This window comes from Aerococcus suis, assembly GCF_900176325.1.
Classification (GTDB): domain Bacteria; phylum Bacillota; class Bacilli; order Lactobacillales; family Aerococcaceae; genus Aerococcus; species Aerococcus suis.
On record NZ_FWXK01000005.1, the window covers coordinates 1 to 57,671 of the forward strand.

Genomic DNA, 57,671 nt, shown 5'->3' on the forward strand with positions numbered 1-57,671 from the left:
GGATGTTATCCCCCACTTATAGGTAGATTCCTTACGTGTTACTCACCCGTTCGCCGCTAACGTCAAAGGTGCAAGCACCTCGTCGGTTCGCTCGACTTGCATGTATTAGGCACGCCGCCAGCGTTCGTCCTGAGCCAGGATCAAACTCTCATGAAAGTTTTTCACGAGCTGTTTGCTAGCTCATTTTATTGCTGACTTATTTATAGTAGTTCTCACTACTTTGAATTGTTTGGTTTATCGATTGTTATCGATTCCCTACACAAATTGGTTCGTCTTCTTTGTTCAGTTTTCAAAGGCCTATATCGCTGCTATTTGATGCAACTTTTATAGTATGTCATGCTTTCAATCGAAAGTCAACACTTTTTTAAAAAGTTTTTTGCTTTCTCTCGAAAAACACAACTATTTAATAATAATATCGTTAGCAACAAGTGTCAAGAACTTTTTTAAAAGCTATAAATCATTTGCGCCGATAGATAGTATTATATCTGCTCTTAAATTTATTGTCAACATTCTAATTAAAATTATTTTTAAACCCTGTTTTTTTATAGCTGTAATATAATTGAGTGACTGTTCCACCCCATATGATGATAAGCATCATCACAATATTCGGCTTAAATAATCCCAATATTGTCGCGAGAAAAGCCGGAACTCCTAACGCTAATCCAACAATATTCATAGTAGCTTCGAAATTATAAATGTCCCAACGATGAGAGATGACAATTCTTCTAAAGAATGACCCAATGATAAATAATCCGCCAATTCCAAAAATCAAAAAAACCAAATGGCGTCCAAATAAAAAAATCATTTGCTTATTAGACTGATAATCATTGACTACCGCTCTATCTAAAGCGTTAATAAAATCTTCACTTGAATCCAGATGTTTATCCCAATCTTTAGGAAAGCTAGCTGAGTAACGTTTATCATAATCAACTTGAATAGTAAATCCTTCTGGCACTAGCAATATAACATTTTGATGATCTTCTAAAAGATTACTGACGTCATCAGCAGGAGGCATCACACTAACAATTAAATTTTCGGACTGATATTGCTTAGTTTGCGTTTCATCTCCTAGACCTCTTCCTTGTTTGGGGGCATGTTTCAATTGATTGAGTGCCTCTCTAGGAACAGATGATGAAATTTCTTGAAATTGATGGGATTCTTCTATAGTGGAAAGATTTGTAAAATGAATAGTCATCGGTACTAACCAAATTAGTGTCCATATCAAAAAAATAACACTCATCTTTACCCACGAAAATGATTGATGGTTCTTAAAAATTCGTTGAGGATGAAATATAGATGTGATGTATGTCCATAAAAACATAAGTAACCCTCCTGCTTCTTTTCTTACCAATTATACGAAAATAACTACCGCTATGCTATACTACATTAAAAGTCAGGAGGAATACTAATGGATAAAAAAATCGCAGTTATCGGTACTGGAAATATGGGAAAAGCTATTATTCAAGGTTTAGTATCACATTCAAACGATTCCCTCAATAGTATTACGGCTTCTACACGAACAGATCAAGAAGCCCAAAATATCCAGGAAGAATTTGGCATTAACGTATTTACTAATAATCAATTAGCAGCTAAAAATTCTGATATTATTATATTAGCAGTTAAACCATATCTTTTAGAAGAGGTTATTACAGAAATAATCCCAATCATTTCACAACACACTTTAATCATTTCGATTGCAGCCGGATTTACTATCGGTCAAGCTGAAGAATTACTTGGCGGTAATCAACCTTTTATCCGCGCTATGCCAAACTTAGCCGCTCAAGTTGGCGAAAGTATGACTGGAATTGTCGAAAATAGTAGCTGTTCTGACACTGATATCAATGATGCCATCATCATTTTCAATGCCATCGGTCGTACTGAAATGGTGACAGAAGACTTGCTACACGCCGTCATTGGTGTATCTGGTTCAAGTCCTACATTAGTTTTTATGTTAATCCAAGCTATGGCGGATAGCGGTGTTGCCAATGGATTAACGCGAGAACAATCCCTTAAATTAGCGACGCAAATGGTTAAAGGCTGCGCTACTTACTTAGAACAAAGCGATACTCATCCAGAAAAATTAAAAGATAATGTTTGTACGCCAGGTGGTACTTCTATCCAAATGGTTTTAGAAGCTGAGAAACAAAACTATCGGCATACCATACAATCTGCTATCCAAGCCGGAATTGATAAATCCAAAGAATTATCCAAATAATAAAATAAACCTGACCTTAAGTACCATCAAATTACTTAAGATCAGGTTTTATTATTGATGTTTTTTCTGACATTCTGGACATAACCCATATAATTCTAAGCGATGTCCATACACTTGATAACCTGTTTGTTTTTTCGCTACTTCTTCCACTTCAGTAAGACGAGGGTAAAAAACATCCTTAATTTGTCCACATTCTTCACAGATTAAATGATAATGATTTTCTAGTAAATAATCATAATGTTTCGCCCCATCATGATAGACCAACTCTTGAATCATCCCATTTTTAACCAATAAATTAATGGTATTATAGACAGTTGCCAAACTTAATTCATCAAACCGTGGCTTTAATTTTTGATAAATTTGTTCCACAGTTGGATGTGTTTTCGTTTCAATAATATATTTTAAAATCGCTCGCCGTTGATTCGTAATTCGGACCCCTAAGTGACGTAATTTTTCAATATTATTGTCCAAGTGTTCAGCTAAAACTGATGGACTTGCTTTCATCATTATCACCCATCTTTCTGTTTAAATTCTCTCATTAATTCTCTTTAAACTCAATATCAAAACTCTTTTAGAAGAATTATTAAAAGTTTACCTTTTTTGACTGATTATTTTTGCATATCATAGTATCATATATCATGACAGAAAAATTTGGAGGTATTGCAAAAATGAAACTTGGCGCACGCATGTTAAAAACCGGAATTGGTGTCGCCCTCACAATATTAATCGCTCAGTGGTTACCATTTGTGCAACCTGTGATGCCAGGGCTAACTGCAGTTATTGGTCTACAACAAACTCCTAAGCGATCATTAAATACATTCTTTCAACGAATGTTAGCCGCTTTATTTGGAGGTATCTTTGCCGTTTTCATGTATTATTTCTTCGGCAATAACCCTCTAATCATCGGAGTCACTATTACCTTATTTATTGGTATTATGAATGCTCTTAAAATGCAGAACGTTATTACCTTAGCATGTATTGCTATTGTTGTCATTATGTTAGCTGATCGAGATGTGATGATTCATAGTGCGGTAGCTCGTGTCATTGAAAATATGCTTGGTGTTTTTGTAGCTATGATTGTTAATATCTTTATTTTACCACCAAAATACGATACTGCACTGTATGAAAAAATTAATATTACTACCACAGAAATATTAATTCGTCTGCGTGCCATCCTAAGAAAAAATGGAGAATATTCTTCCCTAACTTCTGATATTAATTGGGCTGAATCTCGTGTCTCTTCTATTGAGACACAATATCAATTATTAATGGATGAGCAAGTTTGGCAAAAATCAAAACGATTAGGACTAAAACGAAAAATTGTTGTCTTCAGATCATTCATAACAGCACTAAAAGAAGCCTTAACGTTATTAACGATTATTCATTCGCATACGAATCAAGTCTTCCAACTACCATATGAACTGCGTTATCGAATTAGAGAACGAATTGAAACGTTATGTGCGGCTCATGAACAAATTTTTCTTAAATTTGATGGTCGAATTTCAGCTGAAGAGGTGAACTTCTTTAAATCTACAGTGGAATTTCGCCAAAAACTATTAGACAACATTTATTTAGAATCACAAGTCATGCAAGGGGCATCAAGAGAAGATTACGAACGTAGTAATACGCTAATGCTTATCAATAGTGCAATGATTAATTATGAAGAAGCACTTATTCACTTAAATACATTAGTGCGTAGTTATCGACTACACCACGAAGAAGATAATTACCAAGCAGATAGCTTAGAAGGTCGTCCATAAATCAAATCGACTTCCACTACAAATGGCCCTTATTTATATAATGCAACAGAAAAGGCGATGCACCGCATCGCCTTTTTCTATCCTTGTGGAACCTCTTCTCCTGTCGCGTTATTTCCGCTAGAATCTGTCATACTATTATCAGTTGACTCACTCGTTTCATTAGTCATATCTGATTGATTTTGAGCCGCTTCTTCTTGACGAGCAGCCTCTGCCGCCGCTTCACTTTCTGCTGCCGCTTGTTCTTCTGCTTCACGTTGAGCCGCTTCCTCTTGTGCTCTTGCTTCAGCTTCCGATTCAGCAGCTTGACGTTCAGCCTCTGCTTCTGCTGCCTGACGTTCAGCCTCTGCTTCTGCTGCCTGACGTTCCGCTTCTGCTTGACGCTCTGCTTCTAGAGAGACTTCCTGTTCAGCTTGCTCTTCTGCTTCTTTTTCCTGTTCTTGTTTTATCGCATCAACATCACCATTATCTCCGCCGAATCCGGTAGTCGCATCTATCGTTGTTTCTGCCAATTGTTCAGCAATATTATCGATAATCAACTGTTTTCCTTCGCTTGTCCACTGACTTTCTTCGGTTAACTCATGGTCATTTAAAGCATCACGAACATCATAAACGTTCATATATTTTTCTTCTAAATAGGCTTTTTCTTGATTAATATATTCGTTATAGTCGCTATCAACGGATAGCTCTTCATCTTGTTCCGGTAAAACTTGCCACACAATTAAAGCATCAGGATTTGCCTGTCTTTGCTCTTCATAGATGCTTTGTAAGTGATCTAAATGATCATCAATGCTAACATCTGCACGATAATCAGCGCCAGAAAATGTCGGCAATAAAACCAATTCAGGTTGTTCTTCATTAACCATCTCTGTCCACTGACTATCCAACAACTCAGCAGTTGTCACCTCATTATAATTAAAAGCCTCAAGAGCTGCTTCACTTAATCCTTTGTCTTTAAGAGATGAGATGATGGCGTCCGTATCCCATTCATCACCACCAAACGTATGAAGCCATTCAATTTTTGGCGTCTGATCATTTTCATTAGCGACATATGCTAAATAGGTCAAAGCATTCGTTTCTTGACGTTTATCAGCAAAACCTTCAATATCTAAATTAGATTTACTGTTTCTTGATTGATTATGAGTATCAATTTGAACATTGCGATAGTTTTCTTTTTCATTTGCTAAGTGGTCATTTTGTTTTGAGCGATTATAAAAATAGCCACCGACTACCGCTAAGAGTGCTAATATAATCCCTACAGTGATTAAGATAGGCTTTTTGTCTCTTTTCATTGTTCCACTCCTCGAATAGAAATCATTTTGCTTTTATTTTACCATATCATGAACTGCTTTTCCTCAAACAAATAGACTTAATAAAGGCAAAACCATGCTTTTTTATACCAGGTATGCTATAATAATTGAGGTTTCAGTACGTACTGACTAGAAAGTAGGAATTGTGATGAATCATCCCAAAGAAGGACAATACATCACAGTCAAAAGTTATAAACATGATGGCTCTTTACATCGTACCTGGAGAGATTGTATGGTCCTAAAAACGAGTGATGAAAGTATTATTGCTTGTAATGACCATACTTTAGTTACAGAGTCAGATGGTAGACGCTGGGTAACTCGTGAACCTGCATTACTATATTTTCATAAAAAGTATTGGTTTAATATTGTTACTATGATTCGTCCTAAAGGAATATCCTACTACAGTAATTTAGCTTCCCCCTTTGTACTTGATGAGGAAGCTTTAAAATATATTGATTACGATTTAGATATTAAGGTGTTCCCTGACGGAAAGAAACGTTTACTTGATGTCGACGAATATAAAGATCATCGTGCATTAATGGGGTATTCACCAGAAATTGATTCAATTTTAAAAGCGAATGTTAAGGAATTAGTTCGCTGGATCAATGAAGGAAAAGGCCCCTTCTCACAAGCTTATGTTGATATTTGGTATGAACGTTATTGTCAACTGACTTATCGACGCAAAAAACATTAATATCGAAAAAGACTGTGGTGTAAAAAGACCGAGAAAGCTCTCGGTCTTTTTTATTTATCTTTATCAAACTGATTATTTAAATATGCTTGGAAAACCTGCCAAATTTTCATTTGGACAGTAGGATAAGCATAATCATTGGGACGATTAGGTATAATCCAGGCTTGATTATTATTTTTCAAGTATTCTTCTGGCTGATTCTGCGTTGACTTCAGATAGGCGAGATAAACATTGATATGCCAAATTTGATGAGAAAAGACATGTTTTACTTGACCGATTGGTTGTTTCATCACAATTGGATCAATCGCATAGTTTTCCTTTGTCTCTGCAACCATATGTTTGACAGCTTCTGATGCATTGACTTCTTTTGGTTCTTCAATTAAGGGGACTGTCCATAATTGATTTAACAGTTTTTCATCCGTTCGCTTCTTGATCAACACTTTGCCATCGGTATTTTGAATAATAAGGGCATCATAATAATGGGGTTTCGCCTTTTTCTTTTGAGATTTTACTGGAAACTCATCTGTTCGCCCTGCTAATGTGGCTAATGTAAATCCTTTTACTGGACTACCTTCAGGATTTGGCCGTTTGGCACTCTCATAACTACTTCCCAAATCCATAATGGCTTGATTGAAATCTCCAGGATAATCCTTTGAAATCACATATTCCCCTATCTTTTCAAATATTTTTCGATTTTTTGCTTTAGCAATATCGGCCGAAATACCAAATAATCGAGAAAAAACTCGCATCGCATTGCCATCAATTGCTGGTTTAGGCAAATCAAAAGCTATAGAGCCAATTGCCCCTGCTGTATATGGGCCAATGCCTTTTAATGACAAAATATCTTCGTAAGTATTAGGAAAAACACCGCCGAAATCTGTTTGTATTTGGTTAGCAGCCACTTGCATATTACGAACACGTGAATAATAACCGAGTCCTTCCCACGCTTTCATCAATTTACCTTCATTCGCATCCGCTAAATCAGCAATCGTCGGAAATAAATTTAGGAACCGATTATAATATGGAATAACAGTATCCACTTGGGTTTGTTGGAGCATAATTTCTGAAATCCAAATATGGTACGGAGTTTTATCTTGTCTCCAAGGTAAATCCCGCTTTTCTTTATGATACCAAGTCAATAATTGTTTTTGGAACGCTTCATTGGTCTGCGTCCCCCACACTTGGACACCATATATAATTGGTCCTAAATCACTAATCTCCGAATGATTCAGCCACTCACTAATTTCAATTGATTGGTTTTCAGTTGAATGTTGGTTAGTCATTGGTCCCCTTCTCTTCTAAATAACGATTAATTTCATCAATATCATAGCCTTTTTGCATCAGTTTTCCTTTAACTTTAAACGTTCTTTCTTTATCAGTTAACTGACGATGTTTCCGCCATAATTTGTCTGCTTCTTTATGTAATGCTTGATGCTCAATACTTAAATCATCAGTTGATTGTTCAATACGTTGAACAACGTCATTCACCATATCATGATTATATCCTTTGCTTAAGAGATGCGTTTTCACTCGTTGAACACTGTCTCGAACAGAATGCTTCCGAATTTGCTTATCAAAGTATTTTTCACCCATGGAATAGGCATTTCCCCATTCTTGATTGGTATCAAACTCAGTCAATACATCTTGAATTAAATCATCACTTAATCCTTTTTTCCGTAAGTCACGAGCAATCACGCGAGAGCCTTTTTTCCCAGCTCGCATTTCAGTTCTTACATAACTACGGCCATAATTATCATCGTCAATCAGATGAAGATTAGTTAATTTATTGATAGCAAAGTGTATCGCATCTTCAGAAAAATCTTGCTCTTGTAACTTCTCATTGACCTCTTTCTTGGAACGTAATTTATGCATTAAATAGTTTAACCCCACTTGATACGCATAATCACAATGATCATAAGTTTTTATTTGGTTTAATAGCTCTTCATCGATTAATTGGCCTTTAGATAGAGCAAAATGGACTAGTGTCGCTTCTCCAATCCCGATAGCAAATTGGCCATCAATAAATAAATTGAAACGTTGCTTATTTTTCTGCACAGCAATGGCGGTAAGTCTACCTGCCTTCATAATCGTTGGTTCATTCGTATCTGCGCCATCATTTTTATTTTTTTTCAATTGTTGAGCTTTTTCTAATAGCTGATTAGCTTCATTTGTCGTTGAATGAGTTGTCGATTGGTTAGCTTTTGAATAGCGACGTTTTCTTGAAACTTGTTGGTTATTCTTATTTTCAATATCACTAATTCGGGCATGATTGTCTGTATCAGTTGCATCGATTTCGCTAAGTCGTTGATATTTTTTCACCATCGCCTTTCCTCCTTGGCCACATAGTATAACATAAAATAATATTACATCGTTGACTGTGTGATAACAGATACGTTTTTAATAGTGTAAGCTATCCGGAAGCCTACAAAATATAAAAAGAGAGGGACATATCATGAAAATTTTTGAGTCTGCTAAGTTACAATTAATTTCAGAAGATTTGGAAACGAATAAGAAGCGTACATTAACATTAAACAATCTTGATTTAGAAGCCACAACGGAAGATATTTTAGCCATTAAGAACACCTTAGATGGTCTCATTATCGATAATATTTCTCAGGTAATTAGTGTTGAACGTCATATTCATCAATAGGAGGTTTATATTATGAATGAAACCACTGTCTTTGAATTACAATTTAAAACTGAAGATAACAAAAATAAAACCATTAGTTTACGTCATGCCAAACCTGATATAGATGCCACAAGTGCTCAAAAAGCTTTAGAAAACATCATCGCTACTCAAGCATTTAAACAAGATAATATTCAATTGTTTGCTAAACCTGTAGGCGCTCGCTATGTGACAAGACAAGTTGATACAGTTTATGCAGTATCTAACCCTGAAGACTAATAGCTAAATAAAGGACTCGAGAGTAAATTAAACTCTCGAGTCCTTTATTATTAATCTCTTATAAATCAATTGACATGTGTAACGTACCACCTACAGAGCCAACAATTTCTTCAAGTGTACTTAAACTAATATTTTGTTGTTTAGATTCCACACGAGAAATATAGCTTTGCTTGCGGCCAGAGATCTCAGCTAACTGAGCTTGTGATAAATTCTTAGATTGGCGTATTTTTAGTAAAATCTGCGATGATTTATCAGTTGCACGATCTCTTGCAGCCTGTTTATCAATGCGAGCTCCTCCATTTTCAGTCATAATTAATCTCCTTTCTAGCATTATCATAACTTAACAGTATTAAATTATTAGACGACGATGATAAAATGCTATTAATTTTATTATATCACTTTTTTCGCAATATGCTAGCGCTATCATAAAAATATTATTTTTATTTTTTATAAATACGTTAAAGAGATTTATAGCTAAAAAGAATTTAGGTCATGATATAATGTAGTTAAAAAGGAGGAGATTCAATGGGACTATTTAGTGGAATATTTGGCAATGCCTCAGAAATGACGTTAGAAGATGCTAAGGATGATTTAAGCCATATTTTAATTCCAAATGAAACAATTGAACTCGCTTATAAATTAATTCGCGATAAAATTATCTTTACTAGTCACCGCCTAATTATTATTGATATTCAAGGAATGGGTAAAAAGCAAGAATTTCAATCCATTCCTTATCGTTCGATTAGTCGTTTTACTGTCGAAACAGCAGGAAACTTTGATTTGGATAGCGAATTAGACATATATATTTCATCTGCAACAGAACCAACTGTAGCGCTTGAATTTCAAGGAAAACATGCTATTTTTGAAGTCCAACAGGCTCTTTCTCAAGCAATTCTATAAAAAAAGACTCCAAGTATTTCTACTTGGAGTTTTTTTATTGAATTCGAATGGTCATTCCAGGAGCAATATAAGGCTCGCTCATCCCGTTTAAAGCCATTAACTCATCTAGAGTCATCCCATTATTAGCAGCAATACGATAAAGATTATCTCCTGCTTGAACGGTATATGTTTCCCCATCTGTTGACGATGTATCTTCAGAATGTGCCCCTTCATTGTTATCTGCTGACTCGCGATTCTGTGATTCAGAACTTGAGTCATCTGAAGAAGAATTGGAACTATTTGAATTCGATGGATGCTTTTTCTGTTCTTTCTTTTGTTCTTCATATAATGATTCTAATTCATCATTTGAAGGAACCGAAAACCCATCTGCTGTCGCTTTCACATCTTTAGGGTTTAACTTATCAACAGTTGGCTTAGCCACCTTACTTTCTTTATGGTGATGTTTATCTGGATTAATAGGCTCTGCAGAATATTGATCTTTATTTTTTTGTTCAATACGATTAGGCGTTAGCCCTAATAAATTCCCTTTTTCCCCTTTTATTCCTCTAGGAACAAACAAAATTAAGATAGCCGCAATGACGATAACGATTCCGAAACGACTAACTAATGATGACTTTTGCCACCAAACTTTAATTTTAGTTCCTATACCTTGTTTATTTTCTTTCATCTTTTTCCTCTTTTAGGTAAAGTTTATGCCTCTTCTACGAACCCATTAGGATTTTTTTCTTGCCAGTTCCAAGCATCTCGGCACATTTCTTCAATGCCAAATTCTGTTTCCCAACCTAACAACTCTTTAGCGTAAGTGGCATCAGCATAACAAGTTGCCACATCACCTGGGCGTCTATCCGCTATTTCATAAGGGACTTCAACACCAGTGGCTTCTTCAAAGTTATGAACAAGATCTAGAACTGAATAACCATGTCCTGTTCCCAAGTTAATTTTTTCAACACCATTATGTTTAAGCGCATGCGCAATGGCAGCTACATGTCCTTTAGCTAAATCAACAACATGAATGTAATCACGAACCCCAGTACCGTCTGGTGTATCATAGTCATTACCAAAAACAGATAATTGTTCACGTTTACCAACAGCTACTTGAGTGATATACGGCATAATGTTATTTGGAACCCCTTGAGGATCTTCGCCGATTAAACCACTAGGATGTGCACCAATTGGATTGAAGTAACGTAGTAACATAACTGCCCATTCATCATCTGAAGTCACAACATCTTGTAAAATTTGTTCATTCATGACTTTAGTGTAACCATATGGGTTCGTTGCGCTAGTAGGTAAATCTTCTTTTAATGGGGATGGATTATCCACACCATATACAGTAGCACTAGAACTGAAGACAATATTTTTCACATTATGAGCTTTCATTACTTCAAGCACTGAAATAAGGCCACCCAAATTATTATGATAATATTTCAAAGGTTCAGCAACTGACTCTCCAACCGCTTTGAAAGCTGCAAAGTGGATAACCGCTTCAATGGACTCTTTCTCAAATACTTCATTCAACGCCTCTTTATCTAAGATATTTAACTCATAGAAAGTAGGACGTTTTCCTGTAATTTCTTCAATCCGATCTAACACAAGCGGTTTACTATTTGAAAAATCATCCACACTGATAACATCATATCCTGCATTGATTAATTCAACTGTCGTATGTGACCCTATAAAACCTGTACCACCAGTTACTAAAATTGCCATTCCATACACTCCTATTCTTGTTTTTCCTAATATTATAATAGCACAAACTACTAAATGATAGCTCACTAAAAGATAAAAAATACGTTATCGCGCATTTACAATAAATTTATTTAGGCATTTCGTACACCAAATAATGGTTACTTAATGACAAAGGCAATCAAATGATCACTATGGCAAATCGATAATTTGATTGTCATATCCCATTGAAGCGACGAATTTAAAAATGTCAGTCGTTTTAATGAAAATGGTTTTATCATTGGTATTAGGATGAAATGTTAAGAGATCTTCTTTAATCATTTCACGATCATAGAAAACCTCAATTTTATCATTCATTGCTTCTGTTAATCCGAACACCGACACAATTCCTGGCGTCAAACCAATTAATTTTTCAATCGTCTCAGGTGACGCTAGTTTTATCCGACTTTCATCGACATAATCTTTAAAAAAGTTAATATCTAATGATTTAGAGTCATCCATAATAACAATAAAAAAGCGCTTCTTCTTTTTATTTTGAAGAAATAAGGATTTCGTTCGTACGCCTTCATGACCTTCGATTTGTTTATCCGCTTCTTCAGTGGTAAAAACAGGTTGATGTTTGACAATTTTATAAGGAATATTTAATTCTTCCAGCTGTTCATATAAATGTTCTTCAGTAATCATCATAGTCCTCCCAAGATGATAACTAGATAATTATTAAGATAAAATCACTCGACCATCGCATCGAAATAATCGCAGTCATAATAATAAATGGCTTTACGTGTAAACTTAATTTTACCTTCTTCTGTTAAATCCCGTACCACTTTCCCAGCGGTTTCTCTAGTTGTTCCGGAAACAATTGCCAATTCATTTATCGTTAGTGGGTATTGAATAATACTACCATCAGTCACCGGCCTAGCCATATCATACTTCCATAATCCTAACATGTGTTCAACACGATCAGTCGCACTTGAAATCGCAGTAATTTGAATACGCTTCTCTAAAAAAGCAACCGTTTCAGCCATCTGCTTAAACATATACTGCATTTGATGATTATTTTCTTTAATCAACCGTTCCATGACATCATTAGGAATAAGAAGAATATCAATGTTTGTAGCAGCATAGCAATTATAAATATACTCTCGATGACCAAAAACACTACTATAAGGGAAAAATGAATGACTCGTGACGTAGTCGACGTATAGTAACTCACCGGACTCATCAGATCGTTCTAATTTAATCAATCCTTTTAATAAATAATAAGAATAAATTTTAGGATCTGATTGGAAAAAGAGAATTTGTCCCTTACGATATTGATGAATCACGGCACTATTCTCAATTTCATTAAGTTGTTCTGATGTAAAATTGGCAAAAAATTCCTCATTTTGCAAATACTCAATATAGAATTCTAAATCGCGATTTACCAAAACACTTATTCCTTTCTTACATCATTCCCGACCAATCGTATCCTTTACAGGAATATTTAAGACATATAAAAGATTTTTCAAGGTCTTGATCACAATATAGTCAATACTTGGATGATTATTTTCTTGGCTTACCAAATTTTTATGTTTTAAATAAATTTCATAAGCAAAGCTTGCTAATTCAGACGGTTCTCCACTTTGCAACCCTTGAGCTAATTTTTGTGGATAAGCTAAAATTAAATGTAGCAATTCCCACTGCTCTTTAGATAGGCGTTGAGGAACTGATAAATTAGGTTCGCCATATAACGAGAAAGTTTCCACATAATACATTAAAGAGAATCCATTATATTGCTCATTAGCAATAATAGTCGATAAATCAATGTCAAAATGATCTAAGCGTGGATATTTCACACTTTCAAAAATAATAGTTCCTAAAGAATAGCGCAATGCTTCTTCTTCACTAAATTGGTACGTCTCCATAATACGCCGAGCAACTTTATTAAACAAACCATTCACTGAAATTAATTCACCTGATGAATTAATAAGGCGTCTTCCTTGGTAACTATTAAAACCGATTCCTAAATGTGAAATCGTATTTGCCCAATCATAACCTAACATCTCTAAAATACGTTTCAATTGGATGAAGTGAGTGGCTTGCTCATTTCCAACAACATACCAATTATAATCTGCGTGAAATTTTTCGTGACGATCAATAGCTGCGGCTAAATCACGAGTTAAGTATAGACTATCATTTTCACCCGTTTGAATAAGTGCTTGGGGAATCTCTTTTTCTGGAAAATGGACGATAATCGCATCTAACTCTTTGGACGTAATATTGGAATCCACCAATTGTTGTTTCACTTCTAAAGCCGCTTCGGTATATGCTGATTCACCCGTTTCTGAAGTGAAGTGAACGTTCATTAAATCATACACGTCATCAAAACGTTTGCGAGATATCTCACAAATTTGTTTCCATTCAGCCATTACTTTAGGATCCTTATGCGTTAATTGATTAAAAACAACGGCCGCCTCGATATCTAATTCAGGATTAAATTCCGATTCTTCATAAAAATGGTGTTGCAACTTAGAATATCCAATATTTGGATTGTCATCATCTGGTAATCCCCAGCGACGAACCGCTACAATTAAGCGCGCAAACGCCATTCCCCAATCTCCAATATGATTTAATCGATAAACTTTATGTCCAGCTGCTTCTATCATTAACGATAAAGCTTCTCCTACTGTTGTTGATCGTAAATGAGTCAAAGTCATTGTTCGTCCTAAGTTAGGACTGGACATATCAACCGTAAACCGTAATGATTGCTCAGACGTTTGTAAATCCCATTCTTCAGTCTTAGCCTGAGTCAATAATTCTTGACTCATTAATTGGCGATCCAATGAAATGAGTAATTGATGATTCACTAAAATAACATTTTGAATATGTGAATCTTGAGCGGTTTGAATAACTTCTAATAATGATTGCTCATCATGATTAGTAGTGACAGCGGGTATTTGTTTTAAGTCAATCACAATATCTGCTGTTTCACTACTCACTGTAAGTGTCATCGCAGATAATAAATCAGACATTTCTAATTGAAACTGATCCGATTTATTTATGACGGCATGAACTAACTTAAAGGCGTTCATGTCTAATCTCCTCTCTGTACAATGTAATTAAATGGTATCGTTTTTATTCTAAAAAGTAAATACAAATCATTCTAGTAAGATAATGATTCTATCAAAGCAAAAAGGATCGAGCAATACTCGATCCTTTTTAAGCTATCAAATGTTACTTAACAGTCATTATTTTGTAATGATTGTACCAGCATTTGATTCAATTAATTGTTCCAAGTTTTCTAATGAAGTAATAACAGCTTCGCTACCTGGTTTTTCTTCAGCAAATTTAATCGTTGCTTCTACTTTTGGTAGCATTGAACCTGGTGCAAATTGATCTTCATCAATGTATTTTTTCATGTCTTCAATAGACACTTTTTCTAAACGTTCTTGGTTAGGTTTATTGAAGTTAACATAAACATAATCAACACCAGTTAAAACAATAAACATATCTGCGTCTAGGTCAGCAGCTAATTTTTGTGATGCGAAGTCTTTATCAATAACAGCTTCAACACCTTTTAGTTTGCCGTCTTCTTCAATAACGGGAACACCGCCACCGCCGCCAGCAACAACGACATGACCAGATTCAACTAACGTACGGATAACTTCTAATTCTTTAATTGCTACTGGTTTTGGTGAAGCAACAACTTTACGCCATCCACGTCCCGCATCTTCAACAAATGTTGCGTCAGATTTTTCCATTTCAGCTTTTGCTTCTTCTTCAGAATAGAATGGGCCGATTGGTTTAGATAAGTTAGTGAAGGCTGGGTCATCTTTATCAACAATTACTTGAGTAACTACTGAAGCAACTGATTTATCAATACCTAATTCATCTAAAGCATTTTGCATAGCATTTTGTAACCAGTAACCAATTGATCCTTCTGTCATAGCAACTAATGAATCTAATTCAAAAGCAGGGTTTTTCTCAGAATCAGCGGCAATGTTTTGTAGTAATAAGTTACCAACTTGTGGGCCATTACCGTGAGTAATAATTAATTCATCACCATTTTGAATTAATTTTACTAAGAATTCAGCAGTTTGTTTTAAAGCGTCTTTTTGTGCTTGAGTAGTTGGATTATCTGAAAGAATCGCATTTCCACCTAAAGCAACAACAATTTTACGGTTTGACATTATATTTCTTCATCTCCTATTTCTATTTCAATTATTGACAAGCTAATTTTTTAATAGCATGAGCATAAATTTCCATAGCATCATAATAATTATCTAATGGCATACATTCATTGACTTGATGGAATGTTACCGGAACGTCTTCAGGGCGTGCACCAAAGGCAACACAGTTATCCATAGTCCGTGCAAATGTAGCGCCACCTGAACTAATTGGTTCAGATTGGTCACCTGTTAAATCACGATAAACAGCTAATAATGTTTGAATCAATTCGCTTTCAACAGGAACATATAAAGAATTTAAGTAGTCAAATTCTTCATAGCGTAATCCGAATACTTCACCAGCTTCAGATAATTTTACCACGATATCTTCTTTCTCAGCGGTAACTGGGATACGGATATCTAGACCAATACGAGCTTCATCAGCATTTAAGATTAAACGTGACACATTGATTGTCAATGGTCCACTCATTTCATCTTCGACTGTGCCATAAATGCCAGTTCCTTTTGGATCTTCATCGAAATATTTTGCAATAAAGTCTAAAGCAGGAACATCATAAACATCACTTAAAGCAACTGCCAAGCGAGTCAAGGCATTAACACCTTCATCAGCATTTTTAGAGTGAACAGATTTACCTTTGACAATGATTTCGCCATCTTCAACAACGTAATCATAATTATGTTCATCTAATTTTGCTTTCACATCTTCTAGTTTATCTCCAGCATAATATGCTTCATCAGGCACAACATTAAATGCCCCATCATTATTTAATTCGAAGTCTTTTGATCCTTCACCAACTAAATATGTTTGAAGTAGTCCTTTTTCCGCATATGTTAATGGGAAGTCAGCATCTGGTACAAATCCGAATGATGCTTTTTCTTCTTTCGCATTGTATTGATCCATACAACGCCAAATGTTTTCTTCATCAGTACCAAATACAAAACGAACACGTTTATTTAATGTTTCTCCTTGATCAAGTAACGCTTTTAAAGCATATAAAGCGGCAACAGATGGTCCTTTATCATCTTGGGTTCCACGTCCATACATTTTACCGTCTTCAATGGTTAAAGTGTATGGGTCGTATTTCCATTCAGATGGTTTACCAGCTGGAACAACATCCATATGGCAAAGGATAACCATTAATTCATCGCCTTCACCAATTTCCGCATATCCATAATAACCTTCTGGATCAATGAAAGTTTTCAAACCAACTTTTTCACATTCTTCTAAAGCGGCTTTTAAACAATCTAAAATTTCTGTACCAAATGGTGTATCAGTTGCGTCCTCGTCTAACACAGAAGCGTAACTAATTAAATGCTCTAAAGCTTTCAAACTTTCTTCTTGAACAGATTGAGTTAATTTATGTTCCACAAGCAATCTCTCCTTCAAATGGGCTGAATGCTTAACCGATTCCTAATAATGCAAAGATAACTAATAGAATGATTGAAGCAACAGCTGTAGCTACTAATAATTTTGCCATAAATTTCCACCAAGTACCTAAGTCTACTTTAGCAATCGCTAAGGCACCCATAACAACACCTGAAGTTGGTGTGACAAGGTTTAGTAAACCTGAAGCTGCTTGGAATGCAGTAATAACTAAGTGTTCAGCAACACCTGCAAATTGTCCTAGAGGTGCCATGATACCCATAGTTGCAGCAGCTAAACCTGAAGTTGATGGAATTAAGAATGACATTGGAATATAGAATAAGTATGTTAAAACAATAAAGAATCCTGATGATAAACCACTTAAGGCATTTTCACCCCAGCTTAATACTGTCGCTGTAATTTGACCATCGTTCATAATAACTTGGATACCACGAGCAACCGCACAAATTAAAGCAACTGATAACATGTCGTTAGCACCAGCAATAAATTGGTTAACATAGTCTTCTTCACCAGTTCCATAAACGATAGCAATCACGATTGACATTAAGAAGAATAAAATCGTGATTTCAGTTAAGTACCATTGACCAAATGGTAATAATGATGTACCGATTAAGTTACCTAACCAACCAGCGTTCATCATTGATTCATGAATACTTTCGAAGAATGTCCAGTTTGGATTTAATTCAGACCATGGAATTAAACCAAGAATCATAATAATGAAAGTTAAGAAGAATAACGTAATAACGACTTTTTGTTTACCTGTCATACCTTCTAAGTTTTCATTAACTTGGAACTCTTCACGGTCACTAGCTAATTTTTCTTGTGTTAAGTATGAATTAGCATCATCTTTTTTCACTTTTTTCGCGTAGCTTGTTACGAAGAAACCACCGATTAAATACATCACAATAAAGAAAATCACTCGCGGCAAGATTCCTTCACCAAGACCAATACCAGCCATTGAAGAAGCAATACCTGTCGCAAATGGGTTAACAGTTGACGCTAACACACCCATACCAGATCCAACTAATACTGTTGCCACACCTACTAAGGCATCAAATCCAGCTGCAACCATAATTGGAATTAATAGTGTATAGAATGGAATTGTTTCTTCGGCCATACCGTAAGTTGATCCACCTAAACAGAAGATTAACATCAATACCCAAATTAATTTTGTCATATTATCACGGTTATTACGGATAATAGAAGAAATTCCGGCATCAATAGCCCCTGTTTGAGTCACAACATTTAAGAAACCACCGATAGTCAAGATGAATAAAGAAACTTCAATCGCACCATCTGTTAAGTCATTACCAATCATCCCAATAAATGGTGCTGCTAAAACATCCCAAATCCCTTGAGCTGATTGTTCTACTGTATGATAAGTACCGGCAATAAAGTTACCGTCTTCAGTAACATCATATGCTCCGGCTGGAATAATCCACGTTAAAATTGCAATTACAATTGTGATAATAAACAGAATTGTAAAAGAATTGGGCATTTTAAATTTCTTTTTCTTTTCTTCAGACATTATTTTCACTTCCTTTTTTTAATTAAAATAGCCAGGGCGTGATTACACATCACTACCCTGGCAGTAAATAGGTTTGTAATCACTCAATTGAGTGTCACTTATTAACGATATTATACTTTAGGAATAAATAAGTTACCGTTTGTTGCAGCCATAATCGCTTTGATTGAGTGCATACGGTTTTCAGCTTCTTCGAATTGACGAGCATGTTTTTCGTCACGGAATACTTCGTCAGTAACTTCCATTTCTTTTACGCCGAATTTTTCATACATTTCTTTACCGTTTTTAGTTTCGATGTCATGGTATGAAGGTAGGCAGTGTAAGAAGATATAGTCGCCTTCGATTAAGTCTGTTAATTCTTTATTAACTTGGTAAGGTTTTAATAAGTTAATACGTTCTTCAAATTTGTCTTCTTCACCCATTGATACCCAAACGTCTGTGTAAAGAACGTCAGCATCTTTAACAGCTGATTTAATGTCCTCTGTTACATTGATTGTTGAACCAGATTCTTTAGCAAATTTTTCTGCGTAATCGATAACTGATTTTTCTGGGAATAATTCTTTTGGTGAAGCGATTGTAATGTCTACACCTAGCATAGATCCTGTTACAACTAAGCTGTTAGCGATGTTGTTACGTCCATCACCACAGTATACAAGTTTTTTACCTTGTAATTCACCAAATTCTTCTTTAACTGTCATGAAGTCAGCAATCATTTGAGTTGGATGCCATTCATCAGTTAAACCATTCCATACAGGAACGCCAGAATATTTAGCTAACATTTCAACATCATCTTGTTTGAATCCACGGAATTCGATACCGTCGAACATGCTACCGAATACTTTAGCAGTGTCTTCTACAGATTCTTTTTTACCTAATTGGATGTCGCCTGCTCCCATAAATTCTGGGTTAGCACCTAAATCGTTACATGCTACTGTGAAAGCAGAACGTGTACGTGTTGAAGATTTTTCGAATAGTAACGCAATGTTTTGTCCTTTTAAGTATTCATGAGGAATATTACGTTTTTTCAAATCTTTTAAGTGAATACCAAAATCAATTAAGTATTCTAATTCTTCACGTGTAAAGTCAACTTCTTTTAATAAACTACGTCCTTGGAACATTCTCTTATTCACTCCTATTTCTTGCTTGTCTTCTTGTTACCTAATTAAATGTCTTCACGTTGTAAAGGCATGCTCATGCAACGTGGTCCACCACGACCGCGAACTAATTCACTACCGCGAACTTTGATAAGTTTTAATCCAGCTTCTTCTAAGATACGGTTAGTTACTGTGTTACGGTCATAAACAACAACAACACCAGGTGCAATTGTTAATGTGTTAGAACCATCGTTCCATTGTTCACGAGCAGAAGCAACAGGGTCGCCGTCACCACAACGGATTAATTGAACACTGTCTTGGCCTAACGCATCAGCTAAGATGTTTTCTAATTCATCTTCAGTTTCTTTAATGTTAACTGAACCGTCACCATTTGGAGTAATATCCCAAACTTTTAATCCACCTTCGATTTCTGGGTGAATAGTGAATTTGTCATAGTCAACCATTGTGAATACTGTATCTAAGTGCATGAATTTACGGTTTTCACCGATTAAGAATGCAAAGATGTGTTTGAAGTCAGTTTCTTTGAATAGACGACCAGCTAATTTTTCAATTGAACGAGCGTCCGTACGTTGAGAAATACCAACAGCTAATACATCTTTAGATAATACTAATTCATCTCCACCTTCAATACGAGTAAGTTCTTCGCGGTCGTAGAAACGATCAACTTTACCATTTCCGTATTCTGGATGGTGGTCAAAAATGAATTTACCGTATAATGTTTCACGATTACGTGTATCAGACATCATGTGGTTTAATGTCACACCATTGTACATTGTAGCGAATGGGTCACGTGTGAAGTATAAGTTTGGCATTGGGTCAACGATGAATGGGTAGTCAGTTTCGTATAAATCAGATAATGATTTTCCACCTTCTACTTCGATTTCTGTTTTACGGAAACCTTCCATTGTTTTCAATACCATTTCATAAGTGTCGTCCATACCTAATAAGTAATCTTTTAATGCTTTAAGCATTGCTTGAGATTGAACGCCTGTTTCAGCTAACCATTCGTCAACGAATTGTTCTTTAACGCCTCCAGCGTCAATAGCTTCAGCAGCTAATTTTTCTAGGTATAATACTTCTACACCATTTTCACGAAGAGCTTCTGCGAACGCATCGTGTTCTTTTTGAGCATCTTCTAGGTAAGGAATATCATCAAACAATAGACGTTCCAAGAAGTCTGGAACTAAGTTTTCTAATTCTTTACCAGGTCGGTGTAATAACACTTTTTTAAGTGGACCAATTTCAGATTTTACATGAATCGGACGAGTAATTTCTGACATTTTAAATCCTACCTTTCTTTTGTGACTTACTTTTTTCTTACACACTTAGTATAGCATGCCGTGCAAACGTTACCAATAAATCGTTAGCATTGTAAATGAGAAATTCATCACATTTGTACACTTTTTCACTAACTTTTTGTTAGCTAAACAAAACTTAATCGCTTTCTTTGTTGATTTAACCACAAAAACCCAATAAATAAAACTAGCGATTATCCTATCAAAAAATATTTTTTTATCGCTTTTTTCTTGGGCTTTTTCATTATGAATATTTATTTATCAGATGCTGGATTTCAGGGATCAATTTGAATTTATGCTTAGCAGAAACCACTTGCCGTTGATGGAGCATTTGATAATGGTTGTTTCTAACTGCCGTCAAAATGGCACGATAATATACGCAAGCCGCTACAAAAGGAAAACGTGCTTTGGGTTTTAATCCAGCAGTTAACTCAAGTCCTTCTTCGTATAAACTTTCTGCACGTTTAGCTAGCTCCTCCCAAGCAGCAATCAACTCTTGACTGGGGGATTCTTGGATAAACATTCTGTTATCTACTCCATGTTTTTTTAATAGTGTACGTGGGAGATAGATACGGTGATTGGCAAAATCTTCTCCAACATCACGTAAAATATTCGTAACCTGCATAGCCTCTCCTATTTGCTTCCCTCTAGAGACTAATTGACTCGGAACATCGGATAGAATGGGTAAGAGCATCAGACCCACTGATCCAGCCACATAATAACTATACTCGCTAAGGTCTGCTATCGTTTCTGGTTGCTCAAATTGACTATCTTGTTTTTGCCCATATAACATATCGTAAAAAGGATCAGCTGACATTGGATAATGTTGGAAGACAACCGCTAATGCTCGCCACATGGGGTATTTAGAATGATTTGTTTATCAATAAAATCATTTAATTGCTGTTTCAAGCACTCTAAACCATCAACATCCTCAGCCTCATCAATTAAATCATCTGCTTGCCGACAAAACGCATAGATAGCATAAACTGCCCAATTGTCAGGATGAGGTAACTGCGAAAAAGCTGCATAGAAACTTTTAGACTGCTTCTTTATAATACTCTCACAAATTTTGAAATCTTGTTGATAACGTGAAAAAGTTAATGGTTCAAGGCTCGTGACTTTAACGGTCTCGGTCATCACGTAACAACTCCTCTACAGTTAATTTAGCGCTTTGCAAAACAATTGGTACGCCAGCTCCAGGATGGGTACTACTCCCACAGAAATATAGGGAGTCAGCATACTTAAACTTATTGTGTGGACGATAATAATTGCTTTGTAATAACGTTGGTTTCAACCCAAAAGTCGCCCCATTATAAGCATTGAAACGATTTTCAAAATCATGCGGGGTATAAATTGTTTCACTAATAATATGTGACTCTAAGTCTTCTAATGGCGTTTTTGTTTGTAAGATGGTCATAATTTTATGGCGGTACTCAACAATAACATTCGCATCCCAGTCATCATATAATGACAATTCTGGTACCGGAACTAATACATAGATTGACTGCATACCTTCTGGAGCCATCGACTCGTCAACTACTGATGGTGTATAGAGATAAATCGATGGGTCTGCTGGCAAAATACCTTTTTCGAAGATATCATTAATATTACGTTGAAAATCATCGGCAAAATAAATCGCATGCATCGATTTTAAATCATATGTTTTATCTACTCCTAAATAGAAGAGTAAACAAGAACAAGAGTATTCCATACGATCAATTTTTTTATCCGTATATTTTCCTCGTTTTGACTCATTAGGAATCAACTGTTTCATGGCATATGGGAAATCCGCATTACATACGACATAGTCACTCTCAATTATACGATCAGCCACTCGTATTCCCTTAGTCTGTTTATCTTCAATAACGATTTCATCGACAGCTGTTTGATACTGAATTTTCCCACCTAGTTCAAGAAACAATTTTTCCATAGCTTCAGCAAAAGCATGCATTCCTCCATGGAAGTAATGAACGCCATAAAAAAGTTCAATCATAGGAATAATCGTATAGAGTGAAGGCCCTTGGTATGGTGAAACACCGATATATACGGTTTGAAAAGCAAGTGATTTTCTTAATCGTTCATCTTTCACATATTTGGATAGTTCGGAATATGCATCATTAAATGTTTTTAGCTGTAGTCCTTTCCACAATGATTTTAAATTGTAGAAATCAGTAGGTTTGCGAAAAGATCGCGTTAAATAAGCTTCCTTAGCAATTAAATATTTCTTATAAATGTTAGCTAAGAATTCAATAAAGCCTAATGCATCTTCTTCAGACATTTGCTCCATTTCTTTAATCATTAGAACAAGATCAGAACTAAAAGGAATCGACTCTTCATCATTAAAAAAGATTTCTAACATCGGCTCAACCCGTTCATAAGTCAGATAATCTTCTAGATGACGATTAACATCAGCAAATAGTTCTTTAAATACGTCTAACATCATCACAATCGTTGGTCCAACATCAAATGTAAACCCATCTTTTTTGATTTGATGCATTTTACCGCCAACTTATTTTTCTTTTTCATAAATTGTTACCGCATAACCAGCATGTTGTAAGCGAATAGCGGCTGCTAAACCAGCCACTCCTGCTCCAACAACGCTTACACTTTTCTTCATTGTAATATTCTCCTACTATATAATCGTTTCACTAATTCATGGAACTCACTTAATCGAGAGTTTTTTACGCTTCATTGTTTAAGTCAACGTAAGGATTTTCAACGGTTAAATGATGGTTACTTGCCGTAACATCCAGATGTTCTGCCAATAAATCAGCGAGTTCATTTTGTGCTTCTTGTGCACGTTCTTTCTGTTCGTCGTTAATCGCTTCAATGACAATAACAGCTGTTTCCGTCTCTTCCGTAATCATTGTACGTTGTGCTTCTCGCCAGTTAAAGCAACGACAAATTGCCCCATCATTATCAAAGTAACCGACTTCTCCTGGTAAAGAAGGACTATCTTCTTCAGCTCCTAACGGTAAGAAGGATTCTCCACCCTCAGCAACATCTAAACGAATATCCCCACTAACTTTAGCTAGGTCTTCACTTCCAACGGGAACCGCATGACGCATAGAGACCATATTATATAAATCCACTAACGGATTAATCGAATTCACTGGTGAACCTTTTTGAACACGTTTTAATAATGCTTCAATAGAAGAACGCGCCCCTTTTTTCGTTTTAAATTGACGAAAAGCTTCACGCCATTGTTCAACCACTGGATTTTTAGAAATGGGTTCATTAGGAACAAATTCTAATCCATCACGAGCAGCTGATTTTAACATCTTATCTGCTTTATCTTGCCATTCCTCAACCGGTGAATTATCCAAACCATCAATGGTTAGTAAGAAAATCTCTGCTTCTGGAAATAATTGCCAAAACTCTTCAGTCACTTTAAATTGCATTTTTCTCCACTCCTTAACTAATAAAGTGAAAGCACCTGACAAGTAAGCGGTTAACGCTACTTGTTTCGGTGCTCTCAGCTTAACTCTTATTCTATCATGATTATTAATTTTTTCACAATAACTTCACTTGACGTTTGCGAACGAATATCAATGTTCCACCTACTGTTAGTAGTGCTAGTCCAAATAAACTTTGGAATGTGATTTCTTGGCCAGTTGCTGGTAAGGCAGCTTGTTTCAATTCATCAGCAGTTAAACCTTGACTCGCCATTTCAAATCCTAGTTCACTGGCTTTCATCATTGTTTCTTCTTTTGTTTCAAGAGTTGATTGATTAGTTTGATACTCATCGTTCAATTTATCCGTATGCGTCACTTGACTTGGTGTCAAAACGTCTTCGTTACCAGTAACGTGTTCTCCACCAGGAAGTGGTTGTGGTTTATCATCGGGATTAACAATTGGCTCTATCGGTTCCACAATAGCTTCTAATGATGCTGGAATCCCTCTAAAAATAGCATTTGTCACCCAACGATAGAAAGCATGTGGATGTTGACGGTTCAGTGGATTACCAGCATAAATAAATAGCGGTTGTCCATTAAATAGTCCATCAATAGCCATCACTTTACCAGCTAATTTTTCAAATCCTGGCCACCATCCAGAAATAAAGTAATCTTTTTCCATTAATGAGACAACTGGCGTAAAGTTTTCTGGAGTTGATTCAATCCATGTTCCTGAAGTTGAATAGAAATAATCGTTTGGTAAATATCCACTTGATATTGGAAGGTCTTTATTAATGTGCGCTTTCATTAATCCTTCATTATTCCATCCATCTGGTAACATTTCCGCATCAAATCCTGGTAAGGCTTTTAACGCTTCTAAACGATCAGCAGCTTCCCCACCAATAATTAAGGTTGGTTTTAATCCTAATAAGCTTTCATCAAAGCGACCATTGTCTAAAACAATCACATCAGCCTCTTCTGGTGTATTTACAATTTCAAATCCAAGTGCTTTCAACACAATGTTTGCTTCAGAAGGTGTTTCAAATCCCATCCAGCCAACATAATTATTAGGGGTATAAATTTTATATCCTTTAATGGTTTCGCCAACTGGTTTTTGGTTTAACCCTTTTGCATATAATGGAAATTCTTTTAATAATTCTGCCATTACATCGGTATTAACGATAAAACTATCGTCATAGGCATACACATCGTATCCTTTTTTTATCGCATAGTTTACGGCTTGAATAGCAGCTACAGAATTATTACTAAACCGATGATATGGTGTCTCTTCAAGTGTGGAACGAGGCGCTTCTTTATGAGTCACGTCTCCTAATACATCTTTCCATTTATCCTCTGTATAAACTGGAATCGACTTAAATCCACGCATAACTGGGAAGTTCACAACTAATTCTGCATACATCGCATCCCAGTCTGATTCATTCATTCCTGGGTAAAGAACATGATTAGCATAGCCACGTTTTGCTTGTGCCATATCGATGACTAAATCACCTTTTTTGAACTCGCCATAATCTTGAGTCAATTCTTTTACAATAACTCCATTACGTTTGAAATATTCAATCATGCTAAATGCTTCATCACTCGCACTTACCCCATTTGGTGTCATTGGAATCACATAATAATCTGGGAAGAAGTTTTGTCCCTCTTTCCGTGGACGTCCTTTGATAGTACCATCTGCAGCGAATAATTCTTCTTCTGCTTTAGGATCTTCAATTTTATTCAATCCCCGACGATAGAAGGTTAAACGATTGGTTAATAAGTCGTCACGATTATTATCAGCAAAAGCGATACTTGCTAACCCAGCAAAGAAACCGGCATAGTATGAATCTTGATTCGTTTCTGGAATTTCAACCGTATGTCCAAGAATCCCATGATATAGTCCATAAACTGCCGTATATCCGGAAAAAGCATCATCCCAACCAGAACCGTAATCAATTTTTGGTATAATATATCCTTCATATTTAGAGTTGGCGATGCCCGCACGTCCCATTTCGTGAGCGTGAGCCATCATCGCTTCTGATGTTAGGTCATATTCAAAGTTAGGATCATGAGGAGGTGTCGTTGGTTCAATTAAAAATTCTCTTACAAATCCATGGAAGTCAATTAATGTGAGTGGGTTCCATTGGTTAACAATCCGGCGACTGCTTGAGTTTCTGGATTCGTTTGGTAACCTGTATCACGATTAGGATCTAAACCATTCGCTAATACCCGTGTATTGTCTACCACTCCATCAGGATTTTCAGCAAAGCTAAATAAGAAAATAAACCGATCCAGTAATTCAGGAATATTTAACGTGACGGTTTTTGGTTTTCCATCAGCTGTCGTCGTTTGGTAAGTGACCACTTCTCGATTAGCAAAAGCATCAAATAATCCATAGACAATATCGACTCCTGGTTGTTCATCCGCATGTGTATTATGGAAGAGTAATGGAATCTTATAATCAAATTTCCCGTTATCTAATAGTTTTTGAATATCTTCTGGTTGGGTCATCATAATAGGCATCGCTTCATTCAAATAGCGATCAATCGACTCTTTATCTTTAGCCACGACACTATAAAGTAAAGGACGACCTTGAGCACTTTTACCATAAGATTCCGTAGCCACATAACGATTATTATGTTCGCGTTCTGTTATTTTTTTAATTCCAGTCATCAATTCCTCATAGGAATGGTAATTGGCATAAGGACGAATTGTTAGTCGTTTCGTTAAGACCAATGATTTATCCGCATTAGTTCCGATTAAATCATAATCGCCAATATAATGGCGATAGGTACGACGAATATTATTTGGCTCACGTAAGCTTAAATCCTCACCAAATAGTAAATCCGTATTTACCTTCACTACTAAATCGTTACCTCTACGTTCCGTGTTCACCGTTAAAAATGGACTTCCCGTAAAGTCACCAGTTTCCATTTCATAATTATTAATCTCTTCAATTGGCTTTCCATTTAACGTCCAAGTTAAATGATCTGTGTCGACATCACCTACTGTTACATGCTCAACCATTTCTTTTGGCTCTGTCATATAAACTTTATCATCTTCTAAAGCGATGTTCTTCTCTGCCTCTTCTGGTGTCGATGCTTCTTTGTCATCAGTTGGCACTTCAGCTATGTCGGAAGACATGGACTCATCAGGTTGTTCATTTTCTCCAGTTCCTGGTAAGGGTTTTGGCATGGCTCCCACTGGTGTCTGAGCTTCCTCTTCTTTTTCAACAACTGGCGCCTCTTCCCCAGCATCATCAGTCGTCTCAATAGACTCTTCATTGACTATTGTTTCTTCCGTTGTATCCGATGTTTCCACCTCAATCGCTTCGTCACTGACCACTTCTTCAGCTTGAACAGTTTGCGGCAAACCAACCGCTAATAATGACAATAACGATGTCGCCGATAATCCCATCGCGACTTGTTGACGTAATGACAGTTTCTTCATTTACAAAGCCCTCCTTATAATCGAACCAACTTTATTGTTATCGCTTACATTATAACGGTGAATGTTTAAAAAGTCACGTTCCTTTTCACGCAGATTTTATAATAACTTTTATTAGGTTGAAAAAAGAAAAATTTGCTATACTATCCATGGAGGGATTTTATGCACACATTGAAAACAAAAGAATTGGTTTACTTAGCGATTATGACTGCCGTAATTGTCGCACTATCTTTATTAATTATTATTCCTATCCCAGCAACTCATGGTTTTGTGACGATTTGTGATGGTGGCATTTACTTTGTTGGCATGTTATTTGGTCCAACTGGAGGATTATTAGTTGGCGGATTATCAGGATTACTGATTGATATTCTATCTGGATCTGCCAATTGGGCATTATTCTCACTCATTATCCATGGCTTACAAGGCTATGTATTCGCTAAACTCATGCAAGCGTCTCATAAATGGTTAGGTTACCTTCTTGCTGCTTTCGTAATGTTAGGAGGATATGCTTTAGCAACAGGACTCATGTTTGGTTCGGTTGCTGGGTTAGCATCTTTACCAAGCAATTTAATGCAAGTGATTTTTGCGACCATTCTAGCTGAACTGCTTCCCCATTATTTACTACCAAAAATTCATCTCTAAATAAAAAATAGCTAGCAAGTGACGCCACTTGCTAGCTACTTCATTTTTTCAATACTTCGCTAATCTAGGACAACTTCCCAGTTAGGATCATCATAGGCTTCAAAACACATTCTTACTTGGTCTGCTGTTGTTTTATGATTAGCCATTTCTGGTAATTCATCTAAAGCAAAATATTTTGCCTGTAAGGTTTCATTATTAGGTTTAAATTCTCCCCCATGGCTAGTACAAAGAGCAAAGACTTTAGTAATTTCCAAAGCATAAGTCCCCGCATTTCGTTTATTTCGGTCATGAAGAGCAATCACACGATCCACTGTAATTTCTTCACCAGCTTCTTCTTTGGCTTCTTTAATTAAATTATCATGAACCGTTTGATCCACATCTACCCAGCCACCAGGTAACGCCCACGTTCCATCTTCTTCCTGTACTAATAAAATTTTGTGGTCTTTGATAATGGCTGCGCGCGAATCGAGTTTAGGGGTCTGATAACCGACTTCGTTAGCAAACAAGCCAATCAGTTTTTCTTTTGAAATTGGTGTTTTATAAGCCATCATTTCAACCGCTATTTCTCGAATCCGCTCATAACGTTCTAGTTCATATTTATTATCACTATAGTACAGTCCTGCTTGAGCGAGACTTTGTAATTCAACTGCCCAATCTAACCATGGTTGTGTATCCAAACTATCGTCCCTTTCTATTATTAGTAAGTATCACGGATATCGCGTAATTGTTTAAAGGTTGCTTCGTCTTTTGCCATTAATAACAGATTCGTTTCTTTTTCATGAGCAATCGTCGTTGGTAACGTTGGTTGTCCATCGGCTTGTAACTGTTTTGCCTCAGTCAACGCTTCAGCAATTGCTTCATTTTCTGGAGCTTGATCATGAGCAAACGTTAAATTGGTTACCGTATATTCGTGTCCCGCATAAACGTTTAAGTCATCTGGCAAATCGCGTAAGGTTTGCATCCCAGCAAAACCTGCGCCGTAATCATTTGTAAAGACGCGTCCGCAACCTCCTGCGAATAACGCATCTCCCACGAAAGCTGAAGTATCTGTAATATAAGACACATGACCAGAAGTATGTCCATAAGTTGGAAGCACACGATACTTATCACCTAGTAATTCAATACTTTCTCCAGGAGATATAGTTTGTGTATTATAATCATATGTTTCTTCTGGACCGACAACTTTCATATCTGGATATTTCGTGACGAGTGTTTTGACGCCGCCTACATGGTCTTCATGTTTATGCGTTAATAAAATCACTTTAGGCTCTAATTCATGCGCTTCTAGATAATCCAGAACCGGTTGGGCTTCCCCTGGATCAACAATTAACGCTTCGTGATGATTTGTTTCAACAATCCAAATGTAATTATCACTTAATGCAGGTATTGCTGTAATCATTGCTATCACTCCTCTTTGGCTTTATTCTAGCATGCTCATTTCCAAAAATAAAAAAAGATAACTACTAAAAAGACGAGGTCTCCCTCGCCTATAACCTATTAATGGTCATCATCATTATGTTCACGATTATGATGTTGCGCTTCAATTTCACTTTCACTACGAATATTTTGTCGATTATTCGGATCATCTAAAACGACATAGTAATCATCACCTTTACGCACAATCCAGCCATTATCGATTTCATATAAAATGTTGTCATCAGAAAAGTTCTCAATTGATTGATCTAAAATCAAGTCTTCACTGAATAGCGAATTAGCTGGAACGTGTCCAGAATAATAATGATAGTGGTCCCCATGTGACGTAGCATAACCATCCGGCAAAATTTTAGCCACGATTTGTTCGGCATCAATATGCTCTTCCTCATCAATTTCAGCAGGTGTTTTATCTTCTGTCGATGAGTTTTCTTCTGATAGGTTATCCTCATCTACCACATAAGATACCCGATTATCTGAACTAGAACGCTCATGGTTTTGCCAAGTAACATAGCCTCCAGCAATAAGGGCAATAGCTATAACCACAATCCCGACTACTAACCAACGTTTATTCATTTTTTTCATGAACAAGATCCTTCCTATTTCATCTCTTTACTTTCTTCAGCCATTCGTTGATATAGCGTATCGATATTATCACGCAAATTATCTAAATAGGACTGATCATTCTCAGGATCCACTTCTAACGGACTCAATTCATCTAATTCCACACCTGTCTCATCTGAAATCACTTGAGCATATTTAGGAGAAACATTTCCTTCGGTAAAAATGGTTTTCACATGATATTTTTTAACAAACTTTTGAATTTCCGAAATTCGTTGGGCACTCGGTTCTTCACTATTTTCTTGACCTGCTATTCCTAACTGTTTAATACCTAAACGTTTCGCTAAATAAGCAAAAGCAGTATGTTGCGTGACAAAGGTATCTTGTTTCAAATCAGCAAATTTCGGTTTGAATTCATCAATAATCGCTTGTCCTTCTTTTTGCATTTCTTTGGCGTTGTTCATATATGTTTCTGCATTATCGGGATCCGCTTCACCTAATTTCTTAGCAATATTAATCGCTTCTTCGCCAACCATCACTGGATCTGTCCATGTATGAACATCATTTAAAGAATCTTCATCCATCCCATCTTTCAGTTCAAAATCTTCTAAGCCATTCGTTCGTTCTAATTTTAGGTCATCAGTCCCTTCAATCACCGTCACATCGCCATCAGTTAGATTATCTTTTAGATTGCCAGCCCATGATTCAAGGGTATCTGCATGATAAACAAAAACATCACTATCATCAATCGCTCGAATATCACTCGCAGAAGGTTCAAATCCATGAATGCCTCCTCCACTTTGAATCATACGAACGTTATTTAAATCGCCACTTACTTCTTTAGTCATGGCATAGACAGGATAGAAACTCGTTACAATATCCAGCCCATCACTTTCAGCTTCTTGGGTTTCTTTTCCACATCCTACTAAAATCATACTCATTAACGCCACAATCGTTAGCAAAAATTTCTTCATTTTACCTGTTCCACTCCTTATCATTGCCATATTATAGCAAGGTGGTTTTAAATTGTAAATAGAAACGTTTACGATTTAGGCAAAAGCTTCGTTTCGTTCTTCAATAGTTACCTTCCCTAAGCAATAAAGTTGTATCCGCTTTCTACTATGTTATAATGAAAATATCATAAGAAGGAGGAATTGATATGGCTTACAAGACAACTTATCCTTATACAAATGAAGTGTTAAAGACCTACGAAGATTCCAGTGACTTACAAGTCGAAGAAACCTTAAAAGCAGGACACGAGCTATACAAAAAATGGCGTCGTGAAGATTTATTAGATGAACGTCGAGACCAACTACATCTCGTGGCGGATATTTTACGTCGCGATGCCGATAAATTTGCCGAAATTATGACCAAAGATATGGGAAAACTCTTCGCTGAATCAAAAGGCGAAGTAGAACTAAGTGCCGATATTGCCGATTACTACGCTGATAAAGCAGAAGAATTCTTGCAACCTGTTGATTTAGAAACAGATGCTGGTGATGCTTACTATGTCAAACAAGCAACGGGTATCATTATGGCTGTTGAACCTTGGAACTTCCCATTTTACCAAGTAATGCGTATTTTTGCGCCAAACTTTATGGTGGGTAATCCAGTCATTCTAAAACATGCGTCTATTTGTCCTGGATCTGCTCAAGCTTTCCAAGATTTAGTGCATGAAGCTGGCATTGAAGCAGGAGCTTTCACGAACTTATTTATTAACTACGATCAAGTCAGTGATATTATCGCTGACCCACGTGTTCAAGGCGTTTGTCTAACCGGTTCTGAACGTGGCGGTGCTTCAATTGCTGAAGAAGCCGGTAAAAACTTGAAAAAATCAACCCTTGAATTAGGTGGAAACGATGCCTTCATCGTCCTTGATGACATTGACTTTGATCAATTACAAGGCACATTAGGTTTTGCTCGTTTATTTAACGCAGGACAAGTATGTACCTCTTCTAAACGATTCATCGTTACCGAAAAAAATTACGACCGTTTTGTCGACATGCTAACGGAATCATTCAAAAACAGTCCATGGGGTGACCCAATGGATCCTGAAACAGTGGTTGCTCCACTATCATCACCTGGCGCAAAAGAAGATGTCTTAAAACAAATTGATACCGCCTTAGCCAATGGTGCGACTCTCGTTTACGGTAATGAACCAATCGACCACGAAGGAAACTTCGTCATGCCAACAATCTTAACGGATATTACGAAAAACAATCCGATTTACGATACCGAAATCTTTGGCCCAGTAGCACTTGTATACAAAGTGAAAGATGAAGCTGAAGCGATTGAAGTCGCTAATGACTCTAAATACGGTCTTGGTAATACCGTTTTCGGTGCAGATATCGAACATGCCAAAGCAGTTGGTGAACAAATTGAAACCGGTATGACATTTATTAACTCTGGTTGGACATCACTTCCTGAATTACCATTCGGTGGTGTCAAAAACTCAGGTTATGGCCGTGAATTAAGTGAACTCGGTTTCGATGCCTTTGTTAATGAACACTTAATTTTTACTCCTAAAAACTAATAAATCATATCCAATAATCACTCCCCTCACCTATTGAATATCAGTAGGTGGGGGTTTTATTATGGTTTCTTTTAAAAAATATGTAATCATTTACTGAATCTTTGGTATACTTTATATAATAAAATTGGGAGGTAGAATAATGTACAGTATAGGATTAGATTTAGGTATTGCAAGCGTCGGCTGGTCGATTCTTGACGATCAAACCGGAGACATTGTAGATCTAGGCGTTCGATTATTCAGTTCAAGAAGTAGTGCCGATAATGAAGAAAGACGAACTGCACGCAGCACACGACGATTACTTCGCCGTCGTCGTACCCGTCTACATGATGCGGAAAAATTATTAAGTCAAAAAGGATTTACACGAGACGACGCTGATAAACACGCCAATCCCTACGCACTCCGCGTCAAAGGATTAACTGACAAACTCACCCCATCAGAAATTAATATTGTCGTCAAACATATTTTAAAAAAACGAGGCATTTCCTATTTAGAAGATGCGATTGACGAAGGAGAAAGTTCTGGTTATAAAGAGCAGATTAAAGAAAACAAAGCCTTACTAGAAAATAAAACGCCAGGACAAATTCAATACAAGCGCTTAATAGATGGTGGTCGTGTCAGATCTGGTTATAACCAAAAAGGGGAATACCAACTCAACGTCTTTACAGTAGGTGAATATGCGAAAGAACTTCGCTTAATTCTAGAAGCACAACAACCCTTCTATTCTGAACTAACCGACGATTTTATCGCCCAATTTGTCGATAAAAAACATGGATTGGTTTACCGTAAACGTCCTTATTATCAAGGACCAGGAAATGCTGCGAATCCAAGTCCATATGGGATTTGGGCAGATTATCCGGAAACAAAAGAACCTAAAACAAATATTTTTGAACAATTAATTGGGACAGATATTAAAGGTTTGGAACGGGCAAGTGCGTCTAGCCTTTCGGCACAAATCTATAACCTACTTAACGACTTCAATAATTTACGTATTCCGAGTCAAGAAGACCCTAAACTGACAACTGAACAAAAAGAAACAATCTTAAATACCCTGCTTTATGATGAGGTCAAAACTTATGGACCGAAAAAATTAGCGAAAGATCTTGGGTATAAAGTCGATGACATTAAAGGCTGGCGGTTAGATAAAAAAGAAAAACTCGCTACCTTGACGTAGTTCTCGACTACATGTTTTTGCACTCTCAATAATTTCCTATCAAAAAACGACCGCAATCTAGATACTTTGGATGGATCTGTTTTTGCACTCTCAATAATTTCCTATCAAAAAACCACTTCTCAAAATTGCTGTAACTGTCATAGGTTTTTGCACTCTCAATAATTTCCTATCAAAAAACACTTATGAGCTGACAAGCACCAACGAAGAGGTTTAATTTCCTATCAAAAATTTGACACCCAAAAAATCCCTAGCGATTAACATCACTAGGGATTTTTTATTAACATTTATGATCAATTAATCCATTTGTTTAACGTATGAGTCAACAGCAATCAATGCTTGAGCAACCATTTCTGGTGTGACTTCGAATGGCATTTCTGACATTGTTTCGTCTGGCATTGTTGCTTGTTTACCAATAGCTAGTAAGTCATCATAAGAAGCATCTGCTAAGTGTATTTCTTCTAATGTTGTTGGCATATTGATTTTTTGATAGAAGTGAATATATTTATCAATTTCTTCAGTTGGACGATCTTCTAAGAACAATTGTGTTAATGTTCCGTAAGCGACTTTTTCACCGTGAGTTAAATGGTGAATGTCACCAGTTAAAGCAGTGAAACCATTGTGGATAGCGTGAGCTGCGGCTAAACCAGCTGACTCGAATCCAATACCTGATAATAATGTATTCGCTTCGACAACATTTTCAAAGGCTTTAGTGACAACACCTTTTTTAGCACTAGCCATAGCTTTTAATCCATCTTCGAATAAAACTTGTTCACATGTTTTAGCGATAGCAGTTCCGGCGATTGGTTGTTCACCAGAAATCATGTTTTCACCATGTTTTTCCATAACGGCACGGGCTTCTACCCATGTTGCTAAACCGTCAGCAATACCTGATGCTAATAAGCGAGTTGGTGCTTTAGCAATAACGGTGGTATCCATTAACACAACGTCAGGGTTTTTAGTATAGAAATTGTATCTTTCAAAAGCCCCTTCATCTGTATAAATAACTGATAAAGCAGAGGTTGGTGCATCTGTTGACGCAATAGTTGGTGCCACAATGACAGGAATTGATAAGACGTCAGCAACTGCTTTAGCACTGTCACTTGATTTACCGCCACCAAGACTCATAATAAAGTCAATGTTTTCTTCTTTACCGATTTTTACAACACGTTCAATTTCATTTTCAGACGCTTCACCATTGAAGGCAACGTGAATAGGTTTTAAGCCTTCTTTAGTTAAGTAGTCAATAAATTTTTCACCAACAATACCGTAAACTGTGTCATCACATAAAATAACTGGGTGTTCACCTAATCCTTTAATGACATCGATATTGTTAAACAAAGCATTTTCACCTTGAATATACCGTGAGGGACTTGCAAAAATTTTCATAATATTTTTATTCCTCCATCCGTTATAAATCAATTGCGAAATATTTCACAGTCATTATGATAGCACTTTCATTTTTTATGCCAACGGTTACACCCGAATTGTTTAAATAATAAGTCAATGTTTTCACATTGGATGTTTAAATAACAAAAAAGCATCTGGCGAACCAGATGCTTTTTCTTATAAATCGTTAGAATATAATATGAGCTAATAACACAATAATTGGTAAGGCAATAATTGTCCGCTCAATAAAGATAATGAACAAGTCTAAGAATGATAATTCTAAGTCAGATCCTAAAATAACTGCCCCTGTTTCAGACATATAAATTAATTGGACAATAGACATTGCTCCAATAATAAATTGTGTCATCGGTGCATGAATTTCAGCAGCCATAATTGATGGTAGTACCATATCGGTAAATCCAATGACCATTGTTTGACTCGCTTCTTGCGCCATTGGAACTTGTAATAACTCTAGAATTGGTTGGAATGGCAATCCTAACCATTGGAAGATTGGTGTTGTTTCAGAAATAATCAATACCACTGTACCAATCGCCATAATTGTTGGGATAACCCCCATCCATAAACTAAAGACGGTTTCTGCTCCACTGACGATATATTGTTTAAAGTCACCATTGTGTTTGGCTTGTTTAATTGCGTTATACATTCCCCATTCAAACTTCGTATAACCATCAGGAATCACTTCATCAGCAGAGTGACTCTCATCATTATGGTAGTAAGAATCCGAAATACGAGAAAGTGGCGGAATCCGTGGCACAATTAACGCACAGATAATTCCAACAACTGCGGCTATTAAATAGAAGAAGCCAAATTTATCCATCATACCAATATTTTGTACAACAACTAAAGAGAATGTAATTGATACTGCAGAGAAACTTGTCGCAATAGCTGCTGCTTCACGAGCTGTATAGTAACCTTCTTTGTATTGTTTACTCGTTAAAGCGACACCAATTGTTCCGTCTCCTACCCATGATGCGACTGCGTTAACAGCAGATCGACCAGGAAGATTAAATAACGGACGCATAACTTTGGTTAAGTACACGCCTAAGAACTCTAGCAATCCGAATTCTGTCAAGAACGGTAGGATAAACCCAGCCACTAGGAAGATAACAAATAATCCATTAATTAAGTCGAATAGGATAAGTCCTCCAGTGTCAGGTCCCCAAATCAATTGAGGTAATCCCCATTGTTCACCGAATGCTACAACAATAGCTAAAATTAAACTAAAGAAACGTACGAACAATTCAAACCATGAAACATCAGCTGCTTCAAGTAGGATATGATTGTTCTTAATAAAGTCCGGTTTAAAGAATCGGTAAATCGCTGCCAATAATAGTGAAATGAAAATCGTGATAATGACTAAATAGTAGATGGGAACAACCGAATTAATTCCATCCCTAATGAAATCAGAAATCACTGAAACCATTACTGTTGATTCACCGTTAATTTGAAATGGTGTCATTAATAATAAGACACCCAAAACTGATGGAATGATAAAGTTTAGTTTATCTTTCCAAGAAAACTGCTCTTTATGAGCATTGTCTTCACTCATGATATTTTTGAAACCTCTTTCTTTATGAGTCCTACGGTTACTATTATGTAAGTATTATACAGACATGATAATACTATTGCAAATAATCTAAGGCGCAATATGTTTTTTTATATATAAGTGATTATTTTCTCCTGTTTTCTGGCAAAATCCTCATATTTCAGACCTAAGTATTTTTTAATAAATTAAGAAATTTTCAAATTTATTCTTTTTATATAATATACTAAAGGCAAATTGTAATCGCTTTTTATATTTAAGGAGGAATTCTCAGATGTTCTATGAACCGAAAAATGATGACCATGGATTACCACATAACCCATTTAAATCGTCAACTGTTCCACGCGTAATTGGTTGGATTTCTACTAAGAATGAAGATGGAACAGATAACATTGCCCCTTATAGTCAGTTCACTAATGTCACTTACGATCCGCCAATGGTGATGTTTTCAGCGAATCAACATCCTGTTACCTTAGGCGACAAAACGACCGTCAAAAATATCGAACATACAGGTGAATTTGTTTACAATATGGTTTCTGGAGACTTAGCCGAACAAATGAACGATTCGTCAATTGCTATGCTTCCTGATGGGGTCAAAGATAAATTTGAATACAGCCATCTCGAACGCGAACAAGCGACATTAGTCGATGTGGCAATGGTCAAAGCATCCCCAATTAAATATTTACAAAGTACTCACTTACCAGCTAATGGTAAAATTGCACCGGTAGATGTTATTTTTGGTGAAGTGATTGGAATCCATATCAATGATGATGTGATTACTGATGAAGGCAAAATTGATATCGTGGGTATTGAACCAGTTGCTCGTTTAGGCTACTACGATTTCACTAAAATTAATAATAGTTTTGAAATGTTACCGCCAAAAGTGGATGAAAAATATCAAGATCTCGTTGACAAAGGGTTAGAAGGTAAATTATAATCAATTTTTCAACTGCTAATCAATTCAAAAAAATAATGAATGATGTTATCCCCTTTGGTATAACCAATGGGGATTTTTTTATAAAAGAGTGTGCCTTATGTTAACGATTCGACCACTTAATCCCTCTGATTACCAAGAAGCCATCCAATTTGCCATTGAAGGTATGCAATTCGACCAATACTTAACTAACCGTTGGGCACGCCAAATCTATGGTCGTTACTTCTTCTATGAAGCACTGAACCAAGCCACCCAAGTAATTGCAGCTTATTATAATACACAACTCGTCGGCCTTTTACTGGCTCGCATCAACGGTGAGAAAACAGTTCATCAGTCACGCTGGCAACAGGGTATCGTTCGCTCAGGAAATTGGCTTAGCCGAACTTTTTTTGCAAACAGTTCTGATGTTTATGAACAAACGAACCAACAACTATTACAAGCTTATCAAGCTGACCATCATCCTGATGGTGAAATTATCTTCTTAGCCGCTAAGCCAAATAGTCGAATCAAGGGGATTGGAACTTTTTTACTCGATGAGTTAACACGTCGCGAAAAAGGCAAAGAAATTTATCTCTTTACGGATAGTTTCTGTACGTATCAATTTTACGAACATCGCGGTTTTAAACGTTTTGCTTCTAAAGAAATTACCTTATCGATTAACAAACGTCAGATTCCTATGACAGCTATGTTATTTGTTAAAAAATTGTAATAATAAATTCCGCCTTACCCGTTTTAATTCATACGTAATTTGTTATAATAGAATCGTTAATTTGTTCACGTATGAAAAGGGGCCCCATCTCGAAAGAAAATGAAACCACAAGTTAAAGCAACGCAATATGATAAACCACATTATGGTGAAATGATCACTTGGATGGTTGTGTTAGCATTACTAGTTTATTTCTTTTAATATAAAAGACCGATTGTCACAGATGACAATCGGTCTTTTTTGTTAGTTTTCTGTAATTTCAGATAAGGCAACTTTTCGATCTTCATTTAATGATTTCGTACAAGCATCTGCTGTCGCAATCGATTCTAGTGCGGCAACACCGTTTAATAATTTAGCGAATTCGTCAGTAATTTCGCCACCTTTTAAGATGTTATGTAAATAAGCCATTTCCTTATCGATACAAGTTTGTAACCATTGTGGACAACGAATACCTGGTTTTCCGTAAGCAATCGCACCATCCATGCCTCGACCCATATAGATATCTGTTCGTTCTGCATCTTCTTCAGGGGTTTCATGAATGAGGAAGTGAGAATCTCCCTCACCTTTGACACGTAATGTGCCTCCCGTATCATATAAGTCTAACTTAATAGCACCTTTTGTTCCTTCAATAAGGACATAATGTTCTCCCCATCTAAAGGCATTTCCATATTCAAGTACGGCATAACGGTCATCACTATATTCTAAATTTAGAATAAGCATATCATCTTCATCACCAAAGTTTTCTCCGTGATGATAAACATTGCCGCCAACCATCGTAACTTTTTCAGGTAAACCATCCATAATAAATTGAATACAGTCCAACTCATGAATGTTGTTACGCAATTACCTGCTGGAGTATCAGGATTAATTATCGCTGGTATCTTTGCTGCTGCTCAATCAACGATTTCTTCTAGTTTAAATGCGGTTGCATCTTGTTTCGTTGTCGACTTCAAACAACGTTACTTCAACCATGCATTCCGTAAAATTTCAGACGTTGCTTTAGCTCGTTGGGTTATTATTATCTCTGGTTTACTTGCAACTTGTGTTACAATTTACTTTGTAACTGGTAACCAATCTTCAACATGGGAAATCTTCTTAGCCGTATCTGGTATGTTTGGTGTTCCTGTTGCCGGACTTTTCGTCTTAGGTATCTTCACTAAACGTGCGAATAGTAAAGGTGTTCTTATTGGTTTCTTAATCAGTGTTGTTATTAGCTTTATTGCAAATAACATGGGAATTTCTTCTCTATTAGTTGCAACAATTGCTTTACTATCATCAATTGTATTTGGTTACTTATTCAGTTTCATTTTCAAACAAGATAAAAACTTAAATGGATTAACAATTTATAGTTTAAATAAATAATTCATTAGACAGAAAGGAAGCATCCGAATGAAAGACACCATGCCACTTAGCGAAATGCCAACTTATCGAGGTAGACGTGAAGCACCGATTGATTTTGATCGTTTCTGGCAACAACAACTTGCCGACTTACCTAAATCATTTGGTTATACGTTAGCAGAAAAAAACTTTGGAACAGGAGATATTGGTTGCTATAACTTAAAATTTGATGGCACAAATAACGGAAAAGTTTACGCTCGTTGTGTTTTCCCAAAAAATAGCAAAAACTTCCCAGTGATTTTCCGTTTCCACGGTTATATGGGACAAGTTCCTGACTGGTCTGCACTCTTCTCATATGTTGCCATGGGATATGGAGTCGTTGCTATGGATGTTAGAGGCCAATCTGGTCAATCTATTGATCATGGAACCTTTAATGGCAATACAGTCAAAGGTCATATTGTTCGCGGAATGATTGATGGTCCTGATTCACTCTTCTACAAAGATATTTATTTAGATGTTTATACCTTAATCGAAATTGTTGCGGGATTACCACAAACTGACGAAAATCATTTCTATAGTTACGGTGAATCTCAAGGTGGCGCCCTATCATTAATTGCCGCTGCTTTAAACTCTCGTATTAAACGTTGCGTCACGATTTATCCATTCTTAAGTGATTTCAAACGGGTATTAGAACTTGGTAACACGAGTGAAGCTTATGACGAATTATTCCGTTACTTCAAATTCCATGACCCATTCCACGAATCTGAAGAAAAAATCTTAAGCACACTAGATTATATTGACATTAAAAACTTTGCGCATTTAATCAAATTCCCGTTAAATTTGTGACTTGTTTAGATGACGTTGTTTGTTATCCATCTACTCAATATGCGATTTATAATCGTATCGATGCTAAGAAAGAACATTTCTTATTACCGGAATATGGTCATGACTCAATCAATGTTCACCTTAATGATTATGTGATGAATTGGTTAATGGATACTAATATTAAAGTGTCTTATTAAACGAAAAGTGAGTCGTTGCTTTAAAAGCAACGACTCACTTTTTTTATTATATAAACGGAAGGAAAACAAGCGTTAGCACTACTGCGACCGCAAAATTAACTCCCAAAAAGATCGTTAAATAACGTTTTCGAAACGGTTTATCCATCTTACTAATAATATTATAGCCTAGTAAATTCGTTAATGACGCAATCAATGTCCCTAACCCACCAATATTCACTCCTAAAAGTAACGCTTGAATATTGTCAGTAAATGGCGTTAACAAGATTGCTGTGGGAACATTGGAAACCACTTGACTACTCAAAAAACTAACAAAATAGGTAGAATAAGGGCCAATCACCCAACGCTCAAGAAACGTTTGAATCGTTTCTAATCGACTAATATTTCCCACAATAATGAAGAAACAAACAAAGGTAAGCAACAGCCGATCATCGACACCTCGATACAAATGATAATTAATTATCAGTACCGCAATGGCAACTATAGGAAATGCCATCGATAATTTCAAGACACCAAAAACACTAGCCACCATTAACAACATTAAGATGACCCCATAAATTGCCAGGTGACGTGAAATGCCCTGCTGTTTTAACGATGAGGCCGCATCTGCTTTTTCAACAAATAACGTAAGGAAATAGAGAATAGGCAGGGAAACTAACCATAACGGCAGTGTCCAACGAATAAACGTTCCCCCATCCATTTGAAAAAAATCATAAATGACTAAGTTTTGCGGATTGGAAAACGGGAAGATTAATCCCCCTAAATTAGCCGCTAAAGGAATTAACGTCGCACCTAATATACGTCCCTTAAAAGATTTGATAGTCATCAAAATTCGACAGTACAACGGTAAGATTGTCAGAGTCACCACATCATTCGATAATAATGTCGACCCAATAAAACTGACTAATGTAATAATTTGAATTAATTGACGGGTGTCTTTTGATTTTTCAATTAATAAAATTGCCGCATACCGTAAAAAACCAGAAGCTTCAAAAAGGGCAAGAACGAGCATCATTCCAAACAACGTAAAAATAACATTAAAATTAATATCCCCTACTGCAAACTGACCAAATAAAATCGCAACCACCGCCAAGATAAAGGCGACTAAAAATACGCGATCAGATGTCATATATCTCCAAATTGTCCGCATATCATTCTCCCTATCATACACATATAAAAGAGGCACCTCAAAGAGATGCCTAAGATTATTGATTACAATGCTAATATCTTACCGCTTAATGTTCTAATTGGCAACGAAAATTAATCCGTCACTAAAATATTTGCATGGCCGACAATTGCATTCATTTTCCCTGCATCTTTGACTTGAATTTTACTTGGTCTTTCCATCGCTTGCCCTTGATAAACGGTCAATAACGGGATTTCATTATTCAAATTATGAGCCACAAATGCGCCTAGTGCTGAAGCTGCCACCCCTGTCGCCGCATCTTCATCATAACCTGAATTATTTGGGAACTGACGAGCAAAGAAAACATCATCAGCCACTTGGACGTATGGATAAAAGCCAGAAGAGTCAACCATATCACAAATGTCCCATAACTTAGATAGCTGAGGGCGTAAATTATCCAATGTCTCCCTACTATCCAAGGCAATTAATGTTTTTGGTTTTGAAGTCGATGCATTATAAACCGTTTCACTAACTATTTGTTGACACGAAATATTCAATGCTTGAGCAATCGTTTCTTTAGACACATTAATGCTATCAAAATGACCAGCTTTCTGAGCCACACTCACTTGAATCCCTTCTTCCATAGGTAAAAATTCAATTGGTATGTCGCCAGCTAATGTTTCAATTGTCAATGATTTTATCGGACGTTGGCTTCTGTCATATAGAACGGTGGCACAAGCAATCGTTGCATGCCCACACATCGTCATTTCCTTATTCGGAACAAAGAAACGAAATTGATAATCACAAGCTGGTCGATTAGTGGCTAAAATAAACCCTACTTCAGCACTTAATTCTTCAGCTAATGCTCGCATCTCTTCATCGGAATAGTTGTCTGCTCCTAAAATCACAGGACATGGATTGCCACCATTAGGTCCGTCCGCAAATACTGTCGTTGGAATTACCTCAATCATAGTTCCTCCTAAGTGTTCTCTCTTTCTATCAAAGTTTATCACCATTAGTATAAAGGATTTAACTTCGTATCTCATCACGAAACGTTGGTTTAGTCATTACATTCTATTTTACTATAAAAAAAGCACTTCTCTTGTCGCCAAGAAAAGTGCTCGTTTTTGTATAAATCGTTGCGTAAATATTAACGTTTTGAGAATTGGCTTGATTTACGCGCTTTTTTAAGACCTGGTTTTTTACGTTCAAAAAACTTCAGGATTTCGTTCAATCGTATATACTGTCGTAAGCCTTGATATTAAAGGATTTCTAAATTTTTTGATTGCATAGAATTGCGCTAAATATCACTCAGGGGTAACTAAAGGGTAACTAAATAAACTGCTGGCCGGTGGTAAATACTCTTGTATGGTCCGGATATCACTTAATGAATTTATTAGTCACTAATTATATAAAATCTGGTATATACAATAACTAATCATAATTTTCTTCTGCTATTTCAATAAGTAGTTTTGATAAATAAATATTAAATCCATCCCCATATTTGTTAAAATAGTTTTGCGCATCAGTTTCTAAATACTTTTTTGAAAGTTCTAAGAGAGTTTTTTTGTTAAAGTATCCTTCGTAAACTTCATTAAGATATTCAATAAATTTTATCATTAACAATTTAGATGCTTTGTTGTCATTTCTCATTAGAAAAATCTTATTAAAATGATCATTAAAATCAATCTCATCCGTATTAATTATGTTTTGTATGTTTTCAATAATATTCTTATTCTCAATTTTAACCATTTGTTCTAATATTGCAGCTTCTATTTCATCACTCTTCTTTAGTTTCTTTAAATGATTTATTCTGTCGATCTTTAATTCAATCATCTCCTTTTGTTCAATTAGTGCTTGTTCTTGCAAAGCTAATAATCTAGTAATATCCTCATCATTGTTAATAATTGATTTTATTTCATTTAGTTCAATGTCTTCAATTTTACTTAGTCAAGATGAAAGAATTACTTTTAATTTTAAATCAAAAAATGGAGATAGAATAATAAATACAGATATATACTCAGAATATCATTTTTCGTATAACATTAATAATTAAATTCTCAATAATGGTTTGTTATTTGTAACTAAAAGTAAACTAAAAAATTTTGGAGCATCTTATAATACAATTGATAAATAATGAAGTTGACACAAAATTATGTCATCTTGGTAAAATAAGTGCTAAATAAGGAGCAATTTTTCTTTCTTTTTTGTAGATAGACATTGTTAAACCAACAAAAATTAGCAATCCATTTTATATGCTAATTGGATTGCTAAAAGGTTTCTTATTTTATGTTTTGTACTATTAAACTTAACCAGTTAGATGATGGCAAGCTGCTCTCTTATATTTATTCAGTATGAAGTAACAATTGATCTAAATCCATTATTTTAATTTTCTTTTTCGGTAACTGTTTAATCAATCCAAGTTCTTCTAGATTAGTAAATTTACGGCTGATTGTTTCTGGTGTGGTACCAAGATACGAGGCTAAATCCTTTTTGGACATTGGTAATATAATCGTTGGACTATTGCCACTTCCCTTTTTAACATTCTCAGCTAAAAAGGATATAATGCGGGTTTCTACATTTTCAATCGCGACTTGTGTGGTTTGTTTTTCAGAATCTTTCAAACGCATCGTTACTTCTGACAGTATTTTTAATGAGAGCTGCGGATATTCCACCAAATACTCTTGTAAATCCTCTCGTTTAATTAAACAAATAGATGTATTTTGTAGTGCTTCCGCATAGTTCTCATGATTACTTTCAGGTTGGAAAATGGCGACTTCACCTGTAAAATCACCGGGATTTAAAATGCGAACAAGTTGTTCTTTTCCAGAATCCGATAAGCGGTAAATCCGAACCTTACCTGAATTGATAATATATAAGGTATCATCTTTCTCACCTGCACGGAATAACATTTCCCCTTTTTGTAGATGAAGTGTCTTGGCAGATTCCGCAATCAAATCCATTTGGGAGTCTTCCAGATGGTTGAAAATGGGAACAATACGAATACATTCTGCATGTCCATGTTGGTGATGACAACATTGGTTTTGTTCCAAAATAACCTCTCCTTTTTATAAGAAGCCTAAGAGGGTATCTTAGGCTTCCTTTCTATTTACTCGATTAGGCAGGTTTTACCTTTGATTTGACAACAGGATATCCTAAGTCTTCAATTGCCTCTTCGATGTCGTTAATAACGACTACTTCTGAATCAAAATCTACTTTTACTTTACTAGCATTGAACATTATCTTCAAGCTATCTTGATTCACACCGTTTATTCCTTTCACCGCATTTTCAATCTTTTGCATACAAGATGGACAAGATAAAGTTTCTAATTGAATCGTTGCTTTTTGCATAAATCATTTCTCCCTTCATTTTTTAACGACCGTAAACCAATTTATTCTTTTGTTTTTGGGTTATTTTTAAGCCTGATATGCTTTGTCTACTTCTGATAACATTTCGTAGGTGCCTGCATATGTTTCGCATACATCTCCAGGAATGGCGTAGTTGTTTGTGATTTTTCGTAACTGAGCAAATTCACCATCCAAGTCTGGTTTGTTTGTACCAGCATCTTTTACCTTTTTACTGAGTTTTTCAAATAGTTCACGTACTTCAAAGGCTTCTGGATGGTTCTTTCCATGGGCCCGTGTAATCGCAGTAGTGTATAAATCCAGTTTTTCAAAATGGTTTGTTATTACTTCGTTAAATGTTTGTTCAGACATTATTATTTCCCTCTTTCTATATATAATTTTTGTTATGTTTGTTTGTCTTAGGCAGATTTTACTTTTGATTTAACAACGGGATATCCTAAGTCTTCAATTGCCTTTTTGATATCGTTAACGGTGATCGTTTCTGAATCAAAATCTACTTTTACTTTACTGGCATTGAATAATACTTTTAAGCTATCTTGATTAACCCCATTCAATCCTTTCACCGCATTTTCAATCTTTTGCATACAAGATGAACAAGATAATGTTTCTAATTGAATAACTGCTTTTTGCATGAATTATTTCTCCTTTCATCTTATCTTTGACTTTTTTGTTTTCCCTTTTCTTCTTTACAATTTAAGTATAGCTGAGGTTCTACGAAATGAAATTGACGCAAATCAAGTTTTAAGAAAAAAGTAGGGGCGTATTTTGTTCTTCCTACCTAAATACTTCCCCTTTATCATTCGTCAAGACCGCTTTCTATTAAATTTATCCTCTCAAACGGTATCGAAGCAATCTCATACCATTCAAGATGACTACTAAGATACTTGCTTCGTGAACCAACATCCCGATTGACATATTCATCCATTCACTAAATAATAGGCTAGCAAGTAAGACTAATACCACACCAACTGCTATGGTGATATTCTGTTTCATGTTTCTTGAAGTTAATTTTGTTAAGCCTAATGCGTGTGGTAAACGACTAAAGTCAGAATTCATTAAAACGACATCCGATGTTTCAATTGCAACATCTGTTCCACTTCCCATTGCGATTCCGATATCTGCTAAGGCTAATGAAGGACTATCATTCACTCCGTCACCAACAAAGGCAACGAGTTGGCCTTTTGCTTGCATTTTTTCAATATATGCGGATTTTCCTTCTGGAAGCATATGACCGTGTGCTTCTGTTAATCCAAGTTCTCGAGCAACTAAATCTACGGTTCCTTGGTTGTCCCCTGAAAGAACGACTAGGCTTTTGACTCCAAGTTTTTTTAGGTTTTGAAGATCTTTTTTAACACCTGGACGGATTTGATCCCGAATACCCATCAGAACTTTTAATTCTCCGTCAACCGCAGTTAACACAAGAGAATTCCCATTTTTCTCAAAGCGTTCGACATCTTTTTTAGCTTTTTCGCTTAATTTCACATTTTCTTTTTCCATTAAAGCTACGTTACCAACGGCTATACGATGAACACCTATTTTTGCTACAATTCCGCCACCTTTAACGACTTCGTTTTTTTCAACAGTATAGAAAGTTGTCTCGCCAATATCCTTTAAGACAGCTTTTGCTAGTGGGTGGTCCGATTCGCGCTCCACACTTGCTAAGTATCCTAGAATTTCTTCAGTGTTGTTGCCGTAAAATTCTTTTTCGGCAACTTCAGGGTTTCCTACTGTCAATGTTCCCGTTTTATCAAAAACGATAGTATCTACTCTGCTAAAGTCATTGATAACTTCACTACCTTTTAGGAGGACACCATTACGTGCACCATTTCCGATACCGGCAACGTTGGATACAGGAACCCCGATAACTAATGCACCTGGACATCCTAAAACAAGAATCGTGATAGCTAGTTCAATATCTTTTGAGAATAGCCAAACAATAAAACCAAGGACTAAAACAGCTGGTGTATAATATTTAGAGAATCGATCAATAAACCGCTCTGCTTCTGATTTGGAATCCTGTGCTTCTTCCACTAATTCAATAATTCTACCAAATGTTGTATCTTCCCCTACACGATCAGATCGAATTTGAATCGTTCCATTTTCTAAGATTGTTCCCGCAAATACTTCAGAATCGACCCTTTTGCTTACTGGAACAGACTCTCCGGTAATACTTGCTTCATTGATGTGACCTTCACCTGTTAACACGGTTCCATCTACGGGGACTTTTGCACCCGTTTTGACTAATAAAATGTCACCTTCATCTACATCATCGACATCAACTTCTTCAAATTCTCCATTTTCCATTTGCTTTAAAGCACTTTCTGGTGCCAGCTCTGTTAATTCTTTAATGGCAGAACGTGTTTTGTTCAAGGTACGTTGCTCCAAGTAAGAACCAAATAAGAATAAGAAAGTAACGATGGCTGATTCCTCATAATTTTGAATCAATACTGCCCCAATTACTGCAATGGTAACTAAAACATCGATACTGACAACTTTTACTTTTAATGCTTGAAAGGCTTGAATTACAATTGGTGCTACACCAAGAATAGATGCAATGATGAGCGACCAATTGAAAATGGCCATGTTGTCTAAGGTAAATCGTCCGAAGAATGCAAGTGCAATCAAAATTGCACCGATCAGTGTAATGGTATTCTTTTTACTTAATATATATCTTTGCATGTTGATCCCCTCCAATTTCATTTTCATTTGTATTCCTTGTTGATGACTCTAGTATAGTATGTTTCTATGAAATAAAAATTGATTAGTATCAAGTTCTATTGTAAAAGTGAAAAATTAATCGAGTAGGAGGGGGCGACTAACCCCCAACCCCCTCACACCACTGTACGTACGGTTCCGTATACGGCGGTTTCATTTAGGTCCAACGCATGGTCTGATATCGCCTTGGATAGACTCTTCAACCCTTGCTCTAACCAATATTGGTTGTCAAGGGCTCTAGACAAGATGGGGCTCTTGGCTATACGCCAATACGCCTTCGTTGAATTTGCCCATTCCCACGCTTTTCCTTTCTTAATTCCAAGTTTCATGAGATTCTTATATTTTATTTTGACTTTTGTAACCATTACGAAAAACCTCTTTCATTAAATAAACCAAATAGTTTTCTTCCCAGCATTTCTAAAGCTTCCTTTTTCATCTCATTATTATCGTAAAGATCCCACTCTATCGATTTAAACCCTTTCATAACCTTCCAAGTGAAATGGCATTTAGTAAAGCATTAATCTGTTCATATAAAGATTGGGCCGATGAATAACATTCGTGCTGTTCATTAACAACCTACATCTTTAAACTAATAACCTAAATTATTCACTCTAAAAGCTCATAATATCAATATTTCAAGGTATTAATAACCTAATTTTTTATTTTTAATAACCTAATTAATTCAATTTAGGTTACTGCTTTATCCACCCTGAACCTCTGCCTGTTGATTTAATTTTTCCACTTCTAGATAACGACTGTAAAAGATTATCAACCTTTTTCATTTTTTGCTGTTTATCTAGGACATTAGGTAGTTTATCTTCTAATAAAGAAAAAATTTCTTGTTTAGTACTTTTGGGATACTTTTCAAGCATAGTTACAATCATGGCCTTGTAATAATCATTATTTAATCCAGCATCTCTTTTATCAATACGAACGTTCTTTTGAACTTTATCTAATAGCATTACTTCTCTTAATGATAGCTCACTATTTTGTACCAATAACTTGGTATAATTTTCATCAATTATTTCTCCAAAGATTGTTACTTGAACTTTTGGATTTAAAGCGCCTTTATCAGTAATATCATAAGTTGGTAAAGGGAACGTTCTCTTCATTTGAATATTCATCATTTTTTTAATACCACTACCGATAGTATCTATCATATTTAAAGACACCATAGTATCTGCTAAACAAAATCAATTATCGTACCAGACATTATGAGACTAGGATGCTGATTGAATATCATTAATTTTTGACTTTGTATTAACAGCTTTCCTACTTGGTCTAGCACTCGTTATGAGTGTAGGTGGTGTCAGTACGATAAATGAAAGTTTTAATATACCGTTTTGGGTAAGCGGTCTTATATTTATAGGATTAGTGAGTTTAACACTTTGTTTACAGTTTGATAAAATTATTCGTGTATTAAGTGTTGTGACACCATTTTTAATCGTTATCGTATTAATCATTTCAATTTATTATATGTTTAAACACGATTTTAATATTTCAGAAGGTATTACGAGCATTCCTGAAAATAAAGGATTATATCCATGGTGGTTTGATGCAATCAACTATTCTAGTTTACAGATTGCAGCAGCATTCAGTTTCTTATCTGTTATGGGGGGGCAACTAAAAAAAGGAACACATGCGATTTACGGAGTACAAACATATTGTAAAAGTAGATTTACCGACATTAATATTGGCGAAAGAAATTCATCCAGTCATCGGATTTATTTTCTCAATTATAATGGTGTCTGTTACTTATAATACCGTTGTCGGTTTAAATTATGCATTTATCTCCCGTTTCACAAAGTCTTATAGCAAACATTACTATATTATGATTGCTGTGATTGCAGTTATGACATTCTTAATGACGTTTATCAGTTTCTCAAAACTTGTTGCAACTGTATTCCCGATGATGGGTATTGTAGGACTTATATTATTCTTCCCTGTTATATATAAAGGAGTTAAACATTTCAATTTGAACAACTAAATACAGGAGATTCCGAATTGGCATCTCCTGTATTAAAAATGGAAAAAAAGCACTCCTTGGAATAATCCAAAGAGTGCTGTAAACGCATTTTCAGTTGAACACAAATTGCTGTCGCAATTTGCGAACTCCATCTGTAAGCGAATAAATTCGCAACAGCTGCAACTTAACGTTTTGAGAACTGTGGTGAATGACGAGCGCCTTTAAGACCTGGCTTCTTACGTTCAAAAATTTTTAGGTTTTTATCTAATTTCAAAATATTTATTATTGTTGAATCATCAAGGTTTAGATACATTGTTAGTTTCATGTAATAACATACTATTTCAACAAAGGGTATTAATTAGGTATTAAAATTCATGCTGGTCGGCAGAAATTAAGATAAGTAGTTACGTAAATCATTATTGAATAAATATTTATTTATAATAAGGAGTTTAATAACTTGCTTTTATTACTAACTAGTATTACATTACTGATAATTGGTACAAATAATAAGGAGATGGATAATTATGTTTAAAAATATAACAATTGCTGGCGGCGGTGTGCTAGGTAGTCAAATCGCCTTTCAAACAGCTTATTTCGGTTATGAAGTGAAACTATACGATATTAACGAAGATGCAGTAAAAGCGGCTGATGAAAAACTTGATAAACTCGTTGCTCGATACACTGAATTTTTCGGAGATCAATCAAAGGCAGAAAACGCAAGAAAGCGTATCAGTACCACAGCTAACTTAGAAGATGCCTTACAAGATTCTGATTTATTAATAGAAGCGATACCAGAGAAAAAAGAAATTAAAGCAGATTTCTATACAAATGTTGCAAAAGTGGCACCTGAAAAAACAATATTTGCTTCAAACTCATCAATGATGGTACCAAGTGACTTTGCTGAATACACAGGAAGACCTGAGAAATTCTTAGCTTTACACTTTGCGAATGAAGTATGGAAAAATAATATCGGAGAAGTGATGGGCCATGCAGGTACTGATAAGAAATATGAAGAAGAAGTATTAAAATTTGCTGAATCAATCGGTCTTATCCCACTTCATGTGTTAAAAGAAACACCTGGATACATCTCTAATTCTATATTAGTACCTTTCTTAGAAGCAGGTAAAAAATTATACGTATCAGGTGTTGCAGATATAGAAACCATCGATAAAACCTGGATGGCTGCAACAGGTATGAATATGGGACCATTTGGTGCTTTAGACGTCATCGGATTAAATACTGACTACTCTATCACATTAGCAAATGCTGAGAAGAACAATGATGAATTATTATTAAAATTTGCCAACTTAATGAAAGAAGAATATATCGATAAAGGAAATCTTGGTGTTTCAACAGGGAAAGGATTCTATACGTACCCTAACCCAAGTTTCAAATCAGAAGACTTTATTGTGCGACAAGGACAAGAAAAATAATTTATATTAAAAAAATAACACTTCATTATCATGATATTGCATCATGACGATGAAGTGTTTTTTATCTTTATTAAGAATCGACTTAAAGATCAAACATCTTTATCACTTTATTAGGTGGCATTTGTAAAGGCATGCGATAATGGTCACATCCCTGCCATTCCATATATTCTTTAAATTCCTCAAAGGACGCTTCAAAAAGTGGTTTAATATCCTTCAATGGATTATCAGATAAGTTCTTTAATGCAATGAGAAACTCAGCCCTTTGTGAATCGTAATAACTTCCAGCAGGAAATTTCTCGTTACAACTAAACTCACGATCAGCAAAAGGATAAGGTAATACAAAAAACATCGGTTCTTCAAATTGGTCATCACCAAACCAGAAACCAAACTCAATCATTGGCTCATCAAAGGCTGCGCGTTCTATAATTTTTGTGTGATCCGGGAATGGTACATGATCGTTATATACAAGAATACAGCTGATATCAAAAGTCCTCCAGAAAAAGCCTGATTTTATCTTCCTTGCACGTAATGGATTGATAAATGCAGATTCTGCCTGATGCGCAAGGTGCATTAATTTAAACACCTCTACAGCTTTATCTGGTTGGTAATGATGATGATCTTCATCATCTTCAAATGGCGTCTTTATATCCATTTCCTGAGGTTTAGTATTAATCACCGAATGAATGCCATTGTCATTTAAAAAAGTTGAAATTGCTTTATAGTAATCTTTAATTGCTGTGCCATCTTCTAAAGGAATGTCTTTAGACTGACCATCAATAATTACAGTAATTTTATGGAGCAACAAATTAATATTGATTTCAAAATATTTATCTTCGTAATACAGCAAGCAGTAGTGATAGCCTGAGTTGTAATATCTAGCATTACATGTGCACATTGAGGTTCCCGAAAAGCTGTAGCAAGCTTATACTTTCCAAGGATTTGAGTTAACAGATGCCTTGTTTCCTTTTCTCTTTTCCATTCTTTCAATAACAAATGATCACCACTCTCTTATTTATATACTATTTTAATTAATAGCATAACCGAATATAGAATTATAATTATATAAATTCACCATACAAAAAAGCACTCTTTGGAATAATCCAAAGAGTGCTTTAAACATTTCAGTTGAACACAAATTGCTGTCGCAATTTGCGGACTCCATTTGTAAGCAAGTAAACTTGCAACAGCTGCAGCCTAACGTTTTGAGAATTGGCTTGATTTACGCGCTTTTTTAAGACCTGGTTTCTTACGTTCTTTCATACGTGGGTCACGTGTTAAAAGACCAGCTTTTTTCAATGGTTTACGGAAGTCAGGATCAACGTTTAATAACGCACGTGCGATACCATGACGAGCTGCACCTGATTGTCCAGCGAATCCACCACCATTAACGTTAATCATAACGTCATATTGACCTTCAGTTTCAGTAGCTGCTAATGGTTGTTTAACAACTAAGTATAATGATGGGTAAGGTAAGTATTCTTCCATAGGTTGACCGTTGAAAACAATTTTACCAGTACCAGGTACTAAGCGTACGCGGGCAGTTGAGTTTTTACGACGACCAGTTCCAATATATTGTGCTTGTGCCACTGCTTTTCCCTCCTTAAATTAATTCACTAATGTCTACAGTTTTAGGTTGTTGAGCAGCATGTGGATGCTCGCTTCCAGCGTAAACATGTAAGTGAGTAAATTGTTTACGACCTAATTTGTTTTTAGGTAACATTCCTTTGATAGATAATTCAATTAAGCGATCTGGGCGTTCTGCACGCATTTTACCAGCGCTTGTTTCATAAATACCACCTGGGTATCCAGAGTGACGGCAATATTTTTTATCTAACGCTTTTTTACCAGTTAATTTTACTTTGTCAGCGTTGATGATGATTACTTGGTCACCTGTATCAACGTGTGGTGTAAAAGTTGGTTTATTTTTTCCACGTAACATGTTTGCCGCTACTGCAGAGATACGACCTAAAGCCACATCTGTTGCATCTAGCACAACCCAATTACGTTCAACTTCATTTGGTTTAGCCATATATGTTGTACGCATTATATTTTCCTCCGTTTAATCTGTCTGATTGTTCGTTCACAATTGGTTTCCGGGGCCGATCGTGGGGCAAACAATACCATTGACTATCATATCGTAGATTCTAACCTAAGTCAATCATTTTTTGCGTTGATTGCAATAGGAAAAGCATGGTGAAAGCGGACAATATCACGAATAATAACAGACCAATAAAAATGAAAAGAAGGTAATGAAAAACAGGCTCCCTCTTATATAAGTAGAAAGATGACGCTAACAATAATCCAATAACGAGATAGCCAACTATAATAACCCACATTCGTTGATTCCCCTTCCTAATTAAATCACTAGACTGATTTATTTTAGCATGTCTTCGCCATTATCTCATCCAAAGTCCCTATAAATAGTCATTTACTTAGGCATTTTATCGTATTCAGATATCTGTTCTAACCATTTTACATACAATTATTGTATGCGATTTTCTCTATCAAAACCAGTATCCCTCTGCTTATTAGCCTAAACCCTCTCCCCCATCCGCCCGCTAACTATTAACTAGTAAAAACAAAATACAATTATTGTACAATAAAAAGTTTGCTAATTCTTCTTTATTCATTTGTCATTTTTTGCCAACCGCTACACCTCTTTGACACTTATATCCAAATTTTTATATTGAATTTCACAAATCGCTCGTCCCGAGTTTAGTCCCATCACCTTCTTGATGAATCGTTCACAATCTTTCTGTTATTTGTCATTCTTTTTCACGTATTAAGATTGCATTTTTTGTGTATATTAAGTTGTGCTTATTTTTATAATAATTTCACAATACTTATTTAACAATGTTTCAAATGATTCTTTTCTTAGCTTTTTCTAAGATTTAATTGCATAATTATAGATTGCCATTTATACTTTAAGCAATTACTAAATAATGAAATTGTAAACAACAATTAAGGAGTGTATTGAATGAAAGTAGCCGTAATTGGTTGTACCCATGCTGGTACTGCAGCTGTTAAAACGATTTTAAGTGAAAATGATGATGTTCAAGTTTCTGTTTTCGAACGTAACGATAACATTTCCTTCTTATCATGTGGGATTGCCCTATATGTTGGTGGCGTTGTTAAAGACGTTAATGGTTTATTCTACTCAGACCCTTCTGAACTAGAATCATTAGGTGCAGACGTGCATATGAAACATAACGTGTTATCTTATGACGAAAAAGCGAAAACGATTCAAGTTGAAAACTTGGAAACTGGTGAACAATTCGAAGAATCATATGACAAATTAGTCTTAGCTACTGGTTCTTGGCCAATTATTCCGCCATTAGATGGTTTAGACACTAACAATGTTTTATTATGTAAAAACTTCAACCATGCACAAAAAATTATTGAAGAAAAAACGGATAAAAAACGTGTGGTTGTTGTCGGTGGTGGATACATCGGTATCGAATTAGTTGAAGCTTTTGCTCAAGATGGGAAAGAAGTCGTTTTAATCGATGGTTTAGACCGTGTATTAAACAAATACTTAGACCAAGAAATGACGGATATCTTAGAAGATGATATGCGTGACCGTGGCATCGACATTCGCTTAAACGAAATGGTTAAAGGTTTCGTACCTGACGAAAACGGCAATGTGAAAGCTGTTGAAACTAGCGAAGGATCATATGACTGTGATATGGCTATTCTATGTGTTGGTTTCAAACCAAACACTGAATTATATGACGGTAAATTAGAAACTATGCCTAATGGTGCGATTATCGTTGATGACTACATGCATACTTCTGACGAAAATGTTTTAGCTTGTGGTGACTCTTGTGCTGTTAACTACAACCCTAATAATGGCCATGCTTATATTCCGCTAGCAACAAATGCTGTTCGTATGGGTACCTTAGTTGGTAAAAATATTAAAGAAGATACTGTCAAATATCGTGGCACTCAATCAACTTCTGGATTACATTTATTCGGTTGGAACATCGGTTCAACTGGTGTTAATGATGCTTCTGCTGCTAACTTTGGTCTAGAAACTCGCAGTGTTTATTTTGAAGATAATCATCGTCCTGAATTCATGCCAACTTATGAAAAACTTCATATGAAACTTGTTTATGAAGTGGGTACAAACCGCATCGTTGGTGGACAATTATTATCTAAATATGACATCACTCAATCAGCGAATACCTTATCATTAGCTATCCAAAACCAAATGACGATTGAAGATTTAGCTTACGTTGATTTCTTCTTCCAACCTCACTTCGACCGTCCATGGAACTACTTAAACTTATTAGCGCAACAAGCCGTTGCCCAAGAAGAAGAACTAGCTAAAAAATAATTTAGCCACTCACTAAAAAAGCCTTGAGGATCTAGTCCTCAAGGCTTTTTTCTATTACCGATGACGCCATTTATAGCGCATTTTCATACCACTCGCAAAGAGTTTATTAATTGTTGGACGCAATTCAATATCAAACTCACCGATTGTTTCAAATTGTTCAGAAGCAAAGTGTTTTTTAAATTCATATAATCCGCGTACTGAATCATCTTTATTTTCATCAGAGGTATAACCAGAGACACCACCAAAATCAAAATAACGATACCCATTATTTAACGCATCTGACATTAATGTCCAAACCATGTGATATGTTGGTAATAATTCTCGATATTCATTGCTTGACGCAGCATACATATAATAAGCAGTACCATTAAAGTATCCCATGATAGAACCGGATAGAACAATATCTTCTCGACCATTTGCTAGTTCCGCTTCTAGTTCGTCAATCATATGTTCTGCTTTTTTGATTCGTTGCTGAATACTATCTAGATTACGCATCGCTTTTTCTTGTTTTCGTCCAGACTGCATTTTTTCAATAGATGCTTGGACCTTAGCCGCTTCTTTCGTTAAGTCATCGTGTTCTTTTTGTTTAATTGCTAACAATTCTTTAACATGGAACGTGGTTAACCAAAGTTTTCCCACAGAACCTAAAGACTCTAAAATATGACGGAAATAATCCGCATTTCGGGTCGTAAAATCATCACGACTACCCGTAATTTCCATCAATTTAACAAAAGCATCTAAATCATCTAATGAGGCTTCTTCTGTTGTAATTCCGTTTTTCATCGCTTTACGAATTTTATTACGGGTTTTACTTCCCATGGCTTTTTCTAAGGCTTTCTCATCATCACCCATATCGGTAATCATTAAAAAGTTGGGCTGATTATACGCTAATCCTTTTTTATGACCCCCATGTTTTCCACCAATTGATTTCACATAATCTTTGACCCATTCATGTTGATCGCGAGAAATTTGTGGATCAAATTTTAACGTGAAGGCGCGATGACGTTTGGCTGCCTTCATACATGCTTTTAGAATCGCTTTAAAATGTTCTGGCTGGCTGTAATCACAAACAGGGCCACGTGGCATATAAGCCAGTGAATATGGAGTGAATGGCAACTTGCGATATAAAATTAAGGCCACTCCAAGAATATCATTATCATCTTTTACGGCAACATATTCATGATTCCAATTTGATTTAACCAATGCCCAACGACTGGTTTGATAAATTTCTCCTCCAAGTGATTGGACATAATCGTCATGGATTTTTTCAGAAACTAATAATGTCTTATATGTCATGTTATACTACACTTTCTTTCCTCAATTATTAATAAATGTTTTAATTAAACATTAAGGGTTTCTCATTAATCCTACACTAAAGTTAGATTAAAGGTCAAAGCGTTTCCCCAATCTTATAAGTATCTTATAAAAGAACTTGGCGTAAAAATATAACACCTTTTATATCGAGTTATCTAATTAACGACTAGTTTTAGCTAGCGTCGATGATCTTCCCAGCTGGCAACTTTCGCATCTCTATCGGCACGGTCCATATAATCGACCGCCATTAAATATAATCCATGGGCTGGGGCTGTGGGTCCCGCTTCGTTACGATCTTTTACCGCTAATAAACGCTGCATTTCATCTACAGGGCGCAGACCA

General features: G+C 35.9%; 57 protein-coding genes, 1 rRNA gene and 4 pseudogenes (1 of these 62 running past the window's edge). 16 read left to right on the forward strand and 46 right to left on the reverse strand.

The annotated features are described in order from the left end of the window. Positions 1 to 156, reverse strand: a 16S ribosomal RNA gene (locus B8955_RS04960); the annotation flags it as partial. Between the two features lie 355 nt (positions 157 to 511). Further along, entirely contained in the window at positions 512 to 1,321 is an 810-nt protein-coding gene (locus tag B8955_RS04965) for a hypothetical protein (RefSeq protein ID WP_084099140.1), read from the reverse strand. An 87-nt stretch (positions 1,322 to 1,408) separates the two neighbouring features. On the opposite strand from B8955_RS04965, the gene proC reads away from it, so the two are divergent. Continuing rightward, complete coding sequence (proC, locus tag B8955_RS04970; protein ID WP_084099141.1) at positions 1,409 to 2,215, forward strand: pyrroline-5-carboxylate reductase; 807 nt, start codon at positions 1,409 to 1,411, stop codon at positions 2,213 to 2,215. Between the two features lie 51 nt (positions 2,216 to 2,266). On the opposite strand, the gene B8955_RS04975 is transcribed toward proC, so the two are convergent. Further along, complete coding sequence (locus tag B8955_RS04975; RefSeq protein WP_234983531.1) at positions 2,267 to 2,722, reverse strand: Fur family transcriptional regulator; 456 nt, start codon at positions 2,720 to 2,722, stop codon at positions 2,267 to 2,269. A gap of 161 nt (positions 2,723 to 2,883) precedes the next feature. On the opposite strand from B8955_RS04975, the gene B8955_RS04980 reads away from it, so the two are divergent. Further along, positions 2,884 to 3,975, forward strand: a complete 1,092-nt coding sequence (locus B8955_RS04980; RefSeq protein ID WP_084099142.1) for an FUSC family protein — start codon at positions 2,884 to 2,886, stop codon at positions 3,973 to 3,975. 77 nt (positions 3,976 to 4,052) lie between these two features. Here B8955_RS04980 and B8955_RS04985 read toward each other — a convergent pair whose 3' ends face one another. After that, the gene (locus tag B8955_RS04985) at positions 4,053 to 5,264 is read right to left on the reverse strand and encodes an SGNH/GDSL hydrolase family protein (RefSeq protein WP_084099143.1); all 1,212 of its coding nucleotides are present in this window, start codon (positions 5,262 to 5,264) and stop codon (positions 4,053 to 4,055) included. A 166-nt stretch (positions 5,265 to 5,430) separates the two neighbouring features. Between B8955_RS04985 and ntdP the strand changes: the two genes are divergently transcribed. Next, the gene (gene ntdP, locus B8955_RS04990) at positions 5,431 to 5,976 is read left to right on the forward strand and encodes a nucleoside tri-diphosphate phosphatase (RefSeq protein WP_084099144.1); all 546 of its coding nucleotides are present in this window, start codon (positions 5,431 to 5,433) and stop codon (positions 5,974 to 5,976) included. Positions 5,977 to 6,026: 50 nt separating this feature from the next. On the opposite strand, the gene mutY is transcribed toward ntdP, so the two are convergent. Further along, entirely contained in the window at positions 6,027 to 7,256 is a 1,230-nt protein-coding gene (mutY, locus tag B8955_RS04995; protein WP_084099145.1) for an A/G-specific adenine glycosylase, read from the reverse strand. Next, positions 7,249 to 8,295 (reverse strand): recombination regulator RecX, encoded by a 1,047-nt coding sequence (gene recX / locus B8955_RS05000; RefSeq protein ID WP_084099146.1) that lies wholly within the window; start codon positions 8,293 to 8,295, stop codon positions 7,249 to 7,251. Before recX ends, mutY begins: the two co-directional genes overlap by 8 nt. A gap of 130 nt (positions 8,296 to 8,425) precedes the next feature. On the opposite strand from recX, the gene B8955_RS05005 reads away from it, so the two are divergent. Beyond that, complete coding sequence (locus B8955_RS05005) at positions 8,426 to 8,623, forward strand: DUF1659 domain-containing protein (RefSeq protein ID WP_084099147.1); 198 nt, start codon at positions 8,426 to 8,428, stop codon at positions 8,621 to 8,623. Between the two features lie 12 nt (positions 8,624 to 8,635). Then, entirely contained in the window at positions 8,636 to 8,878 is a 243-nt protein-coding gene (locus B8955_RS05010) for a DUF2922 domain-containing protein (protein ID WP_084099148.1), read from the forward strand. Between the two features lie 58 nt (positions 8,879 to 8,936). Here the strand turns inward: B8955_RS05010 and B8955_RS05015 are convergent, their stop codons facing one another. Continuing rightward, positions 8,937 to 9,188 carry a helix-turn-helix domain-containing protein gene (locus tag B8955_RS05015; RefSeq protein WP_084099149.1) on the reverse strand — a complete coding sequence of 84 codons (252 nt, stop codon included), beginning with the start codon at positions 9,186 to 9,188 and terminating at the stop codon, positions 8,937 to 8,939. Between the two features lie 215 nt (positions 9,189 to 9,403). Between B8955_RS05015 and B8955_RS05020 the strand changes: the two genes are divergently transcribed. Beyond that, positions 9,404 to 9,778, forward strand: coding sequence for a PH domain-containing protein (locus tag B8955_RS05020; RefSeq protein ID WP_084099150.1), 375 nt, complete (start codon positions 9,404 to 9,406; stop codon positions 9,776 to 9,778). Positions 9,779 to 9,812: 34 nt separating this feature from the next. On the opposite strand, the gene B8955_RS05025 is transcribed toward B8955_RS05020, so the two are convergent. From B8955_RS05025 to B8955_RS06830, 16 genes and pseudogenes are all read right to left on the reverse strand, one after another. Beyond that, complete coding sequence (locus B8955_RS05025; RefSeq protein WP_084099151.1) at positions 9,813 to 10,445, reverse strand: LysM peptidoglycan-binding domain-containing protein; 633 nt, start codon at positions 10,443 to 10,445, stop codon at positions 9,813 to 9,815. Positions 10,446 to 10,468: 23 nt separating this feature from the next. Continuing rightward, a complete protein-coding gene (galE, locus tag B8955_RS05030) occupies positions 10,469 to 11,488 on the reverse strand; it encodes a UDP-glucose 4-epimerase GalE (RefSeq protein ID WP_084099152.1) in 1,020 nt (339 codons plus the stop codon). Positions 11,489 to 11,656: 168 nt separating this feature from the next. Then, entirely contained in the window at positions 11,657 to 12,148 is a 492-nt protein-coding gene (locus B8955_RS05035) for a prolyl-tRNA synthetase associated domain-containing protein (RefSeq protein WP_084099153.1), read from the reverse strand. Positions 12,149 to 12,192: 44 nt separating this feature from the next. Continuing rightward, positions 12,193 to 12,891: a Crp/Fnr family transcriptional regulator gene (locus tag B8955_RS05040; protein WP_234983532.1), complete on the reverse strand. Its 699-nt coding sequence runs from the start codon at positions 12,889 to 12,891 to the stop codon at positions 12,193 to 12,195. Positions 12,892 to 12,912: 21 nt separating this feature from the next. Beyond that, the gene (gene argS / locus B8955_RS05045) at positions 12,913 to 14,535 is read right to left on the reverse strand and encodes an arginine--tRNA ligase domain-containing protein (RefSeq protein ID WP_084099155.1); all 1,623 of its coding nucleotides are present in this window, start codon (positions 14,533 to 14,535) and stop codon (positions 12,913 to 12,915) included. Between the two features lie 156 nt (positions 14,536 to 14,691). Next, entirely contained in the window at positions 14,692 to 15,633 is a 942-nt protein-coding gene (arcC, locus tag B8955_RS05050; protein ID WP_084099156.1) for a carbamate kinase, read from the reverse strand. Between the two features lie 31 nt (positions 15,634 to 15,664). Continuing rightward, positions 15,665 to 16,999, reverse strand: a complete 1,335-nt coding sequence (locus tag B8955_RS05055) for a M20 family metallopeptidase (RefSeq protein ID WP_084099157.1) — start codon at positions 16,997 to 16,999, stop codon at positions 15,665 to 15,667. 31 nt (positions 17,000 to 17,030) lie between these two features. Next, positions 17,031 to 18,542, reverse strand: a complete 1,512-nt coding sequence (locus B8955_RS05060; protein WP_084099158.1) for a YfcC family protein — start codon at positions 18,540 to 18,542, stop codon at positions 17,031 to 17,033. Positions 18,543 to 18,652: 110 nt separating this feature from the next. After that, positions 18,653 to 19,657 carry an ornithine carbamoyltransferase gene (gene argF / locus B8955_RS05065; protein WP_084099159.1) on the reverse strand — a complete coding sequence of 335 codons (1,005 nt, stop codon included), beginning with the start codon at positions 19,655 to 19,657 and terminating at the stop codon, positions 18,653 to 18,655. Positions 19,658 to 19,701: 44 nt separating this feature from the next. Then, on the reverse strand, positions 19,702 to 20,934 hold the full coding sequence (gene arcA, locus B8955_RS05070) for an arginine deiminase (protein ID WP_084099160.1): 1,233 nt from the start codon (positions 20,932 to 20,934) through the stop codon (positions 19,702 to 19,704). 259 nt (positions 20,935 to 21,193) lie between these two features. Beyond that, the gene (locus B8955_RS05075; protein ID WP_143238391.1) at positions 21,194 to 21,805 is read right to left on the reverse strand and encodes a phytoene/squalene synthase family protein; all 612 of its coding nucleotides are present in this window, start codon (positions 21,803 to 21,805) and stop codon (positions 21,194 to 21,196) included. Further along, positions 21,790 to 22,086, reverse strand: coding sequence for a squalene/phytoene synthase family protein (locus B8955_RS07045; protein ID WP_143238393.1), 297 nt, complete (start codon positions 22,084 to 22,086; stop codon positions 21,790 to 21,792). The genes B8955_RS05075 and B8955_RS07045 overlap by 16 nt, the downstream gene beginning before the upstream one ends. After that, positions 22,070 to 23,566: pseudogene (locus B8955_RS05080) on the reverse strand (phytoene desaturase family protein). The gene B8955_RS07045 and the pseudogene B8955_RS05080 overlap by 17 nt, the downstream one beginning before the upstream one ends. 64 nt (positions 23,567 to 23,630) lie before the next feature. Then, positions 23,631 to 24,350: a B3/B4 domain-containing protein gene (locus B8955_RS05085; RefSeq protein WP_084099161.1), complete on the reverse strand. Its 720-nt coding sequence runs from the start codon at positions 24,348 to 24,350 to the stop codon at positions 23,631 to 23,633. Between the two features lie 112 nt (positions 24,351 to 24,462). Next, positions 24,463 to 26,373 carry an LPXTG cell wall anchor domain-containing protein gene (locus tag B8955_RS06825; RefSeq protein ID WP_143238395.1) on the reverse strand — a complete coding sequence of 637 codons (1,911 nt, stop codon included), beginning with the start codon at positions 26,371 to 26,373 and terminating at the stop codon, positions 24,463 to 24,465. Between the two features lie 92 nt (positions 26,374 to 26,465). Then, a complete protein-coding gene (locus B8955_RS06830; RefSeq protein WP_143238397.1) occupies positions 26,466 to 27,791 on the reverse strand; it encodes a M14 family metallopeptidase in 1,326 nt (441 codons plus the stop codon). 168 nt (positions 27,792 to 27,959) lie between these two features. Here B8955_RS06830 and B8955_RS05095 point away from each other — a divergent pair, with 168 nt between their 5' ends. Beyond that, positions 27,960 to 28,430 carry an ECF transporter S component gene (locus tag B8955_RS05095; RefSeq protein WP_084099251.1) on the forward strand — a complete coding sequence of 157 codons (471 nt, stop codon included), beginning with the start codon at positions 27,960 to 27,962 and terminating at the stop codon, positions 28,428 to 28,430. Between the two features lie 59 nt (positions 28,431 to 28,489). On the opposite strand, the gene B8955_RS05100 is transcribed toward B8955_RS05095, so the two are convergent. From B8955_RS05100 to B8955_RS05115, 4 genes are all read right to left on the reverse strand, one after another. Next, positions 28,490 to 29,107, reverse strand: coding sequence for an NUDIX hydrolase (locus B8955_RS05100; RefSeq protein ID WP_200804271.1), 618 nt, complete (start codon positions 29,105 to 29,107; stop codon positions 28,490 to 28,492). 20 nt (positions 29,108 to 29,127) lie between these two features. After that, positions 29,128 to 29,829: a hydroxyacylglutathione hydrolase gene (gloB, locus tag B8955_RS05105; protein WP_084099163.1), complete on the reverse strand. Its 702-nt coding sequence runs from the start codon at positions 29,827 to 29,829 to the stop codon at positions 29,128 to 29,130. A 98-nt stretch (positions 29,830 to 29,927) separates the two neighbouring features. Then, complete coding sequence (locus tag B8955_RS05110; RefSeq protein WP_084099164.1) at positions 29,928 to 30,446, reverse strand: pneumococcal-type histidine triad protein; 519 nt, start codon at positions 30,444 to 30,446, stop codon at positions 29,928 to 29,930. Between the two features lie 14 nt (positions 30,447 to 30,460). Then, the gene (locus B8955_RS05115) at positions 30,461 to 31,396 is read right to left on the reverse strand and encodes a metal ABC transporter solute-binding protein, Zn/Mn family (RefSeq protein ID WP_084099165.1); all 936 of its coding nucleotides are present in this window, start codon (positions 31,394 to 31,396) and stop codon (positions 30,461 to 30,463) included. Between the two features lie 185 nt (positions 31,397 to 31,581). On the opposite strand from B8955_RS05115, the gene B8955_RS05120 reads away from it, so the two are divergent. Both B8955_RS05120 and cas9 read left to right on the forward strand, forming a co-directional pair. Beyond that, positions 31,582 to 32,955, forward strand: coding sequence for an NAD-dependent succinate-semialdehyde dehydrogenase (locus tag B8955_RS05120; RefSeq protein ID WP_084099166.1), 1,374 nt, complete (start codon positions 31,582 to 31,584; stop codon positions 32,953 to 32,955). Between the two features lie 139 nt (positions 32,956 to 33,094). Next, positions 33,095 to 34,126: a type II CRISPR RNA-guided endonuclease Cas9 gene (gene cas9, locus B8955_RS05125; RefSeq protein ID WP_084099167.1), complete on the forward strand. Its 1,032-nt coding sequence runs from the start codon at positions 33,095 to 33,097 to the stop codon at positions 34,124 to 34,126. Positions 34,127 to 34,420: 294 nt separating this feature from the next. Here cas9 and B8955_RS05130 read toward each other — a convergent pair whose 3' ends face one another. Together B8955_RS05130 and B8955_RS05135 are read right to left on the reverse strand one after the other, a co-directional pair. Next, on the reverse strand, positions 34,421 to 35,512 hold the full coding sequence (locus B8955_RS05130; protein ID WP_084099168.1) for a glycerol dehydrogenase: 1,092 nt from the start codon (positions 35,510 to 35,512) through the stop codon (positions 34,421 to 34,423). 187 nt (positions 35,513 to 35,699) lie between these two features. Continuing rightward, the gene (locus B8955_RS05135; RefSeq protein WP_084099169.1) at positions 35,700 to 37,082 is read right to left on the reverse strand and encodes a YjiH family protein; all 1,383 of its coding nucleotides are present in this window, start codon (positions 37,080 to 37,082) and stop codon (positions 35,700 to 35,702) included. 268 nt (positions 37,083 to 37,350) lie between these two features. Between B8955_RS05135 and B8955_RS05140 the strand changes: the two genes are divergently transcribed. After that, positions 37,351 to 38,013 (forward strand): flavin reductase family protein, encoded by a 663-nt coding sequence (locus B8955_RS05140; RefSeq protein ID WP_084099170.1) that lies wholly within the window; start codon positions 37,351 to 37,353, stop codon positions 38,011 to 38,013. Positions 38,014 to 38,110: 97 nt separating this feature from the next. Further along, positions 38,111 to 38,719, forward strand: a complete 609-nt coding sequence (locus B8955_RS05145; RefSeq protein ID WP_084099171.1) for a GNAT family N-acetyltransferase — start codon at positions 38,111 to 38,113, stop codon at positions 38,717 to 38,719. 240 nt (positions 38,720 to 38,959) lie between these two features. Here B8955_RS05145 and B8955_RS05150 read toward each other — a convergent pair. Continuing rightward, a pseudogene (locus tag B8955_RS05150) lies at positions 38,960 to 39,559 on the reverse strand (Gfo/Idh/MocA family oxidoreductase); the annotation flags it as partial. Between B8955_RS05150 and B8955_RS05155 the strand changes: the two are divergent. Then, positions 39,542 to 40,078: a sodium:solute symporter family transporter gene (locus tag B8955_RS05155; protein ID WP_084099172.1), complete on the forward strand. Its 537-nt coding sequence runs from the start codon at positions 39,542 to 39,544 to the stop codon at positions 40,076 to 40,078. The pseudogene B8955_RS05150 and the gene B8955_RS05155 overlap by 18 nt on opposite strands. 27 nt (positions 40,079 to 40,105) lie before the next feature. Beyond that, positions 40,106 to 41,076 (forward strand): annotated as a pseudogene (locus B8955_RS05160) (alpha/beta fold hydrolase). A 46-nt stretch (positions 41,077 to 41,122) separates the two neighbouring features. On the opposite strand, the gene B8955_RS05165 reads toward B8955_RS05160, so the two are convergent. The 10 genes from B8955_RS05165 to B8955_RS05215 all read right to left on the reverse strand — a co-directional run bounded on the left by B8955_RS05165 (position 41,123) and on the right by B8955_RS05215 (position 49,440). Next, positions 41,123 to 42,223, reverse strand: coding sequence for an SLC13 family permease (locus B8955_RS05165; protein ID WP_084099173.1), 1,101 nt, complete (start codon positions 42,221 to 42,223; stop codon positions 41,123 to 41,125). A 110-nt stretch (positions 42,224 to 42,333) separates the two neighbouring features. Next, the gene (locus B8955_RS05170; RefSeq protein ID WP_159444437.1) at positions 42,334 to 43,170 is read right to left on the reverse strand and encodes a PhzF family phenazine biosynthesis protein; all 837 of its coding nucleotides are present in this window, start codon (positions 43,168 to 43,170) and stop codon (positions 42,334 to 42,336) included. A gap of 179 nt (positions 43,171 to 43,349) precedes the next feature. Next, a complete protein-coding gene (rpsI, locus tag B8955_RS07125; protein WP_407639099.1) occupies positions 43,350 to 43,433 on the reverse strand; it encodes a 30S ribosomal protein S9 in 84 nt (27 codons plus the stop codon). Between the two features lie 200 nt (positions 43,434 to 43,633). Further along, on the reverse strand, positions 43,634 to 44,068 hold the full coding sequence (locus tag B8955_RS05180) for a hypothetical protein (RefSeq protein WP_084099176.1): 435 nt from the start codon (positions 44,066 to 44,068) through the stop codon (positions 43,634 to 43,636). Positions 44,069 to 44,544: 476 nt separating this feature from the next. Further along, positions 44,545 to 45,252 carry a Crp/Fnr family transcriptional regulator gene (locus B8955_RS05185; RefSeq protein ID WP_084099177.1) on the reverse strand — a complete coding sequence of 236 codons (708 nt, stop codon included), beginning with the start codon at positions 45,250 to 45,252 and terminating at the stop codon, positions 44,545 to 44,547. A 64-nt stretch (positions 45,253 to 45,316) separates the two neighbouring features. Then, on the reverse strand, positions 45,317 to 45,550 hold the full coding sequence (locus tag B8955_RS05190; protein WP_084099178.1) for a heavy-metal-associated domain-containing protein: 234 nt from the start codon (positions 45,548 to 45,550) through the stop codon (positions 45,317 to 45,319). Between the two features lie 66 nt (positions 45,551 to 45,616). Then, positions 45,617 to 45,916 (reverse strand): iron-sulfur cluster repair di-iron protein, ric, encoded by a 300-nt coding sequence (locus tag B8955_RS05195; protein ID WP_084099179.1) that lies wholly within the window; start codon positions 45,914 to 45,916, stop codon positions 45,617 to 45,619. Between the two features lie 47 nt (positions 45,917 to 45,963). Continuing rightward, entirely contained in the window at positions 45,964 to 46,197 is a 234-nt protein-coding gene (locus tag B8955_RS05200; protein ID WP_084099180.1) for a heavy-metal-associated domain-containing protein, read from the reverse strand. Between the two features lie 193 nt (positions 46,198 to 46,390). Continuing rightward, on the reverse strand, positions 46,391 to 48,244 hold the full coding sequence (locus B8955_RS05205; RefSeq protein ID WP_084099181.1) for a heavy metal translocating P-type ATPase: 1,854 nt from the start codon (positions 48,242 to 48,244) through the stop codon (positions 46,391 to 46,393). Positions 48,245 to 48,972: 728 nt separating this feature from the next. Next, the gene (locus tag B8955_RS05215) at positions 48,973 to 49,440 is read right to left on the reverse strand and encodes a hypothetical protein (RefSeq protein WP_084099182.1); all 468 of its coding nucleotides are present in this window, start codon (positions 49,438 to 49,440) and stop codon (positions 48,973 to 48,975) included. 214 nt (positions 49,441 to 49,654) lie between these two features. Between B8955_RS05215 and B8955_RS05220 the strand changes: the two genes are divergently transcribed. Then, entirely contained in the window at positions 49,655 to 50,041 is a 387-nt protein-coding gene (locus tag B8955_RS05220; protein ID WP_084099183.1) for a hypothetical protein, read from the forward strand. 389 nt (positions 50,042 to 50,430) lie between these two features. Here the strand turns inward: B8955_RS05220 and rpsI (B8955_RS07130) are convergent, their stop codons facing one another. Continuing rightward, positions 50,431 to 50,571, reverse strand: coding sequence for a 30S ribosomal protein S9 (gene rpsI, locus B8955_RS07130; protein ID WP_143238401.1), 141 nt, complete (start codon positions 50,569 to 50,571; stop codon positions 50,431 to 50,433). A 196-nt stretch (positions 50,572 to 50,767) separates the two neighbouring features. Between rpsI (B8955_RS07130) and B8955_RS05225 the strand changes: the two genes are divergently transcribed. After that, complete coding sequence (locus tag B8955_RS05225; RefSeq protein WP_084099252.1) at positions 50,768 to 51,679, forward strand: 3-hydroxyacyl-CoA dehydrogenase; 912 nt, start codon at positions 50,768 to 50,770, stop codon at positions 51,677 to 51,679. Between the two features lie 82 nt (positions 51,680 to 51,761). Here B8955_RS05225 and B8955_RS05230 read toward each other — a convergent pair. From B8955_RS05230 to rplM, 3 genes and pseudogenes are all read right to left on the reverse strand, one after another. Beyond that, positions 51,762 to 52,672, reverse strand: a pseudogene (locus B8955_RS05230) (DUF5996 family protein). Between the two features lie 201 nt (positions 52,673 to 52,873). Next, positions 52,874 to 53,266 (reverse strand): 30S ribosomal protein S9, encoded by a 393-nt coding sequence (gene rpsI / locus B8955_RS05235; protein WP_084099184.1) that lies wholly within the window; start codon positions 53,264 to 53,266, stop codon positions 52,874 to 52,876. A 13-nt stretch (positions 53,267 to 53,279) separates the two neighbouring features. Then, a complete protein-coding gene (gene rplM, locus B8955_RS05240; protein WP_084099185.1) occupies positions 53,280 to 53,723 on the reverse strand; it encodes a 50S ribosomal protein L13 in 444 nt (147 codons plus the stop codon). A 933-nt stretch (positions 53,724 to 54,656) separates the two neighbouring features. Here rplM and B8955_RS05250 point away from each other — a divergent pair. Continuing rightward, the gene (locus B8955_RS05250) at positions 54,657 to 56,015 is read left to right on the forward strand and encodes an FAD-dependent oxidoreductase (protein ID WP_084099187.1); all 1,359 of its coding nucleotides are present in this window, start codon (positions 54,657 to 54,659) and stop codon (positions 56,013 to 56,015) included. A 54-nt stretch (positions 56,016 to 56,069) separates the two neighbouring features. On the opposite strand, the gene B8955_RS05255 is transcribed toward B8955_RS05250, so the two are convergent. Together B8955_RS05255 and truA are read right to left on the reverse strand one after the other, a co-directional pair. Then, entirely contained in the window at positions 56,070 to 57,311 is a 1,242-nt protein-coding gene (locus tag B8955_RS05255) for a peptidoglycan bridge formation glycyltransferase FemA/FemB family protein (protein WP_084099188.1), read from the reverse strand. A 194-nt stretch (positions 57,312 to 57,505) separates the two neighbouring features. Then, positions 57,506 to 57,671: the final stretch of a tRNA pseudouridine(38-40) synthase TruA gene (gene truA / locus B8955_RS05260; RefSeq protein ID WP_084099189.1), read on the reverse strand. 629 nt of this gene lie beyond the right edge of the window; 166 of the gene's 795 nt are visible here — the last part of the coding sequence; its start codon lies beyond the right edge, outside the window; the stop codon is at positions 57,506 to 57,508.

What these genes read in the sequence shown, in the direction of transcription:
- B8955_RS04965 (WP_084099140.1), bottom strand. Translation starts at nt 1,321, where the DNA reads ATGTTTTTATGGACATACATCACATCTATATTTCATCCTCAACGAATT.
- proC (WP_084099141.1), top strand. Translation starts at nt 1,409, where the DNA reads ATGGATAAAAAAATCGCAGTTATCGGTACTGGAAATATGGGAAAAGCT.
- B8955_RS04975 (WP_234983531.1), bottom strand. Translation starts at nt 2,722, where the DNA reads ATGATGAAAGCAAGTCCATCAGTTTTAGCTGAACACTTGGACAATAAT.
- B8955_RS04980 (WP_084099142.1), top strand. Translation starts at nt 2,884, where the DNA reads ATGAAACTTGGCGCACGCATGTTAAAAACCGGAATTGGTGTCGCCCTC.
- B8955_RS04985 (WP_084099143.1), bottom strand. Translation starts at nt 5,264, where the DNA reads ATGAAAAGAGACAAAAAGCCTATCTTAATCACTGTAGGGATTATATTA.
- ntdP (WP_084099144.1), top strand. Translation starts at nt 5,431, where the DNA reads ATGAATCATCCCAAAGAAGGACAATACATCACAGTCAAAAGTTATAAA.
- mutY (WP_084099145.1), bottom strand. Translation starts at nt 7,256, where the DNA reads ATGACTAACCAACATTCAACTGAAAACCAATCAATTGAAATTAGTGAG.
- recX (WP_084099146.1), bottom strand. Translation starts at nt 8,295, where the DNA reads ATGGTGAAAAAATATCAACGACTTAGCGAAATCGATGCAACTGATACA.
- B8955_RS05005 (WP_084099147.1), top strand. Translation starts at nt 8,426, where the DNA reads ATGAAAATTTTTGAGTCTGCTAAGTTACAATTAATTTCAGAAGATTTG.
- B8955_RS05010 (WP_084099148.1), top strand. Translation starts at nt 8,636, where the DNA reads ATGAATGAAACCACTGTCTTTGAATTACAATTTAAAACTGAAGATAAC.
- B8955_RS05015 (WP_084099149.1), bottom strand. Translation starts at nt 9,188, where the DNA reads ATGACTGAAAATGGAGGAGCTCGCATTGATAAACAGGCTGCAAGAGAT.
- B8955_RS05020 (WP_084099150.1), top strand. Translation starts at nt 9,404, where the DNA reads ATGGGACTATTTAGTGGAATATTTGGCAATGCCTCAGAAATGACGTTA.
- B8955_RS05025 (WP_084099151.1), bottom strand. Translation starts at nt 10,445, where the DNA reads ATGAAAGAAAATAAACAAGGTATAGGAACTAAAATTAAAGTTTGGTGG.
- galE (WP_084099152.1), bottom strand. Translation starts at nt 11,488, where the DNA reads ATGGCAATTTTAGTAACTGGTGGTACAGGTTTTATAGGGTCACATACG.
- B8955_RS05035 (WP_084099153.1), bottom strand. Translation starts at nt 12,148, where the DNA reads ATGATTACTGAAGAACATTTATATGAACAGCTGGAAGAATTAAATATT.
- argS (WP_084099155.1), bottom strand. Translation starts at nt 14,535, where the DNA reads ATGAACGCCTTTAAGTTAGTTCATGCCGTCATAAATAAATCGGATCAG.
- arcC (WP_084099156.1), bottom strand. Translation starts at nt 15,633, where the DNA reads ATGTCAAACCGTAAAATTGTTGTTGCTTTAGGTGGAAATGCGATTCTT.
- B8955_RS05060 (WP_084099158.1), bottom strand. Translation starts at nt 18,542, where the DNA reads ATGTCTGAAGAAAAGAAAAAGAAATTTAAAATGCCCAATTCTTTTACA.
- argF (WP_084099159.1), bottom strand. Translation starts at nt 19,657, where the DNA reads ATGTTCCAAGGACGTAGTTTATTAAAAGAAGTTGACTTTACACGTGAA.
- arcA (WP_084099160.1), bottom strand. Translation starts at nt 20,934, where the DNA reads ATGTCAGAAATTACTCGTCCGATTCATGTAAAATCTGAAATTGGTCCA.
- B8955_RS05075 (WP_143238391.1), bottom strand. Translation starts at nt 21,805, where the DNA reads ATGTGGCGAGCATTAGCGGTTGTCTTCCAACATTATCCAATGTCAGCT.
- B8955_RS07045 (WP_143238393.1), bottom strand. Translation starts at nt 22,086, where the DNA reads ATGACCGAGACCGTTAAAGTCACGAGCCTTGAACCATTAACTTTTTCA.
- B8955_RS05085 (WP_084099161.1), bottom strand. Translation starts at nt 24,350, where the DNA reads ATGCAATTTAAAGTGACTGAAGAGTTTTGGCAATTATTTCCAGAAGCA.
- B8955_RS06825 (WP_143238395.1), bottom strand. Translation starts at nt 26,373, where the DNA reads ATGATGGCTCACGCTCACGAAATGGGACGTGCGGGCATCGCCAACTCT.
- B8955_RS06830 (WP_143238397.1), bottom strand. Translation starts at nt 27,791, where the DNA reads ATGAAGAAACTGTCATTACGTCAACAAGTCGCGATGGGATTATCGGCG.
- gloB (WP_084099163.1), bottom strand. Translation starts at nt 29,829, where the DNA reads ATGATTACAGCAATACCTGCATTAAGTGATAATTACATTTGGATTGTT.
- B8955_RS05110 (WP_084099164.1), bottom strand. Translation starts at nt 30,446, where the DNA reads ATGAAAAAAATGAATAAACGTTGGTTAGTAGTCGGGATTGTGGTTATA.
- B8955_RS05115 (WP_084099165.1), bottom strand. Translation starts at nt 31,396, where the DNA reads ATGAAGAAATTTTTGCTAACGATTGTGGCGTTAATGAGTATGATTTTA.
- B8955_RS05120 (WP_084099166.1), top strand. Translation starts at nt 31,582, where the DNA reads ATGGCTTACAAGACAACTTATCCTTATACAAATGAAGTGTTAAAGACC.
- cas9 (WP_084099167.1), top strand. Translation starts at nt 33,095, where the DNA reads ATGTACAGTATAGGATTAGATTTAGGTATTGCAAGCGTCGGCTGGTCG.
- B8955_RS05130 (WP_084099168.1), bottom strand. Translation starts at nt 35,512, where the DNA reads ATGAAAATTTTTGCAAGTCCCTCACGGTATATTCAAGGTGAAAATGCT.
- B8955_RS05135 (WP_084099169.1), bottom strand. Translation starts at nt 37,082, where the DNA reads ATGAGTGAAGACAATGCTCATAAAGAGCAGTTTTCTTGGAAAGATAAA.
- B8955_RS05140 (WP_084099170.1), top strand. Translation starts at nt 37,351, where the DNA reads ATGTTCTATGAACCGAAAAATGATGACCATGGATTACCACATAACCCA.
- B8955_RS05145 (WP_084099171.1), top strand. Translation starts at nt 38,111, where the DNA reads ATGTTAACGATTCGACCACTTAATCCCTCTGATTACCAAGAAGCCATC.
- B8955_RS05155 (WP_084099172.1), top strand. Translation starts at nt 39,542, where the DNA reads ATGAATGTTGTTACGCAATTACCTGCTGGAGTATCAGGATTAATTATC.
- B8955_RS05165 (WP_084099173.1), bottom strand. Translation starts at nt 42,223, where the DNA reads ATGCGGACAATTTGGAGATATATGACATCTGATCGCGTATTTTTAGTC.
- B8955_RS05170 (WP_159444437.1), bottom strand. Translation starts at nt 43,170, where the DNA reads ATGATTGAGGTAATTCCAACGACAGTATTTGCGGACGGACCTAATGGT.
- B8955_RS05190 (WP_084099178.1), bottom strand. Translation starts at nt 45,550, where the DNA reads ATGCAAAAAGCAACGATTCAATTAGAAACTTTATCTTGTCCATCTTGT.
- B8955_RS05195 (WP_084099179.1), bottom strand. Translation starts at nt 45,916, where the DNA reads ATGTCTGAACAAACATTTAACGAAGTAATAACAAACCATTTTGAAAAA.
- B8955_RS05200 (WP_084099180.1), bottom strand. Translation starts at nt 46,197, where the DNA reads ATGCAAAAAGCAGTTATTCAATTAGAAACATTATCTTGTTCATCTTGT.
- B8955_RS05205 (WP_084099181.1), bottom strand. Translation starts at nt 48,244, where the DNA reads ATGCAAAGATATATATTAAGTAAAAAGAATACCATTACACTGATCGGT.
- B8955_RS05215 (WP_084099182.1), bottom strand. Translation starts at nt 49,440, where the DNA reads ATGATAGATACTATCGGTAGTGGTATTAAAAAAATGATGAATATTCAA.
- rpsI (WP_143238401.1), bottom strand. Translation starts at nt 50,571, where the DNA reads ATGAAACTAACAATGTATCTAAACCTTGATGATTCAACAATAATAAAT.
- rplM (WP_084099185.1), bottom strand. Translation starts at nt 53,723, where the DNA reads ATGCGTACAACATATATGGCTAAACCAAATGAAGTTGAACGTAATTGG.
- B8955_RS05250 (WP_084099187.1), top strand. Translation starts at nt 54,657, where the DNA reads ATGAAAGTAGCCGTAATTGGTTGTACCCATGCTGGTACTGCAGCTGTT.
- B8955_RS05255 (WP_084099188.1), bottom strand. Translation starts at nt 57,311, where the DNA reads ATGACATATAAGACATTATTAGTTTCTGAAAAAATCCATGACGATTAT.